The organism is Pseudomonas sp. NPDC007930 (assembly GCF_042958985.1).
Taxonomy (GTDB): domain Bacteria; phylum Pseudomonadota; class Gammaproteobacteria; order Pseudomonadales; family Pseudomonadaceae; genus Aquipseudomonas.
The window spans coordinates 53,451-108,374 of sequence record NZ_JBIBKC010000012.1; the positions used below are offsets into that span (position 1 = coordinate 53,451).

The following is a 54,924-nucleotide window of genomic DNA, read 5'->3' on the forward strand; positions in this document are numbered from 1 at the left end:
GCATCGGTGGCTTCGAAGATGTACGGGGTGTCGTGGCTCATCGTGACTCTCGAAAATGAACAGGCGCAAGGGCGCACTATAAAGGCTGAGCGGCGGCGCCGGAAGTCAGCCGCGCGTGGCGTGGTACAGGCTGACCCGGCGAAATTCCGCGGGCTCGGCCAGGTCGGGCAGGGTCAGCGCGTTCAGTTCGGCCAGGCGCCGGTAGGGCGGGTGGTTGAAGTCGCGCACCCGTGAGTCGGCCACCAGTGCCTCACGGCCGCGGCTAAGGAAGGCCCCCAGCAGCGGCAGGTTGGCGCGGTCGTACAGCACATCGGCGACCAACACCAGGTCGAAGCGGTCGGCCTCGGCGAAAAAGTCCTCGCTGTAGCCCAGCGTAACGCCGTTGAGTTCGGCGTTGGCGCGGCAGGCAGCCAGCGCCAGCGGGTCGAGGTCGCAGGCGACCACTTCACGGGCACCCGCCCGCGCCGCGGCGATGCCCGCCACCCCAGAGCCGGCGCCGAAGTCCAGCACTCGGCGGCCGGCCACCCACTGCGGGTGTGCGGCCAGGTAGCGGGCCATCGCCAGCCCGCTGGCCCAGCAAAAACACCAGTAGGGTGGGGTGTCCAGCAGCCGGCGGGTTTCATCGGCGTCGAAGGCCCGGGCCATTTGCGCGGGGTCGATCAGCCACAGTTGCAAGCCAGTGCCGGGCAGCGCGGTGGCGCACAGGCGGGCGTCGCTGAGCACGCCGCGCAGCGCGGTTTGCAGGTGCTGCATGTTAGGGGGCTTTGTCCAGCGGCAGCGCGCCGAGGTTTTGCGTCACGCCCTGGGCGATTGCCCGTGGCGCCAGGCGCAGGCTGAGCATGCCGGCCTGGCTGGCGCGGCCGCGCAGCTCGACGCGGGCATCCTGGGGGAAGGCCTCTGGGGCGAAGCGCAGTTGGAACGGCAACGCGCGGCCATTGCCGGCCAGGGTGCTGCTTGCCAGCAGGCGCTGTGGCCGGCCTTTGTCATCGACCACCAGCAGGGCCAGCTCTACCTGGGCGCCAGCTGGCACGTTCTGCAGGGTGCCGGTGAGCTCGCGCTGCCAGGCGGGCAGCGGCCCCAGCGGCTGCTGGGCTTTTACATCGGGCGCCGGCGCGCTGGTGGGCGCGCTGGCGGTGGCGGCGGGCGAGGGCGCGGTGGCTTCGCCCGCGCAGGCGGCCAACAGGCCGAACAAACCGAGCAATGCCAGTGAACGTACAACTTTCATGGGGTGCCTGTTCCGTGGGTAGACCTGGGCACAGGTATACCGCAAAGGCGCTGGTCTTGTCTTGCCGGGTGGATGCGCTACCATGGCCGTCCCCTTTTCTGTGGCCTGCCCCCCATGCACTGTCCGTTCTGCGGTGCCAACGACACCAAGGTCATCGATTCGCGGCTGGTGGCCGAAGGCGAACAGGTTCGCCGCCGCCGCGAATGCCTGGCCTGCGGTGAGCGCTTCACCACCTTCGAAACCGCCGAACTGGTACTGCCGCGCCTGATCAAGCAAGACGGCACGCGCCAGCCTTTCGACGAAGACAAACTGCGCGGCGGCATGCAGCGCGCGCTGGAAAAACGCCCGGTCAGCGTCGAGCGCCTGGAAGCGGCGATCGGCCACATCAAGCACCAACTGCGCGCCACCGGCGAGCGTGAGGTCAAGTCGTTGGTGGTGGGCGAGCTGGTGATGGGCGAACTGCGCAAGCTCGATGAAGTCGCGTACATCCGCTTTGCTTCGGTGTACCGGCGCTTCCAGGACCTCGACGAGTTCCGCGAGGAAATCGACCGCCTGGCCCGGGAGCCGGCCGGCCGATGAACGCCTGCCCCACCCAGGATGCCCTCGACCGCCAGTACATGGCGCGGGCGTTGCAATTGGCCGAGCTGGGCCGTTACTCCACCCACCCCAACCCTCGGGTGGGCTGCGTGATCGTGCAGGGCAGCGAGGTGGTCGGCGAAGGCTGGCACCGCCGCGCCGGCGAGCCCCATGCGGAAGTACACGCCTTGCGCCAGGCCGGCGGCCGCGCCGCCGGCGCCACCGCCTACGTGACCCTCGAGCCCTGCAGCCACTTCGGCCGCACCCCGCCGTGCGCCAACGCGCTGATCGAGGCCGGGGTGGCGCGGGTGGTGGCGGCGATGCGCGACCCCAACCCGCAAGTGGCCGGCAGTGGCCTGGCGCGGTTGGCCGCGGCCGGCATCGAAGTGCGCGCCGGGGTGCTCGAAAGCGAAGCCCGCGCGCTCAACCCCGGGTTTATCAAGCGCATGGAAAGCGGCTTGCCGTTCGTGCGGGTGAAGCTGGCCATGAGCCTGGATGGCCGCACCGCCATGGCCAACGGCGAAAGCCAGTGGATCACCGGGCCGGCCGCGCGCCGCGCGGTGCAGCGCCTGCGCGCGCAGAGCAGCGCGGTGTTGGCCGGGGCCGACAGCGTGCTCGCCGACGGCGCGCGGATGACCGTGCGCGCCGCCGAGCTGGGCCTCGAAGGTGAGCAGGCGGCACTGGCGCTGGCCCGGCCGCCGCTGCGCATTCTGATCGACGGGCGCCTGCGGGTGCCGTTGCAAGCGCCGTTCTTCGAGGCCGGGCCGTCGCTGGTGGTGTGCCATCAGTTGCCCGCTGACCCGCAGCCCTACACCCGCGCCGGCGCCGAGCTGCTCGCGGTGCCAGGCGCGGCGGGCCAGGTAAGCCTGCGCGCGTTGCTCGAGCAGCTGGCCGCCCGCGGCGTGCATGAGCTGCTGGTCGAAGCCGGCGCGCGCCTGGCCGGGGCCTTCGCCCAGCAAGGGCTGGTCGACGAATACCAACTGTTCATGGCGCCGTGCCTGCTCGGTTCGGCCGCGCGGCCGTTGCTCGACTGGCCACTGGCGCACATGGCCGATGCGCCGCGCCTGGCCATCACCGGCCTGCGCGCAGTGGGCAACGACTGGCTGATCACCGCCGTGCCCGCGGCGGCCGTATAATCTCGGGTTTTTCTGGAGGCTCTTATGTTCACCGGCATCATCGAAGCGATCGGCAGCATCCGCAGCCTCACCCCCAAGGGCGGTGACGTGCGGGTTTACGTGGCCACTGGCAAGCTCGACCTGGGCGACGTCAAGCTGGGCGACAGCATCGCGGTCAACGGCGTCTGCCTGACTGCCGTCGAGCTTCCTGGCGATGGCTTCTGGGCCGATGTCAGCCGTGAAACCCTCGAGGTCACGGCCTTCAACCAGCTCAAGGCCGGCAGCCCGGTCAACCTTGAAAAAGCCCTGACCCCCACCAGCCGCCTGGGCGGGCACCTGGTCAGCGGCCACGTCGATGGCGTCGGCGAAATCGTTTCGCGGGCCGATAACGCCCGCGCCATTCAGTTTCGCGTGCGCGCGCCGGGCGAGCTGGCCAAGTACATCGCCCACAAAGGCTCGATCACCGTCGATGGCACCAGCCTGACGGTCAACGCCGTCGACGGCGCCGAGTTCGAGCTGACCATCGTGCCGCACACCCTGGCCGAGACCATCATGGGCGACTACCGCCCAGGCCGCCGGGTCAACCTCGAGGTCGACCTGCTGGCGCGCTACCTCGAACGCCTGCTGCTGGGCGACAAAGCCGCCGAGCCGAACAAGGCCGGTGGTATCAGCGAAAGTTTCCTGGCCGAGAACGGCTACCTGAAATCCTGACTGCAAGGGGGTGCCGCGTGGCGCTCAACACGATCGAAGAACTGGTCGAAGACATCCGCCTGGGCAAGATGGTCATCCTCATGGATGACGAAGACCGCGAGAACGAAGGCGACCTGATCATGGCTGCCGAGTGCTGCGAAGCCTCGCACATCAACTTCATGGCGCGCTTCGCCCGCGGCCTGATCTGCATGCCGATGACCCGCGAGCGCTGCGAAACCCTGCGCCTGCCGCTGATGGCGCCACGCAACGGTTCGGGCTTCGGCACCAAGTTCACCGTTTCGATCGAAGCCGCCGAGGGCGTGACCACCGGCATCTCCGCCGCCGACCGGGCGCGCACCGTGCAAGCCGCGGCCGCCCGCGACGCGGTGGCCGACGACATCGTCAGCCCCGGGCATATCTTCCCGCTGATGGCCCAACCCGGCGGTACCCTGGCGCGTGCCGGGCATACCGAAGCGGCCTGCGACCTGGCGCGGATGGCCGGCTACGAGCCGGCCGGGGTGATCTGCGAGATCATGAACGACGACGGCACCATGTCGCGGCGCATCGAACTCGAAGCCTTCGCCGCTGAACACAACATCAAGATCGGCACCATCGCCGACCTCATCCACTACCGGATGATCCACGAGCGCACCGTGCAGCGGGTGTCCGAGCGCCCGCTGGACAGCGAGCTGGGCCAGTTCAACCTGGTCACCTACCGCGACTCGGTCGAGGGCGACGTGCACATGGCGCTGACCCTGGGGCGCATCTGCGCGGATGAACCCACCCTGGTGCGGGTGCACAACATGGACCCACTGCGCGACCTGCTGATGGTCCGCCAGCCCGGGCGCTGGAGCCTGCGCGCGGCCATGAGCACGGTGGCCGAGGCCGGCAGCGGCGTGGTGCTGCTGCTGGGCCACGCGCCGGATGGCGACGTGCTGCTGGCGCAGATCCGCGAGGCGACCGAGCATGTGGCGGTGAAAAAACCCACCACCTACAGCATCGTCGGCGCCGGTTCGCAGATCCTCCGCGACCTGGGCGTGCGCAAGATGCGCCTGATGAGTTCGCCGATGAAGTTCAACGCGATATCCGGATTCGATCTGGAAGTTGTAGAATACGTCCCCTCAGAGTGACCGGCCCACGCCGGTACCCCTTTTTACACGGGCCGCGTTCACGCGGCCCGGCTCTTTAAATACGAGACCCGCAATGACCGTGAAGACCATCGAAGGTACTTTCGTCGCCCCCAAAGGTCGCTTCGCCCTGGTGGTCGGCCGCTTCAACAGTTTCGTCGTCGAAAGCCTGGTCAGTGGCGCGATCGACGCCCTAGTGCGCCATGGTGTGAGTGAAAACGACATCACCATCATCCGTGCCCCCGGCGCGTTCGAAATCCCGCTGGTGGCGCAAAAGGTCGCCCAGCAGGGTGATTTCAATGCCATCATCGCCCTCGGCGCGGTCATTCGTGGCGGCACCCCGCACTTCGAATACGTCGCTGGCGAGTGCACCAAGGGCCTGGCCCAGGTGTCCATGGAGTTTGGCCTGCCGGTCGCGTTTGGCGTGCTGACCGTCGACTCCATCGAGCAAGCCATTGAACGCTCCGGCACCAAGGCCGGTAACAAAGGCGCCGAAGCAGCCCTGTCGGCCCTTGAAATGGTCAGCCTGCTGGCGCAGTTGGAGGCCAAGTGAGCAACGACGATACCGAGCGTTTCAACCCGCGTGAACCGCTTGACCCCGCGGCGGCCAAAAGCAAAACCGCCAAGCGCCGTGAGGCGCGCAAGCTGGCGACCCAGGCCCTGTACCAATGGCACATGGCTGGGCACTCGCTGAACGAAATCGAAGCCCAGTTCCGGGTCGACAACGACTTCTCCGACGTCGATGGCGCGTACTTCCGCGAAATCCTCCACGGGGTGCCGAGCAACAAGACCGAGATCGACGCCGCCCTGGTGCCGTGCCTCGACCTGGCGCTGGATGAACTCGACCCGGTCGAGCTGTCGGTGCTGCGCCTGTCGGCGTGGGAAATGCTCAAGCGGGTCGACGTGCCTTACCGCGTGGTGATCAACGAAGGTATCGAGTTGGCCAAGGTGTTTGGCTCCACCGATGGGCACAAATTCGTCAACGGTGTGCTCGACAAGCTCGCGCCACAGTTGCGCGGCCCTGAAGTGAAGGCGCACAAGCGCTGAGCTGGCGCGGCCATGGGTGAGTTCGAACTGATCGCCCGGTACTTCGCCGCCGCGCCCTGTGCGCGGCCTGGCGAAGGTATCGCGCTGGGTATCGGCGACGATTGCGCGCTGCTGGCGCCGGCCGCCGGCGAGCAACTGGCGGTGTCGACCGACACGCTGGTCAGCGGCGTGCACTTCCCCGCGCAGCCAGACCCTTTCCTGCTCGGCCAGCGCTCGCTGGCCGTGGCCGCCAGCGACCTCGCCGCCATGGGCGCCCAGCCCGTGGGCTTCACCCTCGCACTGACCCTGCCCAGCTTCGACGCCACCTGGCTCGAGCGCTACGCCGCGGGCCTCGGCCAGATGGCCCAGGCCTGCGGCCTGCGGCTGATCGGCGGCGACACTACCCGCGGGCCGCTAAGCCTGACCCTCACCGTGTTCGGTAGCGTGCCGGCCGGCCAGGCCTTGACCCGCCGCGGTGCGCGCCCGGGCGATGTGTTCTGCGTGGGCGGCAATCTGGGCGATGCCGCCGGCGCCTTGCCGTTGGTGCTAGCTGAGCGCAGCGCCCCGGCCGAGCTGGCCGCGCCGCTGCTGGCGCACTACTGGGCGCCGCCACCGCAGTTGGCGCTGGGCCTGGCCCTGCGGGGGCGCGCCAGTGCCGCGCTGGATATTTCCGACGGCCTGCTGGCCGATGCCGGGCACATCGCCGAGGCGTCGGGGGTGGCCATCCATATCGAACGTTCATGCCTGCCATTGTCAGATGCCTTGAAGGCTTTTGCCGGTGAAACGGCGGCCTTCGAGGCGGCGTTGGCCGGTGGTGACGACTACGTGCTGGCGTTCAGCCTGGCCGCCGAACACTTGGCGGGCCTGCGTGCCGCGGGCCATTCGATCCACGTGGTCGGCCGGGTGCTGGCCGGGCAGGGCGTCACCTTGCTCGGCGAGGGCGGCCGCGACATCACGCCTTCACAGCGTGGCTATCAACATTTCCGGGAGCCTTTGTGAGCGAACATCCGAACCAGGTGCCAGCGGAATTCGTGCCGCCTTCGGTCTGGCGCAACCCGTGGCACTTCATTGCCTTTGGCTTTGGCAGCGGTACCCTGCCCAAGGCGCCCGGTACCTGGGGCTCGATGGTGGCGGTGCCGTTCATCCCGCTGTGGCAGATGCTGCCCGACTGGGGCTACTGGCTGATGCTCGGGGTGTCGATGCTGTTCGGCTTCTGGCTGTGCGGCAAGGTCGCCGACGACCTGCGCGTGCATGACCACGAAGGCATCGTCTGGGACGAAATCGTCGGCATGTGGATCACCCTGTGGCTGGTGCCGCCGGGCTGGTACTGGCTGCTGGTGGGCTTTCTGGTGTTCCGCTTCTTCGACATCCTCAAGCCCTGGCCGATTCGCTGGATCGACCGGCACGTGCACGGCGGCGTGGGGATCATGCTCGACGACGTGCTTGCCGGGGTGTTCGCCTGGGTGGCGATGCAGTTGATCGTCTGGGGCGTTTCGCTGCTGTGAGCATCGAACCGTTCGATCGGTAAGGCCAACAAATCGACATAAGCCAGGCGCTGGCCTGATGTTACAATGTCACACTTTTTCTTGAGTCCACAGGAGCACAAGGTGCCCGTCGCGTTCGTTGCTGCGTCCAAACTGCCCACGCCTTTTGCCACGTTCACCATGCACGGCTTCCGTGAAGAGGCCACTGGCCGCGAGCACGTGGCCCTGACCCTGGGTGACATCGCCGACGGCCAGCCCGTGCTGGGCCGCCTGCATTCCGAGTGCCTGACCGGCGACGCGCTGTTCAGCCAGCGCTGCGACTGCGGTTCGCAGCTGGAAGCCGCCCTGCAGGCGATCGCCCGCGAAGGCCGCGGCGTGCTGCTGTACCTGCGCCAGGAGGGCCGCGGCATCGGCCTGCTGAACAAGATCCGCGCCTATGAGCTGCAAGACGGCGGTGCCGACACGGTCGAGGCCAACGAGCGCCTGGGCTTCGCCGCCGACCAGCGCGACTACCGCATCTGCCTGCCGATGCTCGAGCACCTGGGGGTAAAGGCCCTGCGCCTGATGACCAACAACCCGCGCAAGGTCAACGCTCTGGGCGAGATGGGCATCCAGGTGGCTGAGCGCGTGCCGCTGCACACCGGGCACAACCCGCACAACAAGTATTACCTGGCCACTAAGGCCGGTAAGTTGGGGCATATGATGGGTGGGGCGGCTTCCTGAGGGGCTGAAGATGCAACCATGCGCCGCGGGGATCAGGCTGCATCAGGGTACGCTGACTGCGGGCTTGTTGCCCGCCAAACTCATTCTAGCGGTTGAGAACGGCCCCAAGGGCTATGGAAGGCTGGCGGCCTGGCTACGGCAAGCCGGCGCTGAGCGGATACTGATCGAGGCGGCACAGGGGCGCGAATGGCCGCTCTTCAATGCGTTGGCCGCTGCAGGGTTTACGCCGTGGCGGGTGAGCGCAACGCGCCGTGCAAGCTATGCCCTGGCGACCGAACGCTTGGGTGGCGCCGAGGGTGAGGAGCATACCGCATGGTTGCTCGCTCGTTTTGCCGCCCGGATGGAACCTGAGGATTTTGAGCCCGACGTGCTGCAAGAGTGGGTTGAGCAGCGAGATGCGCTAAAGCAGATGTTGATGCAGTGCGAAGGCCTTCGAGAGAGCACTTTGGTCCCAGATGTGTTGGCGGCCTATAACCTGCACATCGGTTATCTCACAGAGCAGATCCAAGTCCTGCAGCAGCGGATCGATGAGTTGCCGTAATTAGCGCTGTTGCGAGGCCTCACGGCCCTTCGCCCGGCTCTTGAGCCATTTCATGGCTTCATGGAGGGGATCAATCTGTGAGCTCTGCCGATTTTGTGCATGAGCTTCAGGGCCTATCGCCCGGCACAGCCGGCCTCCCACCAGATTTGTGTAAATACTTGATTTACGGGGCAACACAGAACTCGTGGGAGGCCGGCTGTGCCGGGCGAGGCGGCCTCAGCCGTTTAACCGCTGGCTGATCGCCGCCTCGATCCCCGCCGCATCCAGCCCGCACTGGGCGAGCATCTGCGCCGGTTTGGCGTGTTCCACGTAAACATCCGGCAGGCCCAGGTGCAGTACGGGCTTGAGCACGCCTTCGCGGGCCAGGTATTCGCTGACCGCGCTGCCGGCGCCGCCCATGATGGCGTTTTCCTCGACGGTGACCAGCAGCTCATGGCTGGCGGCCATCTCCTCCACCAGGGCTTCGTCGAGGGGTTTGACGAAGCGCATGTCGACCACCGTGGCATCGAGCTTCTCGGCCACTTGCAGGGCCTCGGCCAACTGCACGCCGAACACCAGGATCGCCACCTTCTGGCCGCGCCGGCGAACCACGCCCTTGCCAATTTCAAGGGTGGGCAGGCCGGCTTCGATCACCGCGTTCGGCCCGGTGCCGCGCGGGTAGCGCACTGCCGCCGGGCCGGGGAAGTGGTAGCCGGTGCTCAGCGCCAGGCGCAGTTCGTTTTCGTCGCTCGGCGCCATCACCAGCATGCCGGGGATGCAACGCAGGTAAGAGAGGTCGAAGCTGCCAGCGTGGGTCGGGCCGTCTTCGCCAACCAGGCCTGCGCGGTCGATGGCGAACAGTACGTCGAGTTGCTGTACTGCCACGTCGTGGATCAGTTGATCGTAGCCGCGCTGCAGGAAGGTGGAGTAGATCGCCACCACCGGCTTGGCGCCTTCGCAGGCCATGCCGGCCGCCAGCGTCACCGCGTGCTGCTCGGCGATGGCGACATCGAAGTAGCGCTCTGGGAAGCGTTCGCTGAACGCCACCAGGTCAGAGCCTTCTTTCATGGCGGGGGTGATGCCGACCAATTTCGGGTCGGCCTCGGCCATGTCGCACAGCCATTGGCCGAACACGCTGGAGTACTTTGGCCCGGTGGCTTTTTTCGGCGCGGCTGGCGCGCTCAGCGGTTCGAGCTTGGTGATCGCGTGGTAGCCGATCGGGTCGACCTCCGCCGGGGCGAAGCCCTTGCCCTTTTTGGTCACCACGTGCAGGAACTGCGGGCCCTTGAGGTCGCGCATGTTGCGCAGGGTGGCGATCAGGGTGGGCAGGTCGTGGCCGTCGATGGGGCCGATGTAGTTCCAGCCCAGCTCTTCGAACAGCGTGCCCGGCACCAGCATGCCCTTGGCGTACTCTTCGGTGCGGCGGGCGATTTCCCAGGCGCCTGGCAGGCGCGAGAGCACCTTCTTGCTGCCTTCGCGCATGCTCGCGTAGGTGCGGCTGGAGAGAATCTTGGCCAGGTAATTCGACAGCCCGCCAACGTTGCGCGAGATCGACATGTCGTTGTCGTTGAGGATCACCAGCATGTTGGCGCCGACTTCCGGCGCGTGGTTCAGCGCCTCGAAAGCCATGCCGGCGGTAAGCGCGCCGTCGCCGATCACGGCGATGGCCTTGCGCTCGCTGCCTTGCAGGCGGGCGGCGATGGCCATGCCCAGCGCCGCGCTGATCGAGGTGCTGGAGTGGCCGACGCCAAAGGTGTCGAACTCGCTCTCGGCGCGCCGCGGGAACGCCGCCAGGCCGCCTTCCTGGCGCAGCGTGGGCATGCGCTCACGGCGGCCGGTGAGGATCTTGTGCGGGTAGGCCTGGTGGCCGACGTCCCAGACCAGGCGGTCGTCGGGGGTGTCGAACACGTAATGCAGGGCGATGGTCAGTTCGATCACGCCCAGCCCGGCGCCAAAATGGCCGCCGGTCTGGCCTACCGAATAGAGCAGCTCCAGGCGCAGTTCATCGGCCAGCGCCTCGAGCTCGGCTTCACCCAGGCGGCGCAGGCCTGCGGGGGTGGCGGCGAGATCGAGCAAGGGCGTCGATGGGCGTTCGCGGGGGATCTGTTGAAACGTCGTAGGCATCAGGCGTGTCGTTTTGAAGGTGTAAAAGGCCGCAGTTTACCCCAATGAGTGCCGGGGAACAGCTACCTGCCATGGGTTATGAACCGGCAGCGCCGCGGCGGTTCAGTTGCGCCGCTCGACAATGTACCGCGCCAGCTCGCGCAAGGGCTCGGCGGCTGCGTCGAATGGCCGCAGGGCGTGCAGGGCCTGGTCGCGCAATTCGGCGGCATAGGCCTTGGCCGCGGCCAGCCCGAGCAGTGCCGGGTAGGTGGGTTTGTCACGGGCGATGTCGGCGCCCTGGCGCTTGCCGAGGGTGGCGGTATCGCTTTCAACGTCGAGGATGTCGTCCTGCACCTGAAAGGCCAGGCCGATCGCCCGGGCATAGCTTTGCAGGGCGGCCAGTTCGTCGCGCTCGGCGCGCTCGCTGGCGAGGGCGCCAAGGCGCACGCTGGCTTCGATCAACGCCCCGGTTTTATGCCGGTGCATGCGTTCCAGGGCGTGTTGGTCAAGCTGCTTGCCCACCGAACCAAGGTCGATCGCCTGGCCGCCGACCATACCGGCAGGGCCGGCGGCCTGGGCCAGGGTACGGACCATCTGCAGCCGCGTGGCGTCGCTCAACTCGCTCAGCCGGGCATCGCTGAGGGCACTGAACGCCAGGCTTTGCAGGCCGTCACCGGCGAGGATCGCGCAGGCTTCGTCGAAGGCCTTGTGGGTGGTGGGCTGGCCGCGGCGCAGGTCGTCGTCGTCCATGGCCGGCAGGTCGTCGTGCACCAGCGAGTAGGCGTGGATCAACTCGACCGCGCAGGCCGCGCCGTTGGCTTTTTCCGAGACCGCGCCCAAGGCTTCACAGGCCGCGTACACCAGCAGCGGGCGCACCCGCTTGCCGCCGTTCATCACGCTGTAGCGCATGGCCTCGTACAGCCGGCCGAGGTCGGCCAGTGGCGGCGTGAACAGGGTGCCGAGGGCTTGATCGACGCGGGCTTGGCAGAGGGCCTGGTAGCTGGCGATCATGGCGCAGGGTCCACGTCCAGGGGCGTTTCTACCAACTCGCCGTCACGCTCGAGCAACTGTTGCACCTTCTGCTCGGCCTGGCTCAGGGATTCCTGGCAGTCACGGGTCAAGCGGATGCCTTGTTCGAACGCGGCAAGGGAGTCTTCCAGGGAGAGTTCGCCATTCTCCAGGCGTTCGACCAGCACTTGCAGGTCAGCCAGGGACTGCTCGAAGTCCACGGAAGCTTTTTTTCGGGCCATGGTGTGGGGTCTCTGTAACCGATTCTAACCGGCGCGACGTTAGCAGAGCCGCGCCAGCCGGGCAAATCAGCGCGCCAGCAACTGCTGCAGGATGTTCAGTGCGGGGTCGATGTCGAGCCGTTCGATGCTGCCAAAACCCATCAGCAAACCCTGCCGCGCCGGCGCCTGGTGATAAAACCCCGCCAGCGGGTACAGCCCCAGCCCTTCGGCGCGGGCGGCGCTGGCCAGGGCCCCGGCGTCGCGGCGGTCGCGCAGCAGTAATGCCAGGTGGAACCCGGCCTGGGCCGGGACCGGCTCCAGCCAGGGCGCGAGGTCCGAGTGGGCGCGCGCGAGGATGCGCGCACGGCGGCTGGCGTAGATGCCATGGCAGCGGCGAATGTGCCGCTGCAGGTGGCCGGCCTCGATGAACCGCGCCAGTGCCCATTGCAGCAGGCTGTTGCTGTGCCAGTCCATCAACTGGCGGGCCTTGATCGCCGGTTCCATCAACAGCGGTGGCAACACCAGGTAACCCAGGCGCAGCTCGGGCAGCACGGTCTTGGAGAACGTGCCCACATAGGCCACCACGCCGGCGGTGTCCTGGCTCTGCAAGGATTCCAGCGCCGGGCCTTCGTAGCGGAACTCACTGTCGTAGTCGTCTTCGATGATCAGCATGCCGCGTGCTTCGGCCAGGGCCAGCAGCGCCCGCCGCCGCGCCGGGCTCATCGGCATGCCCAGCGGCATCTGGTGCGACGGGGTGACGTACACCAGCCGGGCATCCTCCGGCACCTGCTCGGTGCACAGGCCCTCGGCGTCGACCGGCACGCCCACCACGCTGGCGCCGAGGCTTTCGAACAGCAACCGCGCGGGGGTGTAGCCGGGGTCTTCCATGGCCACCCGGCAGCCTGGTTCGATCAACAGCCGGGCGAGCAGGTCCAACGCCTGCTGGGCGCCGTTGCACACCAGCACATCGTTGGCGGTGCACCGCACACCGCGGGCGAAGGCGGCGTGCCCAGCCACCGCCGCGCGCAGCGCCGCCACGCCCTGGGGGTCACCATAAAAGCCGCGCGCCTCGCTCATCTGCCGCAACGCTGCCTGCATGCATTGGCGCCAGGCGTCGAGGGGGAAGTGCTGTTTCATCACCGCGCCGCCCATGAACTCATAGCGCAGCCGGCCGGCGTGGTCTGGGTGGCGCAACGGCACCTGCAGGCGCTGCCACCAAGCCAGCCGGGGCTGCCCGCTCAGCGCCTGGGCTGCGCGCGGCGTGGGGGCCGCCGCGGGCGGTACCTTGACGAAGCTGCCACGGCCCACCTGGCCTTCGAGCAGGCCGCTGTAGCCCAGTTGGGCGTAAGCGTCGGCCACGGTTTTGCGAGACACCCCCAGTTGCTCGGCGAGCAGGCGCGTCGGCGGCAGTTGGGTGCCATCGGGCAAGCGGCCTTCGCGGATCGCCGCGTGCAGTTGCGCGTACAGTTGCTGGGCAAGGCCTTTGCGGCCTTCGAAGACGATGTGCAGTTCCATGGCGCCGCCGGGCTTGAGGTGCGCCGATGGTCGCCTGTGGCCCCGTGGGGGTCAACCACGCGGCTGCGCCGCCGGCGCCGAGAAGCGTTCGACCGGCCAGGGCCTGGCGAGTGCCGCCGTTAGTACACCTGTACTATTGGTCCGGCCCGGCGCGGGGTGTTTACTGGGTGGGTGCCTATGGCAGTCCCCTCTCTTCAACAGCGCCCGATGGACCTGGCGAGCCTGCAGTGCCCTTGACCTGGCCTGGCCGCGGCCCCGCGCAAGGAACCGAACCGTGAAAAAGCCCTTCTTCATTTTTGCCGCCCTCAGCCTGGCCGGTTGCGCCAACATGCCCGCTGGCAGTGGCTCAGGCCTCAACGTGATCAACAGCCTCACCGGCCAACCCGCGCAAACCCAACCGTTCGACCCCGTGGCGCTGAACCGCAGCGTGGTGCCTGGCAAAACCACCCCGGACCAGGTACTCACTGCCCTCGGCGCCCCGACGACCCGCCAAACCAGCGCCACCGGCGAAGAAACCTGGCAGTACCTGCGCGACACCGGCAGCGCCAGCAACAGCGGCACCTTGAGCAACCTGACCAACTCGCTGCCCACCCAGACCCGCGCGCGGGTCAATTCCAGCATCAACCAGAACACCGCCCAAGGTGGCTATGCCTCCGACCTGCTGGAGCTGGCCAACAGTGCGATGAAGGGCTCGGGCAACAGCAACGCAGGCCCGCGCAACGTGACCATTCGCTTCAGCAAAGGCGTGGTGAAAGACTTCAGCTACCAGTGACCGCCCGCGGCGCACTGCGGATCGCCAGCAGTACCGAGCGCAGCTCCGCCGGGTTCAGCGGCAACGCCAGGTAGGTGGCGCGCAGGCCGGGCGTGGGCTGGGCGCCCAGCAGCACTTGCGGCAACGGGCTGGCGGGGTCGGCCACTGAGGCCACCCGCACATCGCAAGGGCCGCCGGGTGCGACCAGCACGCAGCCCCACTTGCGCAGCAGCGCCTCTACCCCCACCAGGCCGGCCTCGCCGGCCCAGCCCACGCGTAACCCGGCGAGCAGGTCGAAGCCACCCTGGGCCGGCGCGCCAGGCAAGCCCTCGAGTACCACCGCGGTGCCGCGCCCAGGCTGGGAGCGCACCCGCAGGCCCAGCCCGAGCACGCTGGCCAGGCGCTGCACGATCGCCATCCCCAGCCCATGCCCGGCCACCTCCGCCGAGGGCGCGTTGCGGTAGAACTCTTCGAACACCCGGCCCAACTGGTGGCTGTCGATGCCCGGCCCGCGGTCATGCACCTCCAGCGCCAGCGCCCCGTTGCGCCGGCGGGTGCCGATCAGCACGCGGCTGCCGGGGGCGTACTTGATCGCGTTGGAGATCAGGTTTTGCACCATCCGCGCCAGCAGGGTCGGGTCGCTGTAGGCCCATTGGCGCGTGGCCCGCACGCGCAGCTGGGCGCCCGCGGCACGGGCGGCGGCCTCGTTCTGCCGGGCCAGGGTGTGCAGCAGCGCGTGCAGGTCGAACGGCTGGGCGTTGGCCTGTATTGGGCCTTGGTCGAGGTGGTACTGGTCGATCAGTTGGCCGAACAACTGGCCGACGTTCACCAGCGAGTGGTCGATGTTGTCGATCATCCGTTGCTGCTCGGCGTCTAGCGCGCTGTTGCGCAGGCAGGCGGTGAACAGCCCGATCGACTGGATGGGCTGGCGGATGTCATGGCTGGCCTGGGCCAGCAGGCGGGCTTGCTCCTGGCTGGCGCGTACCTGTTCCGTGGCCAGTTGGTGCGCTTCCCGCGCCAGGAACAGCGCGTAGGCCGGCACCGCCAATACGCTCAGGGCCATCGCCGCCGGCATGAACGGGTGGGCCTGCCACAACGGCGTGTTGCCCCAGGCCACCGCCAGCGAGGTGAGCGCGCACAGCGTGGCCAGCAGCAGGTCGCGGGGGCCGAAGCGCAGGGCGTTGCCCACCGTGACCCACAGCAGCACCGCGAACAGCGGCAGGGCGACTTCGCCGCCGACCACCATCACCAGGGTGATGGCGGTGTAGTCGTGGAGCATTTCCAGGGCCCGGCGCAGTGGGAAGTGCCCTGGTCGGCTTTTTATGTCTTTTCGTATCCAGATCGATACACTCAGGAAAAACCCGATATAGAGCAGCACAGGGATGAACGATGCCAGCTCGGAGCCCGGCAGCAGCGCCACCACCAGTACATAGATCGCCGAACAGCCGGCCACGAACAGCCGCACGCTGGCTTGTTCGAGTTCGGTGTGCTTGCTGGCGGGCATGGCGCGGCAGTCCTTTGGCTGGGTGGGCGTGCCCATGGCGGGCATGATCATCGTTGCCGATGACCACCCTCTGTTCCGCGAGGGTGTGGCGCGCAATGTTAAACGCATGATGCCGGCGGCGGCCATCCATCAGGCTGGGTCAATCGATGAAGTGCGCGCGCTGGCAGGCGATGGCGCGGCGTTGCGGATGCTCGTGCTAGACCTGTGCTTCCCCGGGCTGGACGGCCCCCAGCAAGTGGCTTGCATGCGCCAGGCCTACCCGCGCGCGGTGCTGGTGGTGGTGTCGATGCTGGAGCAGTGGCCGGTGGTGCGCCAGGTGATGGCGGCGGGCGCCAATGGCTTTATCGGCAAGGGGGTGGCCGCTGAGCGCTTTTGCCAGGCGCTGCTGGCCATCGCCCAAGGGCAGGCGCTGGTGTGCCGCAGCCAGGCCGAGCCGTTCAGCGTGGCCGCGCCCACCGCGGCCCTGACCGAACGCCAGCAGCAGGTGTTGCAGGGCGTGTGCGAGGGCAAGACCAACAAGGAAATCGCCCGGGCCCTGGCGATTTCCCCCTTCACCGTGCGCTTGCATGTGTCGGCCATTCTCAAGGCGCTGGGGGTGGCCACCCGTACCGAGGCCGCGGTGTTGGGCGCGGCGCTGCCGTTCCAGAGCAAACGGTAAACATTCCTACAGCGCGTTCGGAATCGTCTGATAGAAGCCCCCGGTGCCCGGCCGTTATGGTGCTAGGCGGTACCCTTGACCGCGCGCCGGAGCCCGCCCCCTCATGAACCTCGAACTGCAATTGCTGTGTGACGCCCCCGATGCCGTCGCCTTGATCCACCGTTACTGGGCCACGGGCGAAGACGGCCAGTTCCTCGAAAAAGTGGCCGCGTTGCTGCCCTTCCGTAACTTCACCAGCCCCGCCCAGGTCACCCAGTATGTGCGCGAGCAGTGCCGGGTGCTCGACCTCAACCAGCGCTGCCCGCGTTGCGCCGAAGCGGTGCTGATCACCACCCGCAGCGCCGCCCGCGCCCAGCCCCAGCGCAGCCCACGGCATTGCCAGGCCTGCGAGGAAAAAATAGAAAGCGCCAAGCGCGAGGCCCGCGCCCAGGCCGAGCAGCGCCTTGCCGAGCGGCTATGTGCTTATATGCAAGCTCGCCCACCGGTCCCGGCGGACTACGCCACGGTCACCGATGACACCGCCGTGCTGCTGCTGGCGCTGAATACGGCGATCGCCCCACGGCTGGCGGCTGGGGGGTTTTCCGGGCACGACTGCAAAGCCCTGGCGCCAGCCCACGTCGGGCATTTCATCGAGCGCCTGCACCAGGCCGGTGTGCTCATGGAGGCGCCGGCCCACGCCGCGCCAGGCACTTACTACCTCGACGGCGACGCGCTGCGGGTGAAGGTGAACCAGCGCGCTTTCGAGCTGCAACCCGGGCTGGCGCCGGGGCACATCGACACGCTGCTGGCGGCCTACCACCGGCGCAGCTTCAACGACGCGCCGCGGCTGTACGACCTCTGGCTCGACTACGCCGAAGCCGACTGCATGGCGTACTTCAATACCCAGTGCGCGATCTACCAGCATGAGCTGTACGCCGATGAGCTGGCCGAGGTGCGCAGCGCCCTGCGCGCCGGGCTCGAGCACTACAGCGTGGCGCAGCTGTGGTCGGCCATCTGGCGGGTGGTGCGCGACGCCGCGAGCCTGGCCAACCGCACCTACTACAACCGCGCCAAGGCGTCGGCGACCCTGCCCGGCAAGCTGCGGCGCCTGCTCGAGCGCGCTCGCCGCGAGGCGCTGGAACTGAAAAGCTGGCGCCGCCCCGAGCCGCAGCCGGCCGGGGCGCTGGGCATGGTGCTGGCAGAGTTGTTCGGCATCGACGAAAACACCCCCGGCAGCGTGGCCTGGGCCACCTTCGCCCACCGCAGTGAAGACTGGGCCGGGGTGGGCGAGCCCAAGGCCTGGATGGCCTCGCGGCGCCTGATGGTGCGGGCGCTGGAGGCCGACATGCCGTTCGCCACGCTCAAGCAGTTCGCCGAGATTCTCGCCGCCGGCTACCCGCTCGACGCCGCCATCCACGAGGTGCTCAGCCGGTGGCCGGCGCCTGGCGCGGCGCCGGGCTGGGAGGCCTTCAGTGGCGGGCCTGGCTCGGCACCGGTTGAGGGTCCGGCCCCTTGAAAATCTGCGCGATGGCCATCGTCAGCAGGGGCGCGAACAGGGCGAAGTAGGAGCTGTCGATCCCGTAGGGGTTGCCCGCCAGGAACCAGCCGATGGTCGAGATCACCGAGAGGATCACCCCCCACAGCGCGCCTTTCGGCGAACCAAAGCGTGGCGCGTAAAAGCACATCAGCACGATCACCGCCAGGGTGGCGCGCAGCGCTTTGCCGAGGAAGGCAATCAGCAGAATCTTGTCGGCGTACAGCGCCAGCACCAACGGCAGGATGCCGATCACCACGATCGCCAGCTTCACGAACAGCACCGACTTGCGGTCGTTGTTCTCGCGGTTGAAGAACGGGTCGTAGAAGTCTTTCAGGGCCAGGGTGGCAGAGGCCAGGGTGTTGGCCGAAATCCCCCCGAACAGCGCGCCCGCCAAGCCGATCACCACCAGCGCGGCGGGCAGGGTGGGCATGTGCGCGATCAGCGCGGGGAAGGCGTCGATCGACTTGATCCCGGGGTAGAGAAACGCGCTGCTCATGCCGATCACCGCGGCGGCCAGGCCGAAGGGGATCATCAGCGACGACACGTAGTAGCAGGCGCGGCGCGAGGTTTTTTCATCCGGGGTGCTCACCAAGGCCTGGATCACGTACTGGGTGGCGAAGATCGAGCCGATGCCGCCGATCATCCAGGCAAAGATTTGCCCCCAACCCACACCGGTGGTGTCGAACATCATCGCCGGCAAGCGTGCCTGCATCGCGCCGATGCCGCCGGTGGCGTTGAGGGCGAAGGCCAGGGCGAACATGATGCCGATGTACTTGACCGAGGCGTGCACGAAGTTGGTGTACACCACCGAGCGCATGCCGCCGAGGCTGACGTAGAACACCGTGATCACCCCGACGAGGATCACCGCCAGGCGCTTGTCGATGCCCAGCACGGCGGCCAGCACCGCGCCGCCGCTGGCGTACAAGGCCACCGAGACGATGCCCAGGGCGAAGATGGTCAGCACCGAGGCGGCGTAGCGGGTGCCCTGGCCGTAATTCTGCGCGAGGATGCCAGAGATCGTGTTGAGCCCGGTTTCGCGGTACTTACGCGCCAGCACCAGGGCCAGCAACAAAAAACCCAACGATAGCGCCACCAGGTTCCAGGCCGCGGAGATACCCGCCTCGAAACCCTTTTGCGCGGTGCCGATGCTCACCGAGCTGCCGATGAACTCAGACAGCAGCAGCGCACCGATCAGAAACGGCGGGAAACTGCGCCCACCACTGGTAAAACCTTCACTGCTCTTGGCGTGCTTGCGCACGGTGTAACCGATCAGCGACATGACGACGAAGTAGCCGGCCGTCAGGCACAGGATGATTATTATTCTTGTGTCCATGGGGTCTCCGGAACGTTTGGCTCAGAAGGGGCTGTTGTATTACAACCCTGGTTCAGGGCTGTGGTGGCGCGGGGTTGAGTTGTTCGGTGCCCTCTTGAGCGGCGGGATAGGATTGTTTTAGAGCGGCCAGGGCAGGGGGTGGCTGGCCGTCAATAGTCTTTGTTATACGTTATGTGTCGTCGTACAACAATGATTTGATTGCGCTATCACTTTTCGGGGGCGGATCGGGATCGGCAACTTCAGAGCTTCATGCAAGGGATCAATTTGTGAGCTCTGCGGATTTTGTGCATGCGCTTCAGGACCTATCGCCCGGCACAGCCGGCCTCCCACGGGTTCTGTGTTGCCCAGTAAATCAAGTACTTACACAAATCTGGTGGGAGGCCGGCTGTGCCGGGCGAAGGGCCCTGAAGCTCATGCACAAAATCAGAAGAGCTTACAGATTGATCTCTTCCATAAACCGTGAAATTGCTTAAGTGAACAGCATTACGGCTGTGCCGGGCGAGGGGGCTTGAATCACAGGCACTAAAAAGCCGGCTTGTGGCCGGCTTCTTGCGGACGGGTTTGAGCTATTTGTGATAGCCCGCACCCGCCGTTAACAGGTTCGGCGCAAGGCCGAGAAAGCGGAGCGGCACTGCCGCGATAGGGCGGTACCGCCAACGGCCGCGAGGGCCGTGGTGTGGGGCGCGATGATACAAACCCAGGCCAGGCTTGGCCAGTGGAGTTTTACCCGCGGCCCCTCACCGCTGTGGCATCAGCCCTTGTAGGCGGCCACGGCTTTGGTGATTTCGGCGCGCGCGGCGTCGGCGTCGGCCCAGCCCTTGACCTTCACCCACTTGCCTTTTTCGAGGTCTTTGTAGTTCTCGAAGAAGTGCTTGATCTGCTCCAGCAGCAGGGCTGGCAGGTCGGTGTACTCTTTCACGTCAACGTACAGCTGGCTGAGTTTGTCGTGTGGTACGGCCAGTACCTTGGCGTCGCCGCCGCTTTCGTCGTCCATGTGCAGCACGCCCACCGGGCGCGCGCGGATCACCGCGCCTGGCGCGACCGGGTAAGGGGTGACCACCAGCACGTCGAGGGGGTCGCCGTCGTCGGCCAGGGTGTTGGGGATGTAGCCATAGTTGGCCGGGTAGAACATCGGGGTGGCCATGAAGCGGTCGACGAACAGCGCGTCGCTGTCTTTGTCGATTTCGTATTTGATCGGCGCGTGGTTGGCAGGGATTTCGATAGCGACGTAGATGTCGTTCGGCAGGTCCTTGCCCGCAGGGATCTTGCTGTAGCTCATGGGTGTTGCCCCCGTTAATCAGTCGGATCGTTTTGGCCGTTACCGGCGAAAGTGGCGGCGATTATAGGCTGATACGCCGGTGTGTGCCACGGATCGGACCGTGCTGGCGCGCTTTAGTGCTGGGGGTTGGCGTTAGCCGGGGTGGCGCTGGCCTGGCGCAGGCGCGCGAGCGGATCTTGCCGGTAGAACAGCCGCAATTGCGCGTACACCTGGGGGTAGGCCTCGACCAGCAGGTCGGGCGCGCTGAAGAAGTATTCGCTGGTCACCGCGAAGAACTCCGCGGGGTTTTCCGCGGCATAGGGGTCGATGGCGGTTTCGCCGTCGGGGTTGGCGTCCAACTGTGCGTTGAGGTCGTTGTAGGCGCCCTGCATGGCATCGGCCCAGGCCTGTACGCGCATGTCGCTGTGCAGCGGCGGCAGGCCATTGGCCGCGCCGCTGAGCATGTCGAGCTTGTGCGCCAATTCGTGGATCACCAGGTTGTAAGCCTCCCATTCGCCACTGGCAAGCACCCCGGGCCAGGCCATGATCACCGGGCCCTGATGCCAGGCTTCGCCGCTGTGTTCGGCATCCCACTCATGCTCCACGCCACTGCCGTCGCGGTAGCGCTGCGGGCTGAGGAAGTCGTCCGGGTAGAGCACGATCTCATGGAAACCCTGGTACCAGTTCAGCTCCGGCAGGCCCAGCAACGGCAGTTGCGCCTGGGCTGCCAGGTACACCCGGCCGGTGTCGTCCAGCTCAACCCCGGGTAGGGCGCTGAGGGTTTTAGCGTGCAGGAACAGCGCCGAGCGCTCGCGCAGCAGGGCGTCCTGCTCGGCGCTGAGCCCGTCGAGGATCGGCAACCCGGCGCGGGCCTGGGCCCACAGCGTGTCGCTGATCGGGTGCCGGGCCAGCGCACGGCGCCGGCGCCAGGCGCTGAACCAGCCCATCAGCGTGACGGCGCCGCGCGGCCGGCGCGCGAGCGCACTACGCCGATGATCACCGGCAGCAACGACAGCACGATGATCGCCAGGATCAACAGCGTGAGGTGTTGCTTGATGAACGGCACGTTGCCAAAGAAGAAGCCCAACGCCACCAGCCCGCCGACCCAGGCCACGGTGCCGGCCACGCTGAAGAACAGAAAGCGCGGGTAGTGCATCTTGCCCATGCCGGCCACGAACGGCGCGAAGGTGCGCAGGATCGGCAGGAACCGCGCCAGGGTGACGGTTTTGCCGCCGTGGCGCTCATAGAAGGCGTGGGTCTGTTCCAGGTAATCGTGGCGGAACACCTTCGAATGCGGGTTGCTGAAGAGTTTTTCGCCCAAGGTGCGGCCGATCACGTAGTTGGTGCTGTCACCGAGAATGGCCGCGGCCATCAATAGCGCGGCCAGCAGCCAAGGGTCCATGCCACCGCCGGCGGCGATGGCGCCACCGATGAACAACAACGAATCGCCCGGCAGGAAGGGCGTGACCACCAGGCCGGTTTCGCAGAAGATCACCGCGAACAGGATGGCGTAAATCCATACCCCGTACTGCGCCACGGCCATGCCGAGGTACACGTCCAGATGCAGGATAAGGTCCAGGGGGTTGAAGTCCATGTGCGTCACCTGTTTGGCGCGCCTGGCAGAATGCAGGCGCAAGGTTCGCATTATAGAGCGACGGCCCGTGGCATTTCAGTCACTGTTGATCGGCAACACATAATTCTTGAATTCGGTGTCTTCGCGAAAGCCGATCGACTCGTACACCTTCTGCGCCACCGCGTTGTCGCTGCTGGTCGACACGCGCATGCGCACCGCGTGGCTTTGCTTGGCCATCTGCTTGGCGGTACGCATCAGATGGTCGGCCACCAACTGGCGGCGGGCGTCTTCGGCCACGTACACGTCGTTGAGGATCCACACCCGCTTGAGCGAGAGCGACGAATAACTGGGGTACAGCTGGCAAAAGCCGAGCAGGCGGCTGTCGTCGTCGTCGGGGAAGGCCAGGTAGATCACCGACTCTTTGCGCCGCAGGCGCTTTTCGAGAAAGGCCCGGGAGGTGTCAGGGTAGGGCAGTTCGCCATAAAACTCGCGGTATTTGACGAACAGCGGGGCAATCAGGTCCAGGTGCTCAAGGGTCGCTTGTACGATACGCATGGGCCGAACTCCAAAGACACAGGTGGAATAGAGCCAGCCTAGAGCGCTGCGCGGTAGCGGGCAAGCCAAAAGCCGCAAGCGGCAAGCCCCTACACGCGCTTGCCGCTTGCTACTTGCAACTCCCGCCAGGCCTAGAAGAACCCAAGCGGGTTGATGTCATAGCTCACCAGCAGGTTTTTGGTCTGCTGGTAGTGGTCGAGCATCATCTTGTGGGTTTCCCGGCCGATGCCGGACTTCTTGTAGCCGCCGAATGCGGCATGGGCCGGGTACAGGTGGTAGCAGTTGGTCCACACACGGCCGGCCTTGATCCCGCGGCCCATGCGGTAGGCACGGTTGATGTCGCGGGTCCATACGCCGGCGCCGAGGCCGAACTCGGTGTCGTTGGCGATCGCCAGGGCTTCGGCTTCGTCCTTGAAGGTGGTCACGCTGACCACCGGGCCGAAGATTTCTTCCTGGAACACGCGCATCTTGTTGTTGCCCTTGAGCAGGGTCGGCTGGATGTAATAACCCGTGGCCAGGTCACCCTCGAGCTTGTGCACCTGGCCGCCGGCGAGCAACTCGGCGCCCTCCTGCTTGGCGATTTCCAGGTAGGAGAGGATTTTGTCGAACTGCTGCTCCGAGGCCTGGGCGCCGATCATGGTGTCGGTGTCGAGCGGGTCGCCGCGTTTGATCTGCTCGACCTTTTTCATCACTTCCTTCATGAACGCCGGGTAGATCGACTCTTGCACCAGCACCCGCGACGGGCAGGTGCACACTTCGCCCTGGTTGAAGAACGCCAGCACCACGCCTTCGGCCGCCTTCTCGATGAACTTCGGCTCGGCCTGCATGATGTCTTCGAAGAAAATGTTCGGCGACTTACCGCCCAGCTCCACGGTGCTGGGGATGATGTTCTCCGCCGCGCACTTGAGGATGTGCGAGCCCACCGGGGTGGAACCGGTGAAGGCGATCTTGGCGATGCGCTTGCTGGTGGCCAGCGCTTCACCGGCTTCTTTGCCGAAGCCCTGCACCACATTGAGCACGCCCGGCGGCAGCAGGTCGCCGATCAGCTCGACCAGCACGGTAATCCCCAGCGGGGTTTGCTCGGCCGGCTTGAGCACCACGCAGTTGCCCGCGGCCAGCGCCGGCGCCAGCTTCCAGGCGGCCATCAGGATCGGGAAGTTCCACGGGATGATCTGCCCAACCACGCCCAGCGGTTCATGGATGTGGTAGGCCACGGTGCCGGCGTCGATTTCCGAGGCGGTGCCTTCCTGGGCGCGCAGGGCGCCGGCGAAGTAGCGGAAGTGGTCCGCGGCCAGCGGGATGTCGGCGTTGAGGGTTTCGCGGATGGCCTTGCCGTTGTCCCAGGTTTCGGTGATGGCCAGGGTTTCGAGGTGTTGCTCGATACGGTCGGCGATTTTCAGCAGCACCAGCGAGCGCGCCTGTACAGCGGTGCTGCCCCAGGCTTCGGCGGCCGCGTGGGCGGCGTCTAGTGCTTTGTCGATGTCTTTGGCAGTGGAGCGGGGGAATTCCGCGATGGGCTTGCCGTTGATCGGCGAGGTGGTGGTGAAGTACTGGCCTTCTACCGGCGCTACGAATTCGCCATTGATGTAATTGCCGTAGCGGGCCTTGAAGGAAACCTTGGCGCCTTCGGTGCCGGGGTGTGCGTAACGCATGGTAGGTGTCTCCTGGTCTTGTTCTTTGATGAGCACACGCGCTGTTGCGCTAATAAGCGTAGAGCAAAGCATGGGCCAGCGTAGGCCAAGCCCGCCTTGCGCGCCCGTTGGGCTACCGACGGTGGCCGGTTGTACCGTTTGTGGCACAACCGTGGGTGACAAACTGTTGCGCTTTTGCCGCTGCGCTCGGCGTATTTGCCAACGCGCGGCGTTCGGCCCATGCTGGGCAGGACCCGCCAAGAAACCATAAGAATATGCACAGCGATCATTTGAGCCGCCATGCGCGGAACGTCATCACTGCCGCCCAGGGCCACGCCGTGACCGCGGCCAGCGACCCTTCGATTGCCCGCTCGTGGCGGCGCTGCCTGCTCGAGCACCACCTGGACCCGGCGCAGATGCTGGCGCCCACGGTGCTGGAGCATGCCCGCGTGCTCGAAGGCCGCGAGCGCCTGCAGCGGGTGCTGCAAGTGGCCGACGGCCAGATGAACCAATTGCACCTGCAACTGAGCGGCGCCGGCCATGCGGTACTGCTCACCGACGCCTGCGGGGTGATCCTCAACTGCATTACCGCCGCCAGCGAGCGCCCGGTGTTCGAGCGCGCCGGCCTGTGGCTGGGCGCCGACTGGAGCGAGGCGCGCGAGGGCACCAACGGCATCGGCACCTGCCTGGTCGAGCGCCAGGCCTTGACCATCCACCAGGCCGAGCATTTTCGCGGCCGCCACACCGGGCTCACGTGCTCCGCCAGCCCGGTGTTCGACCCCGCCGGCGAGCTGCTGGCGGTGCTGGACGTGTCGTCGGCGCGCCAGCAGGCCTCGCGGCAAAGCCAGTTTCACACCATGACCCTGGTCAACCTGGCGGCGAAAACCATCGAGAGCGCCTACTTCATGCGCCATTTCGAGCGCCACTGGCTGTTGCGCTTCCACCTGCAGGCCGAGGCCCCGGGCTTGTTCGGCGAGGGCCTGCTGGCGTTCGACGGCGCCGGCCAGGTACTGGCGATCAACCCCGGCGGGCTGAATTTGCTGCACCTCAGCCGCGAAGCCGTGCACGGCCTTAACGTTGAAACCCTGTTCGATTGCCGCCTGAGCGAGCTGCTCGGCCGCGCCAGCGATCAAAGCCTGGCGCGCTGGCCGTTGCGCCGCCAGGGCGGGCATTTGCTCTATGCCTGCGTGCGCGGCGCGGCGCCGCTGGCCCGGCGCTTGGCCAGCCCCGCGCCGGCACCCAGCGCGCCGGCGGCGGCCTCGGCCTGGTGCCTGGCCGACGCGCGGGTGGCGGCCCATTACCGCCGCGCCCTGAAGGTGTACCAGCACGACGTGCCGTTGTTGATCCAGGGCCAGACCGGGGTGGGCAAAGAGGCCTTCGCCCGCGCCGTGCACGAGGCCAGCGAACGCGCCAGCCAACCGTTCGTGGCGCTGAACTGCGCGGCCATCCCGGAAAGCCTGATCGAAAGCGAGCTGTTCGGCTACCGCGCCGGCAGCTTTACCGGCGCCAGCAAAGACGGCATGCGCGGCAAGCTGCTCGAAGCCAACGGCGGCACCCTGCTGCTCGATGAAATCGGCGACATGCCGCTGCCCCTGCAAACCCGCCTGCTGCGGGTGCTCGAAGACCGCCACGTGGTGCCCCTGGGCGGCGTGCCGCAGCCGCTGGACGTGCGCTTGATCAGCGCCACCCATCAGGACCTTACCGCCCGGGTCGCCAGTGGCGCCTTCCGCGAAGACCTCTACTATCGCCTGGCCGGGCTGGCCATCGAGCTGCCGCCGCTGAGCGAGCGAGACGACAAACCAGCGCTGATCGAGCACCTGCTTGGCCAACTGGCGCCGGGCATGCAACTGGCGCCCGAGGCCCGCGAAGCGCTGTTGGCCCATGGCTGGCCAGGCAACGTGCGCCAGCTCAAGACCGTGCTGCGCACCGGGGTGGCCCTCAGCGAGGGTGGGCGCATCGAACTGGCCGATTTGCCCGCCGACCTGCGCCAGGCCCAGCCCGCGCCGGCGGCCACGGCGCCCCTGGCCGACGCCGAGCGCAGCGCCTTGCTGCAGGCGCTCGAGCAAGAGCGCTGGCACATGACCCGGGTCGCCCAGCGGCTGGGCATCAGCCGCAATACGCTGTACCGCAAACTGCACCGCCACGGCCTCAGCCGGCAATGACCGCGTGAGATTTTTCGCCGCCTGGGCTACCCTGCGGCGAGGTTTCCCGAGGTCGAACATGTATATTCACATTCTTGGTATCTGCGGCACCTTCATGGGGTCGCTGGCCGTGCTGGCCAAGGAGCAGGGCCATCGCGTCACGGGCTCCGACGCCAACGTCTACCCGCCGATGAGCACCCAGCTGCAAGCCCAGGGCATCGAATTGATGCAGGGCTACGAGCCCGCCCACCTGGACCCAGCCCCCGACCTGGTGGTGATCGGCAACGCGCTGTCGCGCGGCAACCCGGCGGTGGAATATGTGCTCAACACCGGCCTGCGCTATGTGTCTGGCCCGCAATGGCTGGCCGACCACGTGCTGCAAGGCCGCTGGGTGCTGGCCGTGGCCGGCACCCACGGCAAAACCACCACCAGCAGCATGCTCGCCTGGGTGCTCGAGCACGCCGGCATGGCACCGGGGTTTCTCATCGGCGGCGTGCCGCAGAACTTCGCGGTCAGTGCGCGGCTGGGCGATACGCCGTTCTTCGTGGTTGAAGCCGACGAGTACGACAGCGCCTTCTTCGACAAACGCTCGAAGTTCGTGCACTACCGCCCGCGCACCGCGATTTTGAATAATCTGGAATTCGACCACGCGGATATTTTCCCCGACCTGCCGGCCATCGAGCGGCAGTTTCACCACCTGGTGCGGATCATCCCCAGCGAAGGTTTGATCATCCACCCCACCACCGAGCCGGCGCTGAGCCGGGTGCTCGAGATGGGCTGCTGGACCCCGGTGCAAACCACCGGCGCGGGCGGGCAGTGGCAGGCGCGCCTGCTGGCCGCCGACGGCTCGCACTTCGAGGTGCTGTTCGACGGCCAGGCCCAGGGCGAAGTGCACTGGGGCCTGACCGGCCAGCACAACGTCGCCAACGCCCTGGCCACCCTGGCCGCGGCCCGCCATGTCGGCGTGGTGCCGGCCTTGGGCATCAGCGGCCTGAATGCCTTCAAGAGCGTCAAGCGGCGCATGGAGAAGATCGCCGAAGTGCGCGGGGTCACCGTGTACGACGACTTCGCCCACCACCCCACGGCCATCGCCACCACCCTCGACGGCCTGCGCAAGCAGGTGGGCCAGGCGCCGGTGATCGCCATCATCGAGCCGCGTTCGAATTCCATGAAGCTCGGCGCCCACCGCGACGGCCTGCCGGAGAGCGTGCGCGCCGCCGACCAGGTGATCTGGTACGCCCCGCCCAACCTCGGCTGGGACCTGGCCGCCACCGCCGCCCAGTGTGAGGTGCCGGCCACGGTGGCCAGCAGCCTCGAGGCGATCATCGAACAGGTCAAGGCCCAGGCCACCCCGGGCAGCCATGTGGTGATCATGAGCAACGGCGGTTTCGGCGGCCTGCACCATAAGCTCGCCGAGGCCCTGCAATGACCGGCCCGCAACGCGTGACCCTGGCCATGACCGGCGCCTCGGGCGCGCAGTATGGCCTGCGCCTGCTCGACTGCCTGGTCAGTGAAGACCGCGAGGTGCACTTTCTGATTTCGAAGGCCGCGCAATTGGTGCTGGCCACCGAAACGGACGTGACCCTGCCGGCCAAGCCGCAGATGATGCAGGCCTTCCTCACCGAATACACCGGCGCCGCCAACGGGCAGATCCGCGTGTACGGCAAGGAAGACTGGATGGCCCCGGTCGCCTCCGGCTCTGGCGCGCCCGCGGCGATGGTGGTGGTGCCGTGCTCCACCGGCACGCTCTCAGCGATCGCCACCGGCGCCTGCAACAACCTGATCGAGCGCGCCGCCGACGTCGCCCTCAAAGAGCGCCGCCAGTTGATCCTGGTGCCGCGCGAAGCGCCGTACTCGAGCATCCACCTGGAGAACATGCTCAAGTTGTCCAACCTCGGCGCAACCATCCTGCCGGCCTCGCCAGGCTTCTATCACCAACCGCAAACCCTCGACGACCTGGTCGATTTCGTGGTGGCGCGCATCCTCAACCTGCTCGACATCCCGCAAGACATGCTGCCCCGCTGGGGTGAGCACCACGTGGGCGGCGATGAATAAGGCCACCCTCTACGCCCTGGTGCTGGCGCTGCTCAGTGGCTGCGCCAGCCTGCGCACCCTCGACGCCGCCAAGCCCGGCGCGCCGATCGTCTACGCCGGCACCCGGCTAGACCTCTACGCCCTGCAGGGCGGCTGCTGCGCCCAACAGCGCTTTGGCGCCGAAGCCCCTGGCCTGCCCGGGCTGGACCTACCCGCCAGCGCGCTGTTCGACACCGTCGTGTTGCCGCTGTCGTTACTGACCGCGTTGGGGGTGGGGTACCACGCGCAGGGTGGGTTGTAGCCCAATAGCTGTTTTGTCGTTAAACCCTTAGGAGCAGTAGTGATTACCTTAAAGGACTTCGAGCGCGCGTTTTTTGCGTACACGCAGGATTGGACCTGGGAAATTCAGGGTTTTATCGACGAGCAAAACCGGGTTTACCCCATCGATTCAGACACCAAAGTCATCAGCACGGTGTTCGAGCGGTTATCCAGCCCGGTATTGCGCTCTATCGCCAAGGACCACGGTTTTGTCGTCGCCAATGCCAACCAGACCACCTACCCTGATTTTACCTTGACCCTGTTCGACGCCTGGGGTGAGGTGCGGCAACGGATCGCCATCGACATTAAAACGACCTACCATTACCAAGACCGGTGGATGGTATTCACCTTGGGAAGTTATAAGTCGTTCATCAGGAACAACACCAAGAACATTCTGTATCCCTATTCCACCTACACCGACCACTGGGTCATCGGCTTCATCTACAGCCGTAACGATGCGTTTGAAGAGTATGACCTGAGCAATATCCCGCAAGTGGGGGACATCCAGTGCCCCTATGACCTGCAAACGATCTTCATTCGGGATAAAACCGACATCGTTGGCCTGCGCGCCGGCAGTGGCAACACGGCGAATATCGGCTCGATCAAACTCAAGGCGCCCGAGGGCTTCGCCACCGCGCGCGGGCCATTCTCGGCCTTCAGCCAAGCCAAGGCGGCTTGCGATTTCTACTGGTCACAGTACGAGCATTACAGCCGCGAGATCAGTAACGCCGCCGAGTTGCACGGCCATCCTGATTTCGCCAGGTTCCTCTAAGGCCTTTTGCATTGGCCAGGTGTTTACCTGGCCACGATGAAGATTTCTTCGTTGCCGGTGTTCTTGCTCAGCGCGTACTGGTAGCCCCTCACGGTGCGGATTTCTACCTGCCGGCCGCAAGCCTGCATCGCCGCCTGGATTTCCGCCGGGGTGGGGGTGCCGTCGCTGCGATAGCTCATCACCAGCCTGGACTGGGAAAAGTGCCGGCAAATCGCGCCGATGTTGTCGAGCGCCGAGGCTTTTTTGTGCCAGGGGCTGCCGAGGTTGACGATGGGGCGGTGTGGGTAACGGGCGTCGCCGTGCTGGAACAGTGAGTAGTCGCACAAGCCTTCGAGGAAATGGTAGAAGTTCGAGTAGTTGACCGGCACGGACTTGTCGTTCATGTAGGGCGGGTCGAGATAGACCACATCGTAGTCAACCGGCAGTGGCGCCAGGTTGGCCGTGTCTACCCGCAGCGCTTGATGCGCCTGCCCTTCGGGGCTGGGGAAGCGTGCCAGTTCCTGAATGCATTTGAGGGCGTGCACCTGGGTGGCGGTTTCCCAGGTTTTGGCGTTGCCGAACGAACGTTTTACATCCTTCAGGCGCATGTCGAGGTTGGCCCGGTGAAACAGGTTGTAGGGGCGTTTTTTGATCAGCGCCTGGCCGACCGCATACGTGTAAAGCGCCTTTTTGAAACCGGAAAAACCCTGGATGTTCTGGCAGAAGTTATCGATTTCTAGGTTTTCAGCGTCTTTGAAGTAAATACCGGCAAAGGCCTCGGCCACCGTGCTTTTGAAGGTGCTTTCACGGTGGTTGAGAAGGTAGGCCAGGTCGGCCTCCGCGGTGAGGCCCTTGAAGTCTTCAGCGGTGTGGCTGAGGAACAGCCGCGCGGTATTCTGGTTGTAGCGGAGGTAGTCGTTGGCCAGCACGCGCTTGCCCATGAACCGAAACAGCAGCGAGACGATGCCAGAACCTGAGTAAAGATCGATGATCGAGTTGCAGGGTTCCGCGTGAAGAAGTTCGGCAAGCTCAGGAAGTATCTTTCGTTTCGACCCTTGGAAGCGGGTGGCGGGAAAGCGGGGCAACAACATTCACGATCTCCTGTTGCTCACGAACATAGCATGCACCCGGTTCTGGCCAAAACGGGGAGCGGCGGCTGCCGTGGGCATTGGGCTGGGCTACCGGCAAAATGCAAAAAAGCCGCGCGGTGCGCGGCTTTTTTCCGTCTGGTGGGCCCACACGGACTCGAACCGTGGACCAAAGGATTATGAGTCCTCTGCTCTAACCAACTGAGCTATAGGCCCTGACTGGCCGCGGATTATAACGACGACTGGCGGGCAGTGCCATCCATAAAAGTCATTACCGGGGGTTGCAGAAAGCGTGCTTCGAACGCCTCGGCGGTCAGCGGTGGGCTGAGCAGGTAGCCCTGGATCTGCTCGCAACCTTCGCGGGCGAGGAAGTGGCGTTGGGCCGGGGTTTCGACGCCTTCGGCGACCACGGTGAGGTCCAGGCTGTGGCCCAGGGCGATGATCGCGCGCACGATGGCGGCGTCGTCGGTGTCCGCTGGCAGGCCGCGCACGAACGATTGGTCGATCTTCAGGGTGTCGAGGGGCAAGGTTTTCAGGTAGCTGAGCGATGAATAACCGGTGCCGAAGTCATCAATGGCCAATTCCACACCCAGGCGCTTGAGCTGGTGCAGCACGGCGAGGGCTTCTTCGGTGCGGTTCATCAGGAAGGTTTCGGTGATTTCGATCTGCAGTTGCTTCGGGTCGAGGGCGTAGCGTTGCAGCAGTTCTTCGATGCGCGCGGGCAGGTTGGGTTGGCGCAACTGGCGGCCGCTGAGGTTGACCGACAGCGGCCCGAACGGCGTGCCGCGCCAATGCTGCAACTGCGCGCAGGCTTGTTCCATCACCCAGTCGCCGAGCTGCAGGATCATGCCGTTTTCTTCGGCCAGGGCGACGAAGCGCTCGGGCGGGATGTCCCCCAGCACCGGGTGGCGCCAGCGGATCAACGCCTCGGCGCCGGCCAGGCGGTGGTCGGCCAGGCAGAACTTGGGCTGGTAGCGCAACGACAGCTCGCCGCGCTCCAACGCCCGGCGCAGTTCCTGTTCCAACTCGATGCGCGCCTTGGCCTGGGTGGTGAGGTCGTGGGTGTAGCATTCGATGCGGTTGCGGCCCTTGGCCTTGGCGCGGTACATCGCCGCGTCGGCGTTCTTCACCAGGGTGGCGACGTCGCGGCCGTCGTCGGGGTACAGGCTGATGCCGATGCTCACGCTGGTGAAGAACTCATGCTCGCCGGCCTGGAACGGCGCCGTGAAGCAGTCGAGCAGCTGTTCGGCGCAGCGCTCGGCCAGGCGGGTGTCGGTGGCGTCGGGCACCAGCAGGATGAACTCATCGCCGCCCAGCCGGGCCAGGGTGTCGCCGGCGCGCACCTGGCTGTGCAAGCGCTGCGCAATGCCTTTGAGCAGCAGGTCGCCGACCGGGTGGCCGAGGCTGTCGTTGATGTGCTTGAAGCGGTCGAGGTCAAGAAACAACAGCGCGCCGCGGGCCATGCCGTGCTCGCTGGCCAGGGCGGCGTTCAGGCGCTCTTCGAACAGGGTGCGGTTGGGCAGCCCGGTGAGGGGGTCGTGGTGGGCTTGGTAGTCGAGCCGGGCCTGTGCATGCTTGAGGCTGGAGATGTCGGCGAACACCGCCACGAAGTGGGTGATCGCCCGCTCGGCGTTGCGCACGGCGCTGATGGTCAGCCAGCAGGTGAAGGGGTCGCCGTTCTTGCGCCGATTGAGGATTTCCCCCTGCCAGTGGCCCTCGGCCGCCAGGCGGTGCCAGAGGGTGGCGAAAAACGCCGTATCGTGCTCGCCAGAGGCGATCAGCCGCGGGGTTTTGCCCAAGGCTTCGGCTTCGTTGAAGCCGGTGAGTTCGGTAAAGGCGCGGTTCACCGCGCTGATGCGCTGGTGGATGTCGGTGATCATCACGCCTTCGGCGGTGCTTTCGAACACCGTGGCGGCCTGGCGCAGTTTTTCTTCGGTGCGGTGGTGTTCGCTGATGTCCATCATTAGCCCGCGCATTACCGTGCGGCCGTTTTCCTGGCTGAGGGTGACCAGGTCGCGCACCCAGAATATCCGGCCGTTCTCGGCCAGCACCCGGTAGTCGAGGCTGTGGTTGCGCCCGGCGGCGGTCTCTTCGGCGCAGTAGCGCTCGGCCCAGGCGCGGTCGTCGGGGTGCACGATGCGCTGCCAGAAGTCGAGTTTGTGCCAGGCGCTGAGCGGGTAGCCCAGCAGGGCTTCGGCCTGGGGCGATACGTAGCTGAAGCGGTAGGTTTTCGGGTCGGACTCCCAAGCCACCGCCGAGAGGCTTTCGATCATGCCGCGGTAGTGTTGTTCGCGGGTGCTCAGCTCTATTTCAAGGGCTTTGCGCCGTTGGCTTTCGACCCGCAGCCTGCGGTTGGCGCGCAGTACCACCGCCAATGCGGTGATCAGCAAAAGCAGGCAGGCAAGCAACAACAGGGCCGTAATACCGGGCATGGCGGCCTCGTGGTGGGTAAACGCGTGGCGGCCAGTGTAAGCGGGGGTGGGGAGGGCTGGATATAGGTGGGCCGGCGCGTGGCGGGTTGCGGCTGACCGGCGGTCGTTGTGGCGGTTGGCCCTTTGCGATGCGCGCAGTGCTGGCCAGTACCCAAAAAAAAGCCCCTCCGAAGAGGGGCTGTTTACCGCATCACTCGTCGAGGAACGAGCGCAGGTGTTCGCTGCGGGTCGGGTGGCGCAGCTTGCGCAGCGCCTTGGCCTCGATCTGGCGGATCCGCTCGCGGGTCACGTCGAACTGCTTGCCCACTTCCTCAAGGGTGTGGTCAGTGTTCATGTCGATGCCGAAGCGCATGCGCAGTACCTTGGCTTCACGGGCAGTGAGGCCGGAGAGCACTTCGCGGGTCGCTTCCTTGAGGCTTTCAACGGTGGCCACGTCGATCGGCGACTGCATGGTGCTGTCTTCGATGAAGTCACCCAGGTGGGAGTCTTCATCGTCGCCAATGGGGGTTTCCATCGAGATCGGCTCTTTGGCGATCTTCAAGACCTTGCGGATCTTGTCTTCAGGCATCTCCATACGCTCGCCGAGCTCTTCAGGGGTAGGCTCGCGGCCCATTTCCTGAAGCATCTGGCGGGAAATACGGTTCAGCTTGTTGATCGTCTCGATCATGTGCACCGGAATACGGATGGTGCGCGCCTGGTCGGCGATCGAACGGGTGATCGCCTGGCGGATCCACCAGGTGGCGTAGGTCGAGAACTTGTAGCCGCGGCGGTATTCGAACTTGTCCACCGCCTTCATCAGGCCGATGTTGCCTTCCTGGATCAGGTCGAGGAATTGCAGGCCGCGGTTGGTGTACTTCTTGGCGATCGAGATCACCAGGCGCAGGTTGGCCTCGACCATTTCCTTCTTGGCGCGGCGGGCCTTGGCCTCACCGATGGACATACGGCGGTTGATGTCCTTGATCTCGGCGATCGACAGGCCGGTTTCCTGCTGCAGTGCCACGAGTTTTTCCTGGCAGCGCTGGATGTCGCCCTGCAGGCGCGCGATGGCCTCGGCGTACTTGGCCTTGCCGCCGGCCAGTGCCTCGGCCCAGCCGGTGTCGACTTCGTTGCCCGGGAACGAGCGCAGGAAGTCGGCGCGCGGCATGCGGGCATCACGCACACACAGTTGCATGATGGCGCGTTCTTGCTGGCGCACGCGGTCGAGCGAGCCACGTACCTGCTCCACGAGGTTCTCGTATTGCTTTGGTACCAGCTTGATCGGCATGAACAGTTCGGCCAGGCCGAGCAGCTCAGCCATGCCTTCCTTGCTGTCACGGCCGTGCTTTTTCAGCACCTTGACGGTGATCGCGAGCTGGTCGGCGACCGCGCCGAAACGCTGGCGGGCCACTTCTGGGTCCGGGCCGCTTTCGGTTTCTTCTTCGTCGTCGCTGCTTTCTTCGTCTTCTTCGTCGTCGTCCTTCTCGGCGGCCGGGGCTGCCTTGGGGTCGACCGGCGCGGGAGGCTCGGAAGGGTCGGCAATGGCGTCGTCAGGGTCGATGTAGCCGCTGAGCACGTCGGACAGGCGGCCACCTTCGGTGGTCACGCGGTCGTATTCGCTGAGGATGTGGTCGACCGTGCCCGGGAAGTGGGCGATCGCGCTCATCACTTCGCGGATGCCTTCCTCGATGCGCTTGGCGATTTCGATTTCGCCTTCGCGGGTCAGCAGCTCGACCGTGCCCATTTCACGCATGTACATGCGCACTGGGTCAGTGGTGCGGCCGATGTCGGTTTCCACCGCGGCGAGGGCGGCTGCGGCCTCCTCGGCCGCGGCTTCGTCGGTATCAGCCTCGGCCAGCAGCAGGGCATCCGCATCCGGGGCACTCTCGAATACGTTGATCCCCATGTCGTTGATCATGCGGATGATGTCTTCCACCTGTTCCGGATCTGAAATATCCTCCGGCAGGTGGTCGTTGACCTCCGCGTAAGTCAGGTAGCCCTGCTCACGACCGCGGGTGATCAACTCTTTGATACGAGATTGCTGTTGCGCTTTTCCGGACATAACACCCTATCCACTTAGGTCTTGGCGGGCAAAAAACAAGCCGAGGATTATACCTGAGCTGTGACCTCACACGCCACTTGAGGTCGGGGTTTGTGCGTTCGCCTTGCTGTTCAGGAGGTTGCGCAGGTGGTCTTTTTCCTCTGCGCTGAGTTGCTGGCCCTGGCGGGCCTTGTTGAGCAGCAGCTCGAGGGCGCGCTCACGCTGGCGCGCCGACAAGCTGGTTATGGTGTCGAAAAACTGTTGTTCAAGGTTGTCGGCATCGATCAACCACTCCTTTTCCGCTAATGCGGTCAGCAAACGGCCCTGATCGGTGCCATGCCAACGCGCAATCAATTGTAATGAGCGTAGCTGAGGATTTTTTTGCAACGCCTCTAGCAGCGCCACCAGCAACTGCGAGTACACGTGATTTTCATCCGCGAAATGGCTGGCATCCTCGACTTTCGCCGCCAGTTGCGGGTGGTGCAGCAAACTGCGCAGTGCGCTCAAGACTGGGGTTTCGACGCTCGTTGGCGGCCTGGGGGCACGCGGTTCGAAATCCCGTTGGCGGTTACCGCGTTGCCAAGGCTTGTTGCCGTCCTTGCTCCAAGGTTTGCCGCCGTCTTTGTTCCAGGGCTTCTTGCCCTCACGGCCAGCACCGTAGCCGGCCGCTGCGGGCGCCGGGTCAGGGTAGGCCGGGGTGTAGTCACCCGGCCCGTCGAAATCGATCCCACTGTGGTAATCGGCGCCGTCTGGCGCCGGCTGTAGGGCTGGCGCCGCGCTTTGCGACAGGCGGTCCATCGCCTCGGCATTGAGCCCGGTGATCTGCGCCAGGCGGTTGCGCATCAGCGCCTTCAAGTTGGCACCGGGAATGCGTTCGATCAGCGGGCTGGCCAGCGTGGCCATGTGGGCCTTGCCTTCCAGCGAGCGAGGGTCGGCCTCTTCGGTGAGCTGCTGGAAGAAATAATCCGCCAGCGGCTGCGCCTGTTGATGAATGCGCGCGCGGAAGGCATCCAGGCCTTCGGCGCGTATCAGCGTGTCGGGGTCTTCGCCTTCAGGCAAAAACAGAAACCGCGCCTTGCGCCCGTCTTGCAGGCTCGCCAGGGTTGCTTCCAGCGCCCGCCAGGCGGCATTGCGGCCAGCCTGGTCGCCGTCGAAGCAGAACAGCACGTTGGGCACCAGGCGGAACAGCCGCTTGAGGTGCTCTTCACTGGTGGCCGTACCCAAGGTCGCCACCGCGTTGCGCAGGCCTTGTTGGGCCAGCGCGATCACGTCCATGTAGCCTTCGACCACGATGATCTCATCGAGGTTTCGATTGTGTTTGCGTGCCTCGTACAGGCCGTACAGCTCCTGGCCTTTATGGAACACCGGGGTTTCCGGAGAGTTCAGGTATTTCGGTTTGTCGTCGCCCAGTACCCGGCCGCCAAAGGCGATCACCCGGCCGCGGCTGTCGCGGATCGGGAAGATCACCCGGTCACGGAAGCGGTCATAGCGCTTGCCGGTGTCGGCATTTTCGATCAGCAACCCGGCGTCGATCATCACCTTTTGCTGCAAGGTGTCGGCGCCCAGGTGCTTGAGCAGGTTGTCCCAGCCCGGCGGCGCCAGGCCGAGGGCGAAGTCGCGGGCGATCTCGCCCGACAGCCCACGGCCCTTGAGGTAATCCACCGCGGCCCGGCGTTGCGGGTGGCTTTTCAGCGCCTGGCGGTAAAATTCCGCAGCGGCGGTGAGCAGCGGGTACAGCGGTGAGTCGGTCGGCTGGCGTGGCTTGCTGCCGCGCCGGCCTTCCTCGCGCGGCACTTCCATGCCGGCGGCCTTGGCCATGTCTTCGACCGCCTGGGGGAAATCCAGGTTGTCGTGGTCCATCACGAAGCCCAGCGCGTTGCCCCCGGCGCCACAGCCGAAGCAGTAATAGAACTGCTTGTCGGGGCTGACGGTGAAAGACGGGGTTTTTTCCTTGTGGAACGGGCAACAGGCCGAGTAGTTCTTGCCGGTTTTCTTCAGTTGCACCCGTGCACTGACCACATCGACGATGTCGGTACGGTTGAGCAGGTCGTCAATGAAGCTTTGTGGAATCAGCCCGGCCATGGGGGTTCCTTCAGGCAGCGAGGCAGGGTGCGGTCGCCTGCCAGAGGGCCGGCAAGGGCGGGTAAAGCAGGTAACGCGGCGGGCCAAACAACAGGCTGGGCCATGGGCCAGCAGTTAATTCAGCACAATTGCCAACGGCCCGGCTTTTGAGGGCCGGGCCGGGGAAAAGCTTGCTACGTACGGCTGTATTAGTACAGGCGAACGGCGCGGCGCTGTTCGCGCTGGACTTTCTTGGCGTGACGCTTAACGGCAGCAGCAGCTTTGCGCTTGCGCTCAGCGGTCGGCTTTTCGTAAAACTCGCGGCTACGAACTTCAGCCAGTACACCGGCTTTTTCGCAGGAGCGCTTGAAACGACGCAGAGCTACGTCGAAGGGTTCATTCTCTTTAACTTTGACGGCTGGCATCCAGAGCTACCTTCATTCATTACCGGGGGCAACGTACCCCATGGCGAAAAAGCGCTCTCTGGATACGTCGGTTTTAAGGGTTGCGAATAGTACCCTTAGAACAAGGGCTTTGCAAAGCCTCTGATCGAAAACCGCTGGTCGGTTCGCCAGGTGGCGACTATCATGCGCGGCTTCGACACGAGCTAGGGCCAGGGCCTCACACCCCCATGCTAGTACTGGGTTTGGAAACATCCTGCGACGAAACCGGCGTCGCGCTCTACTGTAGCGAGCGCGGCCTACTGGCCGACGCGCTATTCAGCCAGATTGACCTGCACCGTGTCTACGGTGGCGTGGTGCCCGAGCTGGCTTCGCGCGATCACGTCAAGCGCATGCTGCCGTTGATCCGCCAGGTGCTGGCCGACGCCGGCTGCGTGGCCTCTGACGTCAACGCCATCGCCTACACCGCCGGCCCTGGGCTGGTTGGCGCGCTGCTGGTGGGGGCTTCCTGCGCGCAGGCGCTGGCCTTTGCCTGGGGCGTGCCGGCGTTGGGCGTGCACCATATGGAAGGCCACCTGCTGGCGCCGATGCTCGAGGTCCAGCCGCCGAGCTTCCCGTTCGTCGCGCTGTTGGTGTCGGGCGGCCATACCCAGTTGGTGCGGGTCGACGGCATCGGCCAGTACCAGTTGCTGGGCGAGAGCCTGGACGACGCCGCCGGCGAAGCCTTCGACAAAACCGCCAAGCTGATGGGCCTGCCGTACCCCGGCGGCCCGGAAATCGCCCGGCTGGCCGAGCAGGGCACGCCGGGGCGCTTTGTGTTCCCGCGGCCGATGACCGACCGCCCAGGGCTGGATTTTTCCTTCAGCGGGCTGAAGACCTTCACCCTCAACACCTGGCAAGCCTGCCAGGCGGCGGGGGACACTAGCGAACAAACCCGTTGCGACATCGCCCTGGCGTTCCAGCAGGCAGTGGTCGAAACCCTGGCGATCAAGTGCAAGCGCGCGCTCAAGGCCAGTGGGCTGAAGCACCTGGTGATCGCCGGCGGCGTGAGCGCCAACCAGGCCCTGCGCGCCGCCCTCGAAGAAATGACCAGCGCCCTCAAGGGCGGGGTGTTCTACGCCCGGCCGCGCTTTTGCACCGACAACGGCGCGATGATCGCCTACGCCGGCTGCCAGCGCTTACTCGCCGGCCAGCACGAAGGCCTGGGGATTCAAGTGCACGCGCGCTGGCCGATGGAGCAGTTGCCGGCGCTTTAGAAGTGCCGCTCGCGGCCGGCGAAGAGGTCGCGCAGGTTGGCCCGGTGGCGCCACACGATGAGCAGCGTGAGCAGTGTCATCGGCAGCAGTGCCTCGTGGGCTTGCCAGGCCAGCAACGGCAGGGTGAGCGGGGTGGCCAGCAGGGAGGCCAGCGAGCTGGTGCGGCTCAGGTAGAACGCCAGCAGCCACACCGCCGCGGCGAGCAGCAGGGCCGGTGGGTACAGCCCCAGCAGCATGCCGGCGGCGGTGGCCACGCCCTTGCCGCCGCGAAAGCGGAAATACAGCGGAAACAAATGCCCCAGCACCGCGCACAAACCGACCCAGGCCTGCTCCTGCAGCGACAGCCCCAGCCATTTGCCCAGCAGCACCGGCAGTAAACCTTTGGCCAAGTCGCCGAACAGTGTGAGAATGGCGAGCCGTTTGCCAGCCAGGCGCAGCATGTTGGTGGCGCCGGCGTTGCCGGAGCCGGCCTCGCGAGGGTCGGGCTTACCCGCCAGGCGGCTGAGCACGATGGCGAACGACAGCGAGCCGAGCAGGTAGGCGAACAGTGCCAATAGCCAAAACATGCTTATATTCCGGGCGGTGGACGCCTGATTCTAACGGCGCCCGGCGCCCTTGTCGTGCAGTGGAGTGAAACGCTTGGACAACGTGTTCATCGAAGGCCTGGAGGTCGACACCGTGATCGGCGCCTATGACTGGGAGCGGGAAATCCGCCAGTGCCTGCGCCTGGACCTCACCTTCGCCTGGAACAACCGCCCGGCCGCCGCCGGCGATGACCTCACCCTGGCGCTGGACTACGCCAAGGTCGCCGAGCGCACCCAGGCCTTTGCCGCCGAGGCGCGGTTTATCCTCGTCGAAACCTTCGCCGAGCGCCTGGCCGAGGTGCTGATGGGCGAGTTCGGCATTACCTGGATGCGCCTGAAGCTGACCAAGCCCGGCGCGGTCGCCGCGGCCCGTGGCGTGGGTGTGGAGATCGAGCGCGGATGCCGCTGACACGGGTTTACCTGGGGGTCGGCAGCAACATCGACCGCCACCAGCACATCAGTGCCGGGCTCGATGCCCTGGCCGGCTTTCTTCAGCAACTGCAATGCTCGCCGGTGTTCGAAAGCCAGCCGGTGGGTATCCGCAGCGGGCCGTTCTACAACCTGGTGGTCACCGCGCTCACCGACCTGCCACTGATGACGCTCGACCGCAAGCTCAAGTTCATCGAGGCCGATAACGGCCGTTATGCACCTGACCGGGTAGGCCTGCCGCTGGACATCGACGTGCTGATGTACGGCGAGCAGGCCGGCACCTTCGACGGCCTGGTGTTGCCGCGGGCGGAGATTCTCAAGAATGCCTTCGTGCTCTGGCCGCTGAGCCTGATCGCCCCCACGGTGGCGCACCCCGAGGTGGGCAAGCCGTTCGAGCAGTTGTGGCGCGAGGCGAACATCGCCCAGCAGCTGGCGCCGGTGCCGTTCAGTTGGCGGGGGCTGGAGTTGACCCCGCGGGATCTGTAGGGGCTACTGGCCCATCGCCCGGCACAGCCGGAGTGCCGGACCACGGCCTCCCACCAGATGATGTGTTGTGCTTGATTTCCGGGACAATGCACATCTGGTGGGAGGCCGGCTGTGCCGGGCGATGGGCCCTACAGCCTGGCCACCACCTCCAGCCGCGCCTGCTTCAGCGCCTCTCCCAACGCCTGCCCCTTGAAGCCTTGGGCAATCAGCTGCTGCGCATCCACCGCCCTGACCGCCTCGGCGGCCTGGGCTAACCGCCCAGCCTCGCCCAAGGCACCCGGCAGCAGCGCCAGCGCCGCCAAAAACGCCTCCAGCCGCTGTGGCCGGCGCAGGATGTCGAAGTGCTGCAGCATCTCCAGTAATGCTTCCGGGCCCAGGCTGCGCGCCTGCCGTGCGGCGCCGGCATAGCGCTGCAGCAGCACCGCCAGCTCCTGGCAGTCGCGAGGTACCTTGAAGCGCTCGCACAGCTGCGCCACCGCCTCGTCACCCAGCCCGTACAGCAGGCAGGCCCAGCGCACGGGCAACGGCTGCCCACTGGCCGCGGCGCGCTCCAGTACCGCGGCGCGTTCGGCGTTCCAGGCCAGCCCGGGCATCAACTCCGGCAGCGCGGCGCAGGCGGCCAGCACCTCGATGAACACCTGCGGGCTGGGCTCCATCAGCGCCCGGGCGATTTCTTTCCAGCTGCGTTCGGCGGTCAGCGCCTGCAGCTCGCCTGACTCGCTGAGCTGGCGCATCAGTTCCAGGGTGGCCGGCGCCACGCTGAAGCCCAGCTCGGCGTAGCGCGCGGCGAAGCGCGCCACCCGCAACACGCGCAGCGGGTCTTCGGCAAAAGCTGGGGCTACGTGGCGCAGCAGGCGGTGTTGAAGGTCCTGCTGGCCGTGGTAGGGGTCGATCACCTGGCCCTGGGCATCTTCGGCCATGGCGTTGATGGTCAGGTCGCGGCGGGCGAGGTCTTCTTCGAGGGTCACTTCGGGGCTGGCGTGGAAGGTAAAACCACCGTAGCCGCGGCCGCTTTTGCGTTCGGTGCGGGCCAGGGCGTATTCCTCGCCGGTGCTCGGGTGCAGGAACACTGGGAAGTCCGCGCCCACCGGGCGGTAGCCCAGCGCCTGCATCTGTTGCGCGCTGGCGCCCACCACCACCCAGTCGATATCGGTTACGGGCCGGCCGAGCAGGCGGTCACGCACCGCCCCGCCGACTTTGTAGGTTTGCATGTAAAGCCTCCATCAGGGCGCACAGCATACGCCCCGGGAGGGTCAGAGATGAACCACGGCCATGTCCATGCGGCCGTAGTCACCGTCATTGTTGTCGGTGCGTGGCGGCATATGGTGGGTTTTGGTGACCTGCTCGCCCTGCACGGTTTCAAGGTGCACGTCGAAGCCCCACAGCCGGTGCAGGTGGCGCAGCACGTCTTCGGTGGACTCGCCCAGCGGTTTGCGGTTGTGCTGGAAGTGGCGCAGCGTCAGCGAACGGTCGCCGCGGCGGTCGACGCTCCAGATCTGCACGTTCGGCTCGCGGTTGCCCAGGTTGTACTGGGCGGCCAAAGCCTCGCGGATGGTCCGGTAGCCGTCTTCGTCGTGGATGGCCGGCACCAGCAGGTCATCGCGCTGGTCGTCGTCGAGAATGCTGAACAGCTTCAGGTCGCGGATCACCTTCGGCGACAGGAACTGCAAGATGAAGCTCTCATCCTTGAAGCTGCCCATGGCGAACTTCACGGTCGACAGCCAATCGCTGCCGGCGATGTCCGGGAACCACTTGCGGTCTTCGTCGTCGGGGTTTTCGCAAATGCGGCGGATGTCGCGGAACATCGCGAAACCCAGCGCATAGGGGTTGATACCGCTGTAATAGGGGCTGTCGTAGCCGGGCTGGTAAACCACGCTGGTGTGCGACTGCAAAAACTCCATCATGAAGCCATCAGTGACCAGGCCTTCGTCGTAGAGGTCATTGAGCAAGGTGTAGTGCCAGAAGGTCGCCCAGCCTTCGTTCATCACCTGGGTTTGCCGCTGCGGGTAGAAGTACTGGGCGATCTTGCGCACGATGCGCACCACTTCACGCTGCCAAGGCTCGAGCAGCGGGGCGTGTTTCTCGATGAAGTACAGGATGTTTTCCTGGGGCTCGTTGGGGAAGCGTGCTTCATCGGCCTCGTGGGACTTTTCCGCGCTGCGCGGGATGGTCCGCCAGAGGTCGTTGATTTGCCGCTGCAGGTGCTCTTCGCGCTCCTTTTGCCGGCGCCGTTCTTCTTCGGCCGAAATAGGGTACGGCCGCTTGTAGCGGTCTACCCCGTAGTTCATCAAGGCGTGGCAAGAGTCGAGCAACTCTTCTACCGCGTCGATGCCGTGGCGCTCTTCGCATTGCATGATGTACTGCTTGGCGAACACCAGGTAATCGATGATCGAACTGGCGTCGGTCCAGGTGCGGAACAGGTAGTTGCCCTTGAAGAAGCTGTTGTGGCCATAGCAGGCGTGGGCGATCACCAGTGCCTGCATGCACATGGTGTTTTCTTCCATCAGGTAGGCGATGCACGGGTCGGAGTTGATCACGATTTCGTACGCCAGGCCCATCTGCCCGCGGGTGTAGGACTTCTCCGTGCTCAGGAAGTGTTTGCCGTAGGACCAATGGTGGTAACCCAGCGGCATGCCGACAGAGGCATAGGCGTCCATCATCTGTTCGGCGGTGATCACTTCGATCTGGTTGGGGTAGGTGTCGAGCGCATAGCGCTCGGCGATGCGGCTGATCTCCCGGTCGTAGGTTTGCACCAGCTCGAAGGTCCATTCCGAGCCAACGGACAACGGTTGGCGTTTCTGCTCTTTAGCGGTCATGTCACTAACCTGCGCTGGAAGAGTTCACGGAAGACCGGGTAAATATCCGCGGCCGTGACCAGTTGCTGCTGGGCGAAGGTGTCGGCGAACTGTTCACCGATGCGCTCATACTCGAACCACAGCGCCTGGTGCTCCCTGGGGGTAATTTCGACGTAAGTGTAGTACTGCACGAACGGCATGATCTGCTTGGCGAGGATCTCCCGGCAGATGGGCGAGTCGTCGTTCCAGTTGTCACCGTCGGAGGCTTGCGCCGCATAGATGTTCCATTCGTTGGCCGGGTAACGCTCGTGCATGATCTCCTGCATCATCTTCAGGGCGCTGGAGACGATCGTGCCGCCGGTTTCCCGCGAATAAAAGAACTCCTCTTCGTCGACTTCCCGGGCACTGGTGTGGTGGCGGATGAACACCACTTCGATCTTGTCGTAGTTCCGCTTGAGGAACAGGTACAAGAGAATGAAAAAGCGCTTGGCGATGTCTTTGGTGGCCTGGGTCATCGATCCGGACACGTCCATCAGGCAGAACATCACCGCCTTGGAACTGGGGTTGGGGTGCTTGACCAACAAGTTGTACTTGAGGTCGAAGGTGTCGAGGAACGGCAGCCGGTTGATCCGCGCGCTGAGGCGTTCGATTTCTGCCTCCAACGCTTTGATGTCGCCGAAGTTGTCGGGCTCTTCGATGCGCAGGCGTTCGAGTTCGGCCTTGGCTTCGCGCAACTTGGCGCGGCTGCTGCCGCTCAGGGCGATGCGCCGGGCGTGGGCCGAGCGCAAGGTGCGGACAATATTGATACGGGACGGGTTGCCTTCGTTGGCGATGCCGGCGCGCACGGTTTTGAAGGTGTCCATGCCGGCCAGATTGCGTTTGACCAGGTTGGGCAGTTCGAGGTCTTCGAACATGAATTCGAGGAATTCTTCCTGGGTGATCTGGAACACGAACTCATCCATGCCTTCGCCGGAATTGCCCGCCTTGCCCTTGCCGCTGCCACCACCGCCGCCACCTTGGGGGCGCGGAATGTGTTCGCCCGCAGTGAATTCCTTGTTGCCGGGGTGCACGATCGTTTGCTTGCCGCCGCGGCCGTGGTGCAGCACGGGTTCGTCGATGTCGCGGCCGGGGATGCTGATCTGTTCGCCGTGCTCCATGTCGGTGATGGAGCGCCGGCTTACAGCCTCTTCGACCGCCTTCTTGATGTGCTCACGGTAACGCCGCAAAAAGCGCTGGCGGTTCACCGTGCTCTTGTTCTTGCCGTTCAGGCGTCGGTCGATCACGTAGGACATAGGCCCCTCCGGGGTAGCCCGAGGCATCAGGCCTCAAGCTGCAAGTACGTGGTCAGGCACACGCCGGCAACTGCCGCCGGCGTGTGCCTGAGGCTTGCCGCTTACTGCGATTTGCGTACCCGCAGATACCATTCGGACAGCAAGCGCACCTGCTTCTCGGTGTAGCCGCGTTCGACCATGCGCGTGACGAAGTCGTTGTGTTTCTTCTGGTCCTCTTTGCTTGCCTTGGCGTTGAAGCTGATAACCGGCAGCAGGTCTTCGGTGTTGGAGAACATTTTTTTCTCGATCACCACCCGCAGTTTTTCGTAGCTCAGCCACGCCGGGTTCTTGCCGTTGTTGTTGGCACGGGCGCGCAGCACGAAGTTGACGATCTCGTTGCGGAAATCTTTCGGGTTGCTGATGCCGGCCGGTTTTTCGATTTTCTCGAGTTCTTCGTTCAGCGCCACCCGGTTGAGGATTTCGCCGGTTTCCGGGTCGCGGTATTCCTGGTCCTGAATCCAGAAGTCTGCGTACAGCACGTAGCGGTCGAAGATATTCTGGCCGTACTCGCTGTAGGACTCGAGGTAGGCAGTCTGGATTTCCTTGCCGATGAACTCGATGTAGCGCGGCGCCAGGTACTCCTTGAGGAAGCGCAGGTAGCGTTCACGCACTTCGGCAGGGAACTGCTCCTGTTCGATCTGGTGTTCCAGTACGTACAGCAGGTGCACCGGGTTGGCCGCCACTTCGTGCGGGTCGAAGTTGAACACCTTGGAGAGGATCTTGAACGCGAAGCGGGTCGACAGGCCGTTCATGCCTTCGTCGACGCCAGCCGAGTCGCGGTACTCCTGGATCGACTTGGCCTTGGGGTCGGTGTCCTTGAGGTTCTCGCCGTCGTACACGCGCATCTTCGAATAGATGTTGGAGTTTTCCGGCTCTTTCAGCCGCGACAGCACGGTGAACTGGGCGAGCATCTTCAGCGTGTCGGGCGCGCAGTGCGCCTGGGACAGCGAGCTGTTCACCAGCAGTTTGTCGTAGATGCGGATTTCATCGGCCACGCGCAGGCAGTACGGCACCTTGACGATGTAGATCCGGTCGATGAACGCCTCGTTGTTCTTGTTGTTGCGGAAGGTGTGCCACTCCGATTCGTTGGAGTGCGCCAGCAAGATCCCCGAATAGGGAATCGCGCCGAGCCCTTCGGTGCTGTTGTAGTTGCCTTCCTGGGTGGCGGTGAGCAACGGGTGCAGCACCTTGATCGGTGCCTTGAACATTTCGACGAATTCCATCATGCCCTGGTTGGCACGGCACAGCGCGCCGGAATAGCTGTAGGCGTCGGCGTCGTTCTGCGGGAATTCCTCGAGCTTGCGAATATCGACCTTACCGACCAGGGCGGAGATGTCCTGGTTGTTTTCATCGCCGGGTTCGGTCTTGGCAATGGCCACCTGGTTGAGGATGGACGGGTACAGCTTGACCACTTTGAACTGGCTGATGTCGCCGCCGAATTCGGCCAGGCGCTTCGACGCCCACGGCGACATGATCGAGGTCAGGTAACGGCGGTCGATGCCGAAGTCTTCCTCGAGGATCAGCCCGTCTTCGGCCGCGTTGAACAGCCCCAGGGGCGATTCGAACACCGGCGAGCCCTTGATCGCGTAGAAGGGCACCTTTTCCATCAACTGTTTGAGTTTTTCCGCCAGGGACGACTTACCGCCGCCCACCGGGCCGAGCAGATAGAGGATTTGTTTCTTCTCTTCCAGGCCTTGGGCGGCATGGCGGAAATACGACACGATCTGCTCGATGCAGTCTTCCATGCCGTGGAAATCTTTGAACGCCGGGTAACGGCGAATCACCTTGTTGGAGAAAATCCGCGACAGCCGCGAATTGGTCGAGGTATCGACCAGCTCCGGTTCCCCGATGGCCATGAGAATACGTTCGGCCGCCGAAGCGTACGCGCTGCGATCCCTCTTGCAGAGCTCGAGGTATTCCTGCAGCGATAGTTCTTCCTGACGAGTGGTTTCGAAACGTTGCTGGAAGTGGCTAAAAATACTCATGGACGCGTCACCTCGCTCGATACGTGGAGCCGACGCCGGATCACTCAGCCGATGCTGGCGAATGGGTGTTCCCTCCACCCATTCGTTTTCCCCCAGTGCACCTTAAGTCGCTACCGGTGACCCGCGCGCCGGTGTACCGGCTCTCCCCTGTTCTGGATGGCCTGAAATTAAGAATAGATGGTTATCCGAGAGTTCAAGGGCTTGCGCACATTAAAGTGCTCGCAGCCGTTCGTAGGCTGCGCTGGGGGCCGCATGGTGCGGGGCACGGGCCCCCGAAAAAAAATTAGCCGGGTTGGCCCTGCTCGACGTGTTCAGGATAGGTGCTGCGCCACAATTCAAAGCCGCCATCGAGGCTGTACACCTCGGAAAACCCCTGCCCAGCGAGGTAGGCCGCGGCGCTCTGGCTGGAGTTGCCGTGGTAGCACACCACCACCAGCGGTGCGTCGAGGTCTGCCGCGGTGATGAAGCCATGCACCGATTGGTTGTCCAGGTGTTGCGCCCCGGCGATATGGCCACTGGCATAGGTTTGCGGGTCGCGGATGTCGACGAACACCGCGCCTCGGTCTCGCAGGGCCTGGGCCTCGGCGGGGGGAATGCGTTTGAATTCAGACATCGTGTACTCCTGGAGCCAATAGTCGCCGTGTGGCATTGCAAAGATGTGTCAGCAGGCGCAGTGGTGCAACTGCCGTGTGTCGAGGTCCATCAGGGTCATGCGCCCGCCCCATACGCAGCCAGTGTCGAGGGCAAACACACCGGGTACGTCGCAGCGGCCTTCGAGCGCCGCCCAATGGCCGAACACAATGCCCGTTTCGGAGGCCTTGCGACCAGGGTGGGCGAACCACGGCGCGTAGCCGGGCGGGGCGCTGTCCAGGCCTTCCTTGGCCTTGAGGTCGAGGCGGCCGTCGGCGGTGCAGAAGCGCATGCGCGTGAAGTAGTTGGTGATCACCCGCAGGCGCTCGTTACCGCTGAGGTTCTTGTCCCACTTGTTCGGCTCGTTGCCGTACATGTTGTTGAGAAACGGCACGTACTGGGCGTCGTCGCGCAGCGCCGCCTCGACCTCGGCGGCCAGGCGCAGGGCCTTGGCGATGCTCCACTGCGGCGGGATGCCGGCGTGGACCATGGCCAGGTTGCGCGCCGGGTCGTGGTGCATCAGCTTTTGTTGGCGCAGCCACTGCAGCAGCTCGGGGGCGTCGGGGGCGTCGAGGATTTCCTTCAGCGTGTCGCCGCGCTTGAGCTTGTCGTGGTCATGGGCCACGGCCAGCAGGTGCAGGTCGTGGTTGCCGAGCACGCACACCAGGGCCTGGCGGATGCTGTAGAGGTAGCGCAGGGTTTCAAGGGATTGCGGGCCGCGGTTGACCAGGTCGCCGACCAGCCAGAGGGTGTCTTCGGCTGGGTTGAAGGCCACCCGCTGCAGCAGGCACTTGAGCGGTTCGAGGCAGCCCTGCAGGTCGCCGGCGGCATACGCGGCCATCAGTGCAGGGCCCCCGGCACGGCCAGGCGGAACGGCGCGATGAGGGCATCGAAGTGGCTGCCGTCGGCAGCGACCATCTGGTAGGTGCCGTGCATGATGCCCACTGGCGTGGGCATCACCGTGCCGCTGGTGTAGGTGTGGCTTTCGCCGGGGGCCAGGGTAGGCTGTTTGCCCACCACCCCGGCGCCGCGCACCTCTTCGACCTTGCCGTTGCCATCGGTGATGATCCAGTGGCGTGACATCAGCCGCGCCGGAACCTGCCCGTGGTTGCTGACGGTGATCGTGTAGGCGAACGCGTAGCGCCCCTGGTCGGGGCTCGATTGCTCGTCGAGGTAGCGGGTGGTGACACTGACGTCTATGCGGTAACGCGGGTCAGACATAAGTAAGCCTTATCGGTGTACAGCAAACTAGCAAGAGTCTAGGCGAGTTTGCGCCGCCGTCGCGGCGCATTCGGCGGTCAGGCGGCGGGCAGCGCGGCGAGCTGGTCGGCCAGGCGCACGAAGGCGGCCAGGTCGAGTTGCTCCGGGCGCAAGCTGCCGTCTACCCCGGCCGCTTCGATCTGTTCGGCGGGCAGCAGGGCCTTGAGGGTGTTGCGCAGGGTTTTGCGGCGCTGGTTGAACGCTTCGCGCACCACCCGCTCGAGCAGGCGGTGGTCCTTGGCCGGGTGGGGCAGCGTGGTGTGGGGCACCAGCCGGACAATCGCCGAGTCGACTTTCGGCGGCGGGTTGAACGCGCCGGGGCCGACGTTGAACAGGTGCTCCACGCGGCAGTGGTACTGCACCATGATCGACAGCCGGCCCCAATCGCCGCCGCCAGGGCCGGCGGCCAGGCGCTCGACCACTTCCTTCTGCAGCATGAAGTGCATGTCTTGGATCAACGTGGCGTTGTTCAGCAGGTGGAAGATCAACGGCGTGGAGATGTTGTACGGCAGGTTGCCGACCACCCGCAGGCTGCCCGGGGTGGCGCCCAGGCTGTTGAAGTCGAACTTCAGCGCGTCGCCTTGGTGCAGCCTGAAGTTGCCGCGCGCGCCGAACTGGCCCTGCAGGATCGGCACCAGGTCTTTGTCGAGTTCGATCACGTCGAGCTGCGCGCCGCTGCCCAGCAGGCCTTCGGTGAGGGCGCCCTGGCCGGGGCCGATTTCCAGCAGGCGGTCGCCTTCGAGGGCGCGGATGGCCCGCAGAATGCGGTCGATCACGCCGGCGTCATGCAGGAAGTTCTGGCCGAAACGCTTGCGCGCCCGGTGTTGGTATTGCTCGCTCATCAGGGTGTCTCGGCCATTTGGTAGGCGGTTTCCAGGGCGACGCGCAGGCTGCCGCTGTCGACCTTGCCGGTGCCGGCGAGGTCTAGCGCGGTGCCGTGGTCGACCGATGTGCGCACGATGGGCAGGCCCAGGGTCACGTTGACCGCGGCGCCGAAGCCCTTGTACTTGAGCACGGGCAAGCCCTGGTCGTGGTACATGGCGAGCACCGCATCGCAGTGCTCGAGGTATTTGGGGGTGAACAGGGTATCGGCCGGCAACGGCCCGACCAGGTTCATGCCTTCGCCGCGCAACTGCGCCAGCGCCGGCTCGATGATGTCGATTTCTTCCCGGCCCAGGTGGCCACCTTCGCCGGCGTGGGGGTTCAAACCGCACACCAGGATGCGCGGGTTGGCCAGGCCGAACTTGTTCACCAGGTCGGCATGGAGAATCCGCGTGACCCGCAGCAGCCGCTCGTGGGTGATCGCCGCGGCGACCTCGCGCAGCGGCAGGTGGGTGGTCACCAGCGCGACCCGCAGGCCGCCGGTGGCAAGCATCATCACCACCTGTTCGGTGTGGGTGAGCTCGGCGAGAAACTCGGTATGCCCGGAAAACGCCACCCCGGCATCGTTGATCACGCCCTTGTGCACCGGGGCGGTGATCATCCCGGCGAACTGCCCCTTCAGGCAGCCGAGGCCGGCGCGGGTCAGGGTTTCGATGACGAAGGGGCCGTTGGCGCGGTTCAGCACCCCGGCCTGGGTGGGCGCCGCCAGGGGCGTGTCCCACACGTACAGGCTACCCGCGGGGGCGGGCTGGTCGGGGAACTGGCCGGGGGCGACGCTGACCAGCGTGACCGCCAGCCCCAGCTGCGCGGCCCGCTCGGCGAGCAGGCTACGGCTGGTGATGGCGATCAAGGGGTGGGGCTGGGGTTGCGAGGCGAGCAGCAGGCACAGGTCGGGGCCTATCCCTGCCGGTTCGCCGGGAGTCAAAGCAAAGCGCAATGGCGTCACTGCTTGATTTCCACGTAGGCCTCGTCACGGATCTGACGCAGCCAGTTTTGCAGCTCTTCATCGTATTTGCGGCTGCGCAGCAGGTTGGTGGCCTGTTGCTCGCGCGCCTGCTCGGTCATGTCGGTGGCGCGGCGGCCCAGTACCTGCAGAATGTGCCAGCCAAACTGCGACTGGAACGGGCGCGACACCTGTTCGGTGGCGGTTTGCGCCATCACGTCGCGGAACTGCGGTACCACCGAAGCCGGGTCGATCCAGCCCATGTCGCCGCCATGCAGCGCCGAACCTGGGTCTTCGGAGAACGACTTGGCCAGCTCGGCGAAGTCTTCGCCGTTCTGGATGCGCTCGTAGATGCGGTCGATCAAACGCTTGGTTTCGGCCTGGCTGCGGATTTCGCTCGGCTTGATCAGGATGTGGCGCACGTGCACCTCATCGCGAACTTCCGCCGAGTTGCCGCGGGTTTCGACCAGCTTGACGATGATGAACCCGCCTGGCGCGCGCACCGGCTGGGTGATGTCACCGGGTTGCATGCTCGCCAGCAGGCGGTCGAACGGCGGTGGCAGCTGGGCAGCCTGGCGCCAGCCCATGTCGCCACGGTCCAGGGCGTTGTCGGCGGCCGAGCGGGCCAATGCCATCTGGCCGAAGTCGGCGCCTTGCTTGAGCTTGTTGTAGGTGTCCAGCGCTTGCTGGCCAGCCTGTTGGATCTGCTCGGAGTTGGCGCTTTGCGGAACCGGGATGGTGATGTTGGCCAGGTGGTATTCCTCGGACAACTGCGCCTTGCCCATGTCGGAGGCGAGGAAGTTCTTCACTTCTTGCTCGGACACCTGGATACGCTCGGCGACCCGGCGCTGGCGCACCCGGCTGACGATGATCTGGTCACGCACCTGGGCACGGGTTTCGTCGTAGCTCAGGCCGTCATGGGCCAGGGCCGCGCGGAACTGGCTCACGCTCATGTTGTTGCGCTGGGCGATGGTGCCGATCGCGTCGTTGAGCTCTTCGTCGGTGACCTTGATGCCCATGCGGTCGCCCATCTGCAATTGCAGGTTCTCGAGGATCAGGGCGTTGAGCACTTGCTTGCGCACGTCTTCGAGCGGCGGCAGCGAGCCGCCGCGCTTGGCGACATCCGCCTGGATGGCGCTGAGGCGCGCATCCAGTTGGCTTTGCATGATCACGTCGTTGTCGACGATGGCCACTACACGGTCGAGTTGCTGAAGCTGCGCATGGGCGCTTGAAGCGACGAGCAGCGCGCCCAGCAGAGCCGGGCGCAGCAGGTTACATAGCTTGGTCTTCACGTTCACGATAACCCTGAATGCCTCTGTCGAAGAAACTCTCGACCTTGTTGCCCACAATGCCACCGAGGCCTTTGAGGACGATTTGCAGGAAGACGCCGCGGTCGCCCTTCTCGTTTTCCGGTGCAGCTTGGCTGTACTCGTCGTAGCTGACCCAGTACCGGCTGACCAGGCGCAATTTCCAGCAGCAGTTGTCGTACTCGAACCCGCCGAAGGCTTCCAGCGTGCGGTTGCGGTTGTAGTCGTACTGCCAGCGGCTGATCACGCTCCATTGCGGCACGATGGGCCAGATGACCGAGAAGTCGTGCTGCTGGATCTTGTAGTAGTCCTTCACGTAGTTCGGGTCGCCCGGCTGGCCGTAGTCGCCGCCGTACTGCCAGCGGCCAGTGGCGCTGTCGTAGTGGACGATGTCGTCGCGGTAGCGGTAGCCGAAGTTGACGATCTTGTTCGGGTTGCTCTCGGGCTGGTAGTGGAACATCGCGCTGCCCGAGCGGGTGCTGTGGCTGTCTGGGTCCCAGTTGAAGTCCGAGGTGAAGCGCCAGTCGCGGTTGAAGTGGTACTCGTACTCCAGTGCGTAAGGCGATTCGCTGGCCTGGGCATCGTCGCGGTCGCGATAGTTGATGTCAGGCAACTGAACCTTGCGGTCCTTGAAGTAGTAGGCCTGGCCAACGCTGAAGCGCTGGCGCTCGAAGCCGTTGTCTTCGATCCAGCGGCTGGTCGCACCCAGCGAGAGCTTGTTCTCGTCGCCGATGCGGTCGGAGCCGGTGAAGCGGTTGTCACGGAACAGCGAGGAGTAGCTGAACGGCGACTCGGACGTGTCGAACACCGGGATGTCGGATTGGTCCTTGTACGGCACGTACAGGTAGAACATCCGCGGCTCGAGGGTTTGCCGGTACGACTTGCCGAACAGCGTGGTGTTGCGGTCGAAGTACAGGCCGCTGTCGAGGCTGGCGATCGGTACGCTGACGCTTGGCGATTTGTCGTAGTTCTGGTTGTTGGCGGCCATCTGCGACTTGCCGGTGCTGTCGAGGTCCAACTCGTACTGGGTGTACTTGTACTTCAGCTTCGGCGTGATGAAGCCCCAAGCCCAGTTCATCGGCAGGCTCACGGCTGGCTCGAGGTCCAGGCGGTCGCCGTTGGCGCGGTTCAGGCCCTGAATGTTGCGGTCAAGCCGCGGGCTGCTGAAGCCGTCTTCATCGGTATAGAAGCCGTTTTCCAGATCACGCTCGAAACGCGTGGCCTCGGCGTGGTAGTCGAACTGCAGCCCTTGTGGGCGGAACGGCAGAGTGCCGTCGATGCCCAGCTGTGGCAGGCGGCCGTACGGGGTCACGTCGGAAACGCTGGCCAACTGGTACTGCTGCACGTTCAGCCGCGCGGTGTAGCCCTGCTCGCCACGGTAAGTCAGCAAGCCCTGCTGGTTCACATACTCCCGCTTCTTCACACCGATCTGGTCGGTTTGCAGGTCCTGGAAGTAGTACGGGTCGCTGATCTTGGTGTAGTCGACGAAGGTCGACAGGCGCTGATCGAGGTTGCCCTTGTGCTGCACGTTAACCATCCAGCGGTCTTTCTGGTAGTCCGATTGCAGCTTGCGATCGTCGGTGTCGTCCGACAGGTAGCTGCCGCCGATCTGCCCTTCGCTGGTGGGCGTGAGGTAGCGGAACTCGCCTTCTACCTGGGTACCGCGCTTGGCCATGAAGTGCGGGTACAAGGTGGCGTCGTAGTTCGGCGCCAGGTTGAAGTAGTACGGCGTGACCAGGGTGAAGCCATCTTTACTGCTGCTGGAGAAGCTCGGCGGCAGGAAGCCCGACTGGCGGCGGTCGTCGATCGGGAAATAGATGTACGGGGTATACAGGACCGGGAAGTCCTTGACCCGCAGGGTGGCGTTGGTCGCCGTGCCGAAACCGGTGGCCGGGTTCAGCGTGATGTTGTTGCCCTTGACCATCCAGGCGTTGCTCGACGGCTCGCAACTGGTGTAGGTGCCGTCTTTCAGGCGGATGATGGCGTTTTCGGCGCGCTTGGCATACAGGGCGCTACCGCGCACCTTCTGCTTGTGCAGCACGTACTCGGCGTTATCGACCTGGGCGGCGCCGGTGTCGAGCTGCACTTCGGCGTGGTCGCCGACGATCAGCGCGCCGTTGTCGCGCACCTTCACGCTGCCGTTGAGCTCGCCGCGGTTCTCGGCCTGGTGCAGCGCGGCCTCGTCGGCCTCGATCTGCATGCTGCCCTGGCGCATGACCACATCACCAGCCAGTGTCGCGACCTGCTCTTGCTGCTGGTAGCGCGAGGCCTTGGCGTTGATGTAGGTGGGCGCGTCTTGCTTGGAACCGGTGTCGTTCATGCCCGGGCGAATGGGCTCGACATAGGTGCCGGAGCAGTACGGGCCGGTTTCGGCCAACTGCGCGGCGGTGAGTTTTTCCCGGGGGACCCAGTCGAGGTGGCTGTAGTCGGCGCTGCGAGACTTCAGGCCGCGGCCCTTGCTCTCGGTGACCAGCGTGGGGCCTTGGCCCTTGCCGCTGCCACTGACGACTTCACCTTCCACCGGGGTGCTCACCGAACCTGCCACGTGGGCGGGGCGCGGTGGCAACTGGGTGGCGGGGGCCTGGGTATTGCACGCCCAGCCACCACCGGCGGCGACCTGGCAGGCATACTGCTCGGCGGCGCCTACCTGGGTGGCGGCCAATGGCTGCATCGCCAATAGGCTGCCAGTGACCAGCAACGGGAATTTTCTACGAAACGCGGGGGTTTTCAATGCCATCTTATTAATCCGGGCTTCCTGCGTGCCATCTTCCCGCGCGGGGTGCACGCCTACTCGATGGTCTGAAAAAGATGCTGGATAATAAAGCATGACCCGCGTGAGGGCTAGCGCCCTCGGAGACCTCTATAAAATGCCACACCACGATGTACGCCTTGAAATGCTCAAGCCCTGGCTCGCCGCCGAACTGCTGCAGCTCTTTGCCCGCGAGGGCTGGGGCGCCGTGCCCGAGGGTACGCTGACCGCCGCCAGCAGCGACGCGAGTTTCCGCCGATATTTCCGCTGGGAGGGCGCCGGGCACAGTTTCATCGTGATGGACGCCCCGCCGCCGCAAGAAAACTGCCAGCCCTTCGTCGACATTGCCGCGCTGCTGGCCAGCGCCGGCGTGCATGTGCCGGTGATTCACGGCGAGGATGTACCCAAGGGTTTCCTGCTGCTCAGCGACATGGGCCGGCATACCTACCTCGACCTGATCGACGAAAACAACGCCGATGCGCTGTTCGCCGACGCCATCACCGCCTTGCTGGCCTACCAGCAGTTGCCGATGAACGCGCCACTGCCCAGCTATGACGTGGCCCTGCTGCGCCGTGAACTGGAGCTGTTCCCGGAGTGGTTCGTCGGCCGCCAGTTGGGCAAAACCTTCGATGCCGAGCAGCAGGCCGCCTGGGGCCGGGTCAGCCAACTGCTGATCGACAGCGCCCTGGCCCAGCCCAAGGTGCTGGTGCACCGCGACTTCATGCCGCGCAACCTGATGGCCAGCACGCCCAACCCAGGTGTGCTGGACTTCCAGGACGCGGTGTACGGCCCGGTCACTTACGACATCACCTGCCTGTTCAAAGACGCCTTCCTCAGTTGGCCCGAGCCGCGCGTGCGCGGTTGGCTTGAGGGTTACTGGCAGCAGGCGCGGGCGCAGGGCATCCCGGTGCAGGCCGAGCTCGACGAGTTTC

General features: G+C 65.2%; 52 protein-coding genes, 1 tRNA gene and 1 pseudogene (2 of these 54 running past the window's edge). 22 read left to right on the plus strand and 32 right to left on the minus strand.

The window, feature by feature from the left end:
* The 3 genes from trxA to ACFZCE_RS20950 form a co-directional block, all read right to left on the minus strand.
* On the minus strand, positions 1-41 hold the 5' portion of the coding sequence (trxA, locus tag ACFZCE_RS20940) for a thioredoxin (protein ID WP_390942432.1). 832 nt of this gene lie to the left of the window's left edge; only the first 41 of its 873 coding nucleotides appear in the window; it begins with the start codon at positions 39-41; its stop codon lies beyond the left edge, outside the window.
* A gap of 64 nt (positions 42-105) precedes the next feature.
* Entirely contained in the window at positions 106-753 is a 648-nt protein-coding gene (locus tag ACFZCE_RS20945; RefSeq protein WP_390942433.1) for a 50S ribosomal protein L11 methyltransferase, read from the minus strand.
* Between the two features lies 1 nt (position 754).
* Positions 755-1,225 (minus strand): hypothetical protein, encoded by a 471-nt coding sequence (locus ACFZCE_RS20950; protein WP_390942434.1) that lies wholly within the window; start codon positions 1,223-1,225, stop codon positions 755-757.
* Positions 1,226-1,339: 114 nt separating this feature from the next.
* Between ACFZCE_RS20950 and nrdR the strand changes: the two genes are divergently transcribed.
* From nrdR to ACFZCE_RS21000, 10 genes are all read left to right on the plus strand, one after another.
* Positions 1,340-1,804 (plus strand): transcriptional regulator NrdR, encoded by a 465-nt coding sequence (nrdR, locus tag ACFZCE_RS20955; protein ID WP_390942435.1) that lies wholly within the window; start codon positions 1,340-1,342, stop codon positions 1,802-1,804.
* Complete coding sequence (gene ribD / locus ACFZCE_RS20960) at positions 1,801-2,937, plus strand: bifunctional diaminohydroxyphosphoribosylaminopyrimidine deaminase/5-amino-6-(5-phosphoribosylamino)uracil reductase RibD (RefSeq protein ID WP_390942436.1); 1,137 nt, start codon at positions 1,801-1,803, stop codon at positions 2,935-2,937. Before nrdR ends, ribD begins: the two co-directional genes overlap by 4 nt.
* Positions 2,938-2,961: 24 nt before the next feature.
* Entirely contained in the window at positions 2,962-3,627 is a 666-nt protein-coding gene (locus tag ACFZCE_RS20965; RefSeq protein WP_390942437.1) for a riboflavin synthase, read from the plus strand.
* 17 nt (positions 3,628-3,644) lie between these two features.
* A complete protein-coding gene (gene ribBA / locus ACFZCE_RS20970; protein ID WP_390942438.1) occupies positions 3,645-4,736 on the plus strand; it encodes a bifunctional 3,4-dihydroxy-2-butanone-4-phosphate synthase/GTP cyclohydrolase II in 1,092 nt (363 codons plus the stop codon).
* A 73-nt stretch (positions 4,737-4,809) separates the two neighbouring features.
* Positions 4,810-5,286 carry a 6,7-dimethyl-8-ribityllumazine synthase gene (gene ribE / locus ACFZCE_RS20975; protein ID WP_390942439.1) on the plus strand — a complete coding sequence of 159 codons (477 nt, stop codon included), beginning with the start codon at positions 4,810-4,812 and terminating at the stop codon, positions 5,284-5,286.
* The gene (gene nusB / locus ACFZCE_RS20980; protein ID WP_390942440.1) at positions 5,283-5,780 is read left to right on the plus strand and encodes a transcription antitermination factor NusB; all 498 of its coding nucleotides are present in this window, start codon (positions 5,283-5,285) and stop codon (positions 5,778-5,780) included. The genes ribE and nusB overlap by 4 nt, the downstream gene beginning before the upstream one ends.
* 12 nt (positions 5,781-5,792) lie before the next feature.
* On the plus strand, positions 5,793-6,758 hold the full coding sequence (gene thiL / locus ACFZCE_RS20985) for a thiamine-phosphate kinase (protein WP_390942441.1): 966 nt from the start codon (positions 5,793-5,795) through the stop codon (positions 6,756-6,758).
* Positions 6,755-7,264, plus strand: coding sequence for a phosphatidylglycerophosphatase A (locus ACFZCE_RS20990; RefSeq protein WP_390942442.1), 510 nt, complete (start codon positions 6,755-6,757; stop codon positions 7,262-7,264). Before thiL ends, ACFZCE_RS20990 begins: the two co-directional genes overlap by 4 nt.
* A gap of 102 nt (positions 7,265-7,366) precedes the next feature.
* Complete coding sequence (ribA, locus tag ACFZCE_RS20995; RefSeq protein WP_390942443.1) at positions 7,367-7,966, plus strand: GTP cyclohydrolase II; 600 nt, start codon at positions 7,367-7,369, stop codon at positions 7,964-7,966.
* A gap of 10 nt (positions 7,967-7,976) precedes the next feature.
* A complete protein-coding gene (locus ACFZCE_RS21000; protein WP_390942444.1) occupies positions 7,977-8,507 on the plus strand; it encodes a hypothetical protein in 531 nt (176 codons plus the stop codon).
* Positions 8,508-8,723: 216 nt separating this feature from the next.
* Here the strand turns inward: ACFZCE_RS21000 and dxs are convergent, their stop codons facing one another.
* The 4 genes from dxs to ACFZCE_RS21020 all read right to left on the minus strand — a co-directional run bounded on the left by dxs (position 8,724) and on the right by ACFZCE_RS21020 (position 13,333).
* Positions 8,724-10,610, minus strand: a complete 1,887-nt coding sequence (gene dxs / locus ACFZCE_RS21005) for a 1-deoxy-D-xylulose-5-phosphate synthase (protein WP_390942445.1) — start codon at positions 10,608-10,610, stop codon at positions 8,724-8,726.
* 102 nt (positions 10,611-10,712) lie between these two features.
* On the minus strand, positions 10,713-11,600 hold the full coding sequence (ispA, locus tag ACFZCE_RS21010) for a (2E,6E)-farnesyl diphosphate synthase (protein WP_390942446.1): 888 nt from the start codon (positions 11,598-11,600) through the stop codon (positions 10,713-10,715).
* Complete coding sequence (locus ACFZCE_RS21015) at positions 11,597-11,839, minus strand: exodeoxyribonuclease VII small subunit (protein WP_390942447.1); 243 nt, start codon at positions 11,837-11,839, stop codon at positions 11,597-11,599. Before ACFZCE_RS21015 ends, ispA begins: the two co-directional genes overlap by 4 nt.
* A gap of 66 nt (positions 11,840-11,905) precedes the next feature.
* Positions 11,906-13,333: an aminotransferase class I/II-fold pyridoxal phosphate-dependent enzyme gene (locus ACFZCE_RS21020; RefSeq protein WP_390942448.1), complete on the minus strand. Its 1,428-nt coding sequence runs from the start codon at positions 13,331-13,333 to the stop codon at positions 11,906-11,908.
* 274 nt (positions 13,334-13,607) lie between these two features.
* Here ACFZCE_RS21020 and ACFZCE_RS21025 point away from each other — a divergent pair, with 274 nt between their 5' ends.
* Positions 13,608-14,105 (plus strand): hypothetical protein, encoded by a 498-nt coding sequence (locus ACFZCE_RS21025; protein WP_390942449.1) that lies wholly within the window; start codon positions 13,608-13,610, stop codon positions 14,103-14,105.
* Here ACFZCE_RS21025 and ACFZCE_RS21030 read toward each other — a convergent pair.
* Positions 14,092-15,588: an ATP-binding protein gene (locus tag ACFZCE_RS21030; RefSeq protein WP_390942450.1), complete on the minus strand. Its 1,497-nt coding sequence runs from the start codon at positions 15,586-15,588 to the stop codon at positions 14,092-14,094. The genes ACFZCE_RS21025 and ACFZCE_RS21030 overlap by 14 nt on opposite strands.
* On the opposite strand from ACFZCE_RS21030, the gene ACFZCE_RS21035 reads away from it, so the two are divergent.
* Positions 15,587-16,246: a LuxR C-terminal-related transcriptional regulator gene (locus ACFZCE_RS21035; protein WP_390942451.1), complete on the plus strand. Its 660-nt coding sequence runs from the start codon at positions 15,587-15,589 to the stop codon at positions 16,244-16,246. The two genes, ACFZCE_RS21030 and ACFZCE_RS21035, sit on opposite strands and share 2 nt — an antisense overlap.
* 103 nt (positions 16,247-16,349) lie before the next feature.
* A complete protein-coding gene (locus ACFZCE_RS21040; RefSeq protein ID WP_390942452.1) occupies positions 16,350-17,741 on the plus strand; it encodes a hypothetical protein in 1,392 nt (463 codons plus the stop codon).
* Here the strand turns inward: ACFZCE_RS21040 and ACFZCE_RS21045 are convergent.
* From ACFZCE_RS21045 to ACFZCE_RS21070, 6 genes are all read right to left on the minus strand, one after another.
* Complete coding sequence (locus ACFZCE_RS21045; RefSeq protein WP_390942453.1) at positions 17,695-19,095, minus strand: sodium:solute symporter family protein; 1,401 nt, start codon at positions 19,093-19,095, stop codon at positions 17,695-17,697. The genes ACFZCE_RS21040 and ACFZCE_RS21045 overlap by 47 nt on opposite strands.
* Positions 19,096-19,846: 751 nt before the next feature.
* A complete protein-coding gene (ppa, locus tag ACFZCE_RS21050) occupies positions 19,847-20,374 on the minus strand; it encodes an inorganic diphosphatase (RefSeq protein ID WP_390942454.1) in 528 nt (175 codons plus the stop codon).
* A gap of 113 nt (positions 20,375-20,487) precedes the next feature.
* A complete protein-coding gene (locus ACFZCE_RS21055; RefSeq protein WP_390942455.1) occupies positions 20,488-21,300 on the minus strand; it encodes a zinc-dependent peptidase in 813 nt (270 codons plus the stop codon).
* Positions 21,300-21,947, minus strand: a complete 648-nt coding sequence (locus tag ACFZCE_RS21060) for a DedA family protein (RefSeq protein ID WP_390942456.1) — start codon at positions 21,945-21,947, stop codon at positions 21,300-21,302. The genes ACFZCE_RS21055 and ACFZCE_RS21060 overlap by 1 nt, the downstream gene beginning before the upstream one ends.
* 75 nt (positions 21,948-22,022) lie before the next feature.
* Positions 22,023-22,481, minus strand: coding sequence for a GNAT family N-acetyltransferase (locus ACFZCE_RS21065; protein WP_390942457.1), 459 nt, complete (start codon positions 22,479-22,481; stop codon positions 22,023-22,025).
* Positions 22,482-22,612: 131 nt separating this feature from the next.
* A complete protein-coding gene (locus ACFZCE_RS21070) occupies positions 22,613-24,133 on the minus strand; it encodes an aldehyde dehydrogenase family protein (protein WP_390942458.1) in 1,521 nt (506 codons plus the stop codon).
* Positions 24,134-24,387: 254 nt separating this feature from the next.
* On the opposite strand from ACFZCE_RS21070, the gene ACFZCE_RS21075 reads away from it, so the two are divergent.
* From ACFZCE_RS21075 to ACFZCE_RS21095, 5 genes are read left to right on the plus strand one after another with little or no spacing between them, the layout of a single operon-like run.
* Positions 24,388-26,274: a sigma 54-interacting transcriptional regulator gene (locus tag ACFZCE_RS21075; RefSeq protein ID WP_390942459.1), complete on the plus strand. Its 1,887-nt coding sequence runs from the start codon at positions 24,388-24,390 to the stop codon at positions 26,272-26,274.
* Between the two features lie 58 nt (positions 26,275-26,332).
* Complete coding sequence (gene mpl, locus ACFZCE_RS21080; protein WP_390942460.1) at positions 26,333-27,682, plus strand: UDP-N-acetylmuramate:L-alanyl-gamma-D-glutamyl-meso-diaminopimelate ligase; 1,350 nt, start codon at positions 26,333-26,335, stop codon at positions 27,680-27,682.
* Positions 27,679-28,308, plus strand: a complete 630-nt coding sequence (gene ubiX, locus ACFZCE_RS21085; RefSeq protein WP_390942461.1) for a flavin prenyltransferase UbiX — start codon at positions 27,679-27,681, stop codon at positions 28,306-28,308. Before mpl ends, ubiX begins: the two co-directional genes overlap by 4 nt.
* Positions 28,301-28,588: a YceK/YidQ family lipoprotein gene (locus ACFZCE_RS21090; RefSeq protein ID WP_390942462.1), complete on the plus strand. Its 288-nt coding sequence runs from the start codon at positions 28,301-28,303 to the stop codon at positions 28,586-28,588. Before ubiX ends, ACFZCE_RS21090 begins: the two co-directional genes overlap by 8 nt.
* A gap of 39 nt (positions 28,589-28,627) precedes the next feature.
* Positions 28,628-29,377: a type II restriction endonuclease gene (locus tag ACFZCE_RS21095; RefSeq protein WP_390942463.1), complete on the plus strand. Its 750-nt coding sequence runs from the start codon at positions 28,628-28,630 to the stop codon at positions 29,375-29,377.
* Between the two features lie 23 nt (positions 29,378-29,400).
* Here ACFZCE_RS21095 and ACFZCE_RS21100 read toward each other — a convergent pair whose 3' ends face one another.
* The 6 genes and pseudogenes from ACFZCE_RS21100 to rpsU form a co-directional block, all read right to left on the minus strand.
* Positions 29,401-30,447, minus strand: a complete 1,047-nt coding sequence (locus tag ACFZCE_RS21100) for a DNA adenine methylase (protein ID WP_390942464.1) — start codon at positions 30,445-30,447, stop codon at positions 29,401-29,403.
* 136 nt (positions 30,448-30,583) lie between these two features.
* Positions 30,584-30,660 (minus strand) — tRNA-Ile (locus ACFZCE_RS21105).
* A 14-nt stretch (positions 30,661-30,674) separates the two neighbouring features.
* A pseudogene (locus tag ACFZCE_RS21110) lies at positions 30,675-32,840 on the minus strand (putative bifunctional diguanylate cyclase/phosphodiesterase); the annotation flags it as partial.
* A 226-nt stretch (positions 32,841-33,066) separates the two neighbouring features.
* Entirely contained in the window at positions 33,067-34,914 is a 1,848-nt protein-coding gene (gene rpoD, locus ACFZCE_RS21115) for an RNA polymerase sigma factor RpoD (protein WP_390942465.1), read from the minus strand.
* Between the two features lie 66 nt (positions 34,915-34,980).
* Positions 34,981-36,975, minus strand: a complete 1,995-nt coding sequence (gene dnaG / locus ACFZCE_RS21120; RefSeq protein ID WP_390942466.1) for a DNA primase — start codon at positions 36,973-36,975, stop codon at positions 34,981-34,983.
* A 188-nt stretch (positions 36,976-37,163) separates the two neighbouring features.
* Positions 37,164-37,379 (minus strand): 30S ribosomal protein S21, encoded by a 216-nt coding sequence (gene rpsU / locus ACFZCE_RS21125; protein ID WP_003255575.1) that lies wholly within the window; start codon positions 37,377-37,379, stop codon positions 37,164-37,166.
* Between the two features lie 206 nt (positions 37,380-37,585).
* On the opposite strand from rpsU, the gene tsaD reads away from it, so the two are divergent.
* Positions 37,586-38,611 (plus strand): tRNA (adenosine(37)-N6)-threonylcarbamoyltransferase complex transferase subunit TsaD, encoded by a 1,026-nt coding sequence (tsaD, locus tag ACFZCE_RS21130; RefSeq protein ID WP_390942467.1) that lies wholly within the window; start codon positions 37,586-37,588, stop codon positions 38,609-38,611.
* Here the strand turns inward: tsaD and plsY are convergent.
* Positions 38,608-39,177, minus strand: coding sequence for a glycerol-3-phosphate 1-O-acyltransferase PlsY (plsY, locus tag ACFZCE_RS21135; protein ID WP_390942468.1), 570 nt, complete (start codon positions 39,175-39,177; stop codon positions 38,608-38,610). The genes tsaD and plsY overlap by 4 nt on opposite strands.
* 73 nt (positions 39,178-39,250) lie before the next feature.
* Between plsY and folB the strand changes: the two genes are divergently transcribed.
* Together folB and folK are read left to right on the plus strand one after the other, a co-directional pair.
* Positions 39,251-39,604 carry a dihydroneopterin aldolase gene (gene folB / locus ACFZCE_RS21140; RefSeq protein ID WP_390942469.1) on the plus strand — a complete coding sequence of 118 codons (354 nt, stop codon included), beginning with the start codon at positions 39,251-39,253 and terminating at the stop codon, positions 39,602-39,604.
* Positions 39,595-40,110 (plus strand): 2-amino-4-hydroxy-6-hydroxymethyldihydropteridine diphosphokinase, encoded by a 516-nt coding sequence (gene folK, locus ACFZCE_RS21145; protein WP_390942470.1) that lies wholly within the window; start codon positions 39,595-39,597, stop codon positions 40,108-40,110. Before folB ends, folK begins: the two co-directional genes overlap by 10 nt.
* 128 nt (positions 40,111-40,238) lie before the next feature.
* Here folK and ACFZCE_RS21150 read toward each other — a convergent pair whose 3' ends face one another.
* The 11 genes from ACFZCE_RS21150 to ACFZCE_RS21200 form a co-directional block, all read right to left on the minus strand.
* Entirely contained in the window at positions 40,239-41,321 is a 1,083-nt protein-coding gene (locus ACFZCE_RS21150) for a multifunctional CCA tRNA nucleotidyl transferase/2'3'-cyclic phosphodiesterase/2'nucleotidase/phosphatase (protein ID WP_390942471.1), read from the minus strand.
* 42 nt (positions 41,322-41,363) lie between these two features.
* A complete protein-coding gene (locus ACFZCE_RS21155) occupies positions 41,364-42,926 on the minus strand; it encodes a SpoVR family protein (protein WP_390942472.1) in 1,563 nt (520 codons plus the stop codon).
* Positions 42,923-44,197: a DUF444 family protein gene (locus ACFZCE_RS21160; protein WP_390942473.1), complete on the minus strand. Its 1,275-nt coding sequence runs from the start codon at positions 44,195-44,197 to the stop codon at positions 42,923-42,925. The genes ACFZCE_RS21155 and ACFZCE_RS21160 overlap by 4 nt, the downstream gene beginning before the upstream one ends.
* Positions 44,198-44,298: 101 nt before the next feature.
* A complete protein-coding gene (locus ACFZCE_RS21165; protein WP_390942474.1) occupies positions 44,299-46,221 on the minus strand; it encodes a PrkA family serine protein kinase in 1,923 nt (640 codons plus the stop codon).
* Positions 46,222-46,504: 283 nt separating this feature from the next.
* Positions 46,505-46,834: a thiosulfate sulfurtransferase GlpE gene (gene glpE, locus ACFZCE_RS21170; protein WP_390942475.1), complete on the minus strand. Its 330-nt coding sequence runs from the start codon at positions 46,832-46,834 to the stop codon at positions 46,505-46,507.
* Between the two features lie 48 nt (positions 46,835-46,882).
* Positions 46,883-47,692 (minus strand): symmetrical bis(5'-nucleosyl)-tetraphosphatase, encoded by an 810-nt coding sequence (locus tag ACFZCE_RS21175; protein WP_390942476.1) that lies wholly within the window; start codon positions 47,690-47,692, stop codon positions 46,883-46,885.
* Entirely contained in the window at positions 47,692-48,072 is a 381-nt protein-coding gene (gene apaG / locus ACFZCE_RS21180; RefSeq protein ID WP_390942477.1) for a Co2+/Mg2+ efflux protein ApaG, read from the minus strand. The genes ACFZCE_RS21175 and apaG overlap by 1 nt, the downstream gene beginning before the upstream one ends.
* A 77-nt stretch (positions 48,073-48,149) precedes the next feature.
* The gene (gene rsmA, locus ACFZCE_RS21185) at positions 48,150-48,953 is read right to left on the minus strand and encodes a 16S rRNA (adenine(1518)-N(6)/adenine(1519)-N(6))-dimethyltransferase RsmA (RefSeq protein ID WP_390942478.1); all 804 of its coding nucleotides are present in this window, start codon (positions 48,951-48,953) and stop codon (positions 48,150-48,152) included.
* On the minus strand, positions 48,953-49,939 hold the full coding sequence (gene pdxA / locus ACFZCE_RS21190; protein WP_390942479.1) for a 4-hydroxythreonine-4-phosphate dehydrogenase PdxA: 987 nt from the start codon (positions 49,937-49,939) through the stop codon (positions 48,953-48,955). Before pdxA ends, rsmA begins: the two co-directional genes overlap by 1 nt.
* The gene (locus tag ACFZCE_RS21195; protein WP_390942481.1) at positions 49,936-51,234 is read right to left on the minus strand and encodes a peptidylprolyl isomerase; all 1,299 of its coding nucleotides are present in this window, start codon (positions 51,232-51,234) and stop codon (positions 49,936-49,938) included. The genes pdxA and ACFZCE_RS21195 overlap by 4 nt, the downstream gene beginning before the upstream one ends.
* Positions 51,209-53,980, minus strand: a complete 2,772-nt coding sequence (locus ACFZCE_RS21200; protein WP_390942482.1) for an LPS assembly protein LptD — start codon at positions 53,978-53,980, stop codon at positions 51,209-51,211. The genes ACFZCE_RS21195 and ACFZCE_RS21200 overlap by 26 nt, the downstream gene beginning before the upstream one ends.
* A 130-nt stretch (positions 53,981-54,110) precedes the next feature.
* On the opposite strand from ACFZCE_RS21200, the gene ACFZCE_RS21205 reads away from it, so the two are divergent.
* Positions 54,111-54,924, plus strand: partial view of a phosphotransferase gene (locus ACFZCE_RS21205; RefSeq protein WP_390942483.1) — the 5' portion only. The gene runs 203 nt beyond the window's last position; only the first 814 of its 1,017 coding nucleotides appear in the window; it begins with the start codon at positions 54,111-54,113; its stop codon lies off the right edge, out of view.

Coding starts and splice junctions, on each gene's coding strand:
- ACFZCE_RS20945 (WP_390942433.1), bottom strand. CDS start 753: ATGCAGCACCTGCAAACCGCGCTGCGCGGCGTGCTCAGCGACGCCCGC.
- ACFZCE_RS20950 (WP_390942434.1), bottom strand. CDS start 1,225: ATGAAAGTTGTACGTTCACTGGCATTGCTCGGTTTGTTCGGCCTGTTG.
- nrdR (WP_390942435.1), top strand. CDS start 1,340: ATGCACTGTCCGTTCTGCGGTGCCAACGACACCAAGGTCATCGATTCG.
- ribD (WP_390942436.1), top strand. CDS start 1,801: ATGAACGCCTGCCCCACCCAGGATGCCCTCGACCGCCAGTACATGGCG.
- ACFZCE_RS20965 (WP_390942437.1), top strand. CDS start 2,962: ATGTTCACCGGCATCATCGAAGCGATCGGCAGCATCCGCAGCCTCACC.
- ribE (WP_390942439.1), top strand. CDS start 4,810: ATGACCGTGAAGACCATCGAAGGTACTTTCGTCGCCCCCAAAGGTCGC.
- thiL (WP_390942441.1), top strand. CDS start 5,793: ATGGGTGAGTTCGAACTGATCGCCCGGTACTTCGCCGCCGCGCCCTGT.
- ACFZCE_RS21000 (WP_390942444.1), top strand. CDS start 7,977: ATGCAACCATGCGCCGCGGGGATCAGGCTGCATCAGGGTACGCTGACT.
- dxs (WP_390942445.1), bottom strand. CDS start 10,610: ATGCCTACGACGTTTCAACAGATCCCCCGCGAACGCCCATCGACGCCC.
- ispA (WP_390942446.1), bottom strand. CDS start 11,600: ATGATCGCCAGCTACCAGGCCCTCTGCCAAGCCCGCGTCGATCAAGCC.
- ACFZCE_RS21015 (WP_390942447.1), bottom strand. CDS start 11,839: ATGGCCCGAAAAAAAGCTTCCGTGGACTTCGAGCAGTCCCTGGCTGAC.
- ACFZCE_RS21020 (WP_390942448.1), bottom strand. CDS start 13,333: ATGGAACTGCACATCGTCTTCGAAGGCCGCAAAGGCCTTGCCCAGCAA.
- ACFZCE_RS21035 (WP_390942451.1), top strand. CDS start 15,587: ATGGCGCGGCAGTCCTTTGGCTGGGTGGGCGTGCCCATGGCGGGCATG.
- ACFZCE_RS21030 (WP_390942450.1), bottom strand. CDS start 15,588: ATGCCCGCCAGCAAGCACACCGAACTCGAACAAGCCAGCGTGCGGCTG.
- ACFZCE_RS21040 (WP_390942452.1), top strand. CDS start 16,350: ATGAACCTCGAACTGCAATTGCTGTGTGACGCCCCCGATGCCGTCGCC.
- ACFZCE_RS21045 (WP_390942453.1), bottom strand. CDS start 19,095: ATGGACACAAGAATAATAATCATCCTGTGCCTGACGGCCGGCTACTTC.
- ppa (WP_390942454.1), bottom strand. CDS start 20,374: ATGAGCTACAGCAAGATCCCTGCGGGCAAGGACCTGCCGAACGACATC.
- ACFZCE_RS21055 (WP_390942455.1), bottom strand. CDS start 21,300: ATGGGCTGGTTCAGCGCCTGGCGCCGGCGCCGTGCGCTGGCCCGGCAC.
- ACFZCE_RS21060 (WP_390942456.1), bottom strand. CDS start 21,947: ATGGACTTCAACCCCCTGGACCTTATCCTGCATCTGGACGTGTACCTC.
- ACFZCE_RS21065 (WP_390942457.1), bottom strand. CDS start 22,481: ATGCGTATCGTACAAGCGACCCTTGAGCACCTGGACCTGATTGCCCCG.
- ACFZCE_RS21070 (WP_390942458.1), bottom strand. CDS start 24,133: ATGCGTTACGCACACCCCGGCACCGAAGGCGCCAAGGTTTCCTTCAAG.
- ACFZCE_RS21075 (WP_390942459.1), top strand. CDS start 24,388: ATGCACAGCGATCATTTGAGCCGCCATGCGCGGAACGTCATCACTGCC.
- mpl (WP_390942460.1), top strand. CDS start 26,333: ATGTATATTCACATTCTTGGTATCTGCGGCACCTTCATGGGGTCGCTG.
- ubiX (WP_390942461.1), top strand. CDS start 27,679: ATGACCGGCCCGCAACGCGTGACCCTGGCCATGACCGGCGCCTCGGGC.
- ACFZCE_RS21090 (WP_390942462.1), top strand. CDS start 28,301: ATGAATAAGGCCACCCTCTACGCCCTGGTGCTGGCGCTGCTCAGTGGC.
- ACFZCE_RS21100 (WP_390942464.1), bottom strand. CDS start 30,447: ATGTTGTTGCCCCGCTTTCCCGCCACCCGCTTCCAAGGGTCGAAACGA.
- rpoD (WP_390942465.1), bottom strand. CDS start 34,914: ATGTCCGGAAAAGCGCAACAGCAATCTCGTATCAAAGAGTTGATCACC.
- dnaG (WP_390942466.1), bottom strand. CDS start 36,975: ATGGCCGGGCTGATTCCACAAAGCTTCATTGACGACCTGCTCAACCGT.
- rpsU (WP_003255575.1), bottom strand. CDS start 37,379: ATGCCAGCCGTCAAAGTTAAAGAGAATGAACCCTTCGACGTAGCTCTG.
- tsaD (WP_390942467.1), top strand. CDS start 37,586: ATGCTAGTACTGGGTTTGGAAACATCCTGCGACGAAACCGGCGTCGCG.
- plsY (WP_390942468.1), bottom strand. CDS start 39,177: ATGTTTTGGCTATTGGCACTGTTCGCCTACCTGCTCGGCTCGCTGTCG.
- folK (WP_390942470.1), top strand. CDS start 39,595: ATGCCGCTGACACGGGTTTACCTGGGGGTCGGCAGCAACATCGACCGC.
- ACFZCE_RS21150 (WP_390942471.1), bottom strand. CDS start 41,321: ATGCAAACCTACAAAGTCGGCGGGGCGGTGCGTGACCGCCTGCTCGGC.
- ACFZCE_RS21155 (WP_390942472.1), bottom strand. CDS start 42,926: ATGACCGCTAAAGAGCAGAAACGCCAACCGTTGTCCGTTGGCTCGGAA.
- ACFZCE_RS21160 (WP_390942473.1), bottom strand. CDS start 44,197: ATGTCCTACGTGATCGACCGACGCCTGAACGGCAAGAACAAGAGCACG.
- ACFZCE_RS21165 (WP_390942474.1), bottom strand. CDS start 46,221: ATGAGTATTTTTAGCCACTTCCAGCAACGTTTCGAAACCACTCGTCAG.
- glpE (WP_390942475.1), bottom strand. CDS start 46,834: ATGTCTGAATTCAAACGCATTCCCCCCGCCGAGGCCCAGGCCCTGCGA.
- ACFZCE_RS21175 (WP_390942476.1), bottom strand. CDS start 47,692: ATGGCCGCGTATGCCGCCGGCGACCTGCAGGGCTGCCTCGAACCGCTC.
- apaG (WP_390942477.1), bottom strand. CDS start 48,072: ATGTCTGACCCGCGTTACCGCATAGACGTCAGTGTCACCACCCGCTAC.
- rsmA (WP_390942478.1), bottom strand. CDS start 48,953: ATGAGCGAGCAATACCAACACCGGGCGCGCAAGCGTTTCGGCCAGAAC.
- ACFZCE_RS21200 (WP_390942482.1), bottom strand. CDS start 53,980: ATGGCATTGAAAACCCCCGCGTTTCGTAGAAAATTCCCGTTGCTGGTC.